56 protein-coding genes (2 of these 56 running past the window's edge) are annotated in these 57,671 nt (G+C 41.9%); 16 read left to right on the plus strand and 40 right to left on the minus strand.

What is annotated here, in order from left to right; all coding sequences use genetic code 11:
• Nucleotides 1-301, plus strand: partial view of a tetratricopeptide repeat protein gene (locus tag CPC19_RS01205; protein ID WP_016390283.1) — the 3' end only. It extends 1,712 nt beyond the left edge of the window; only the last 301 of its 2,013 coding nucleotides appear in the window; its start codon lies beyond the left edge, outside the window; its stop codon occupies nt 299-301.
• Between the two features lie 31 nt (nt 302-332).
• Here the strand turns inward: CPC19_RS01205 and CPC19_RS01210 are convergent, their stop codons facing one another.
• The 12 genes from CPC19_RS01210 to CPC19_RS01265 form a co-directional block, all read right to left on the minus strand.
• Entirely contained in the window at nt 333-629 is a 297-nt protein-coding gene (locus CPC19_RS01210; protein WP_096910807.1) for a SelT/SelW/SelH family protein, read from the minus strand.
• Nucleotides 630-668: 39 nt separating this feature from the next.
• Nucleotides 669-1,727, minus strand: a complete 1,059-nt coding sequence (gene hemE, locus CPC19_RS01215) for a uroporphyrinogen decarboxylase (protein WP_016390281.1) — start codon at nt 1,725-1,727, stop codon at nt 669-671.
• Between the two features lie 61 nt (nt 1,728-1,788).
• Complete coding sequence (locus tag CPC19_RS01220; RefSeq protein ID WP_015004874.1) at nt 1,789-3,207, minus strand: FAD-dependent oxidoreductase; 1,419 nt, start codon at nt 3,205-3,207, stop codon at nt 1,789-1,791.
• Nucleotides 3,208-3,236: 29 nt separating this feature from the next.
• Nucleotides 3,237-7,706: a glutamate synthase large subunit gene (gltB, locus tag CPC19_RS01225; RefSeq protein ID WP_016390280.1), complete on the minus strand. Its 4,470-nt coding sequence runs from the start codon at nt 7,704-7,706 to the stop codon at nt 3,237-3,239.
• Nucleotides 7,707-7,885: 179 nt separating this feature from the next.
• Nucleotides 7,886-9,355, minus strand: a complete 1,470-nt coding sequence (locus CPC19_RS01230; protein ID WP_016390279.1) for an SPOR domain-containing protein — start codon at nt 9,353-9,355, stop codon at nt 7,886-7,888.
• On the minus strand, nt 9,345-10,448 hold the full coding sequence (gene aroB / locus CPC19_RS01235; RefSeq protein WP_016390278.1) for a 3-dehydroquinate synthase: 1,104 nt from the start codon (nt 10,446-10,448) through the stop codon (nt 9,345-9,347). The genes CPC19_RS01230 and aroB overlap by 11 nt, the downstream gene beginning before the upstream one ends.
• Nucleotides 10,445-10,963, minus strand: coding sequence for a shikimate kinase AroK (aroK, locus tag CPC19_RS01240; RefSeq protein WP_016390277.1), 519 nt, complete (start codon nt 10,961-10,963; stop codon nt 10,445-10,447). Before aroK ends, aroB begins: the two co-directional genes overlap by 4 nt.
• 135 nt (nt 10,964-11,098) lie before the next feature.
• Nucleotides 11,099-13,240 (minus strand): type IV pilus secretin PilQ, encoded by a 2,142-nt coding sequence (pilQ, locus tag CPC19_RS01245; RefSeq protein WP_016390276.1) that lies wholly within the window; start codon nt 13,238-13,240, stop codon nt 11,099-11,101.
• A gap of 44 nt (nt 13,241-13,284) precedes the next feature.
• Entirely contained in the window at nt 13,285-13,818 is a 534-nt protein-coding gene (locus tag CPC19_RS01250; RefSeq protein WP_015004868.1) for a pilus assembly protein PilP, read from the minus strand.
• The gene (locus CPC19_RS01255) at nt 13,815-14,399 is read right to left on the minus strand and encodes a type 4a pilus biogenesis protein PilO (RefSeq protein ID WP_016390274.1); all 585 of its coding nucleotides are present in this window, start codon (nt 14,397-14,399) and stop codon (nt 13,815-13,817) included. Before CPC19_RS01255 ends, CPC19_RS01250 begins: the two co-directional genes overlap by 4 nt.
• Complete coding sequence (locus tag CPC19_RS01260; protein ID WP_015004866.1) at nt 14,400-14,954, minus strand: PilN domain-containing protein; 555 nt, start codon at nt 14,952-14,954, stop codon at nt 14,400-14,402. It abuts the gene before it with no gap.
• A complete protein-coding gene (locus CPC19_RS01265; protein WP_020161606.1) occupies nt 14,954-16,015 on the minus strand; it encodes a pilus assembly protein PilM in 1,062 nt (353 codons plus the stop codon). Before CPC19_RS01265 ends, CPC19_RS01260 begins: the two co-directional genes overlap by 1 nt.
• 424 nt (nt 16,016-16,439) lie before the next feature.
• Between CPC19_RS01265 and CPC19_RS01270 the strand changes: the two genes are divergently transcribed.
• A complete protein-coding gene (locus CPC19_RS01270; RefSeq protein WP_096910808.1) occupies nt 16,440-18,761 on the plus strand; it encodes a penicillin-binding protein 1A in 2,322 nt (773 codons plus the stop codon).
• Between the two features lie 75 nt (nt 18,762-18,836).
• Here the strand turns inward: CPC19_RS01270 and CPC19_RS01275 are convergent, their stop codons facing one another.
• The 3 genes from CPC19_RS01275 to rpmE form a co-directional block, all read right to left on the minus strand.
• Nucleotides 18,837-20,129: a citrate synthase gene (locus CPC19_RS01275; RefSeq protein ID WP_015004863.1), complete on the minus strand. Its 1,293-nt coding sequence runs from the start codon at nt 20,127-20,129 to the stop codon at nt 18,837-18,839.
• 95 nt (nt 20,130-20,224) lie between these two features.
• Nucleotides 20,225-21,676 carry a M48 family metalloprotease gene (locus CPC19_RS01280; protein WP_016390271.1) on the minus strand — a complete coding sequence of 484 codons (1,452 nt, stop codon included), beginning with the start codon at nt 21,674-21,676 and terminating at the stop codon, nt 20,225-20,227.
• Nucleotides 21,677-21,757: 81 nt separating this feature from the next.
• Nucleotides 21,758-21,964, minus strand: coding sequence for a 50S ribosomal protein L31 (gene rpmE, locus CPC19_RS01285; RefSeq protein WP_015004861.1), 207 nt, complete (start codon nt 21,962-21,964; stop codon nt 21,758-21,760).
• Between the two features lie 148 nt (nt 21,965-22,112).
• Between rpmE and CPC19_RS01290 the strand changes: the two genes are divergently transcribed.
• Together CPC19_RS01290 and CPC19_RS01295 are read left to right on the plus strand one after the other, a co-directional pair.
• Nucleotides 22,113-22,889: an exodeoxyribonuclease III gene (locus tag CPC19_RS01290; protein WP_016390270.1), complete on the plus strand. Its 777-nt coding sequence runs from the start codon at nt 22,113-22,115 to the stop codon at nt 22,887-22,889.
• A gap of 2 nt (nt 22,890-22,891) precedes the next feature.
• Complete coding sequence (locus CPC19_RS01295) at nt 22,892-24,439, plus strand: MFS transporter (RefSeq protein WP_016390269.1); 1,548 nt, start codon at nt 22,892-22,894, stop codon at nt 24,437-24,439.
• A 38-nt stretch (nt 24,440-24,477) separates the two neighbouring features.
• On the opposite strand, the gene CPC19_RS01300 is transcribed toward CPC19_RS01295, so the two are convergent.
• Genes CPC19_RS01300 through CPC19_RS01310 form a run of 3 tightly spaced genes read right to left on the minus strand, consistent with a single transcriptional unit; the run spans nt 24,478 to nt 26,658 of the window.
• Entirely contained in the window at nt 24,478-24,918 is a 441-nt protein-coding gene (locus CPC19_RS01300; protein WP_016390268.1) for a DUF4426 domain-containing protein, read from the minus strand.
• Nucleotides 24,908-25,522: a methionine biosynthesis protein MetW gene (metW, locus tag CPC19_RS01305; protein WP_015004857.1), complete on the minus strand. Its 615-nt coding sequence runs from the start codon at nt 25,520-25,522 to the stop codon at nt 24,908-24,910. Before metW ends, CPC19_RS01300 begins: the two co-directional genes overlap by 11 nt.
• Nucleotides 25,519-26,658, minus strand: a complete 1,140-nt coding sequence (locus tag CPC19_RS01310) for a homoserine O-acetyltransferase (protein ID WP_015004856.1) — start codon at nt 26,656-26,658, stop codon at nt 25,519-25,521. The genes metW and CPC19_RS01310 overlap by 4 nt, the downstream gene beginning before the upstream one ends.
• Nucleotides 26,659-26,772: 114 nt before the next feature.
• Between CPC19_RS01310 and CPC19_RS01315 the strand changes: the two genes are divergently transcribed.
• The 3 genes from CPC19_RS01315 (at nt 26,773) to CPC19_RS01325 (ending at nt 30,530) form a co-directional block, all read left to right on the plus strand.
• A complete protein-coding gene (locus CPC19_RS01315) occupies nt 26,773-28,416 on the plus strand; it encodes a nitrite/sulfite reductase (protein WP_016390267.1) in 1,644 nt (547 codons plus the stop codon).
• Nucleotides 28,403-28,855 carry a DUF934 domain-containing protein gene (locus CPC19_RS01320; RefSeq protein WP_015004854.1) on the plus strand — a complete coding sequence of 151 codons (453 nt, stop codon included), beginning with the start codon at nt 28,403-28,405 and terminating at the stop codon, nt 28,853-28,855. The genes CPC19_RS01315 and CPC19_RS01320 overlap by 14 nt, the downstream gene beginning before the upstream one ends.
• Nucleotides 28,856-29,039: 184 nt before the next feature.
• Complete coding sequence (locus tag CPC19_RS01325; protein ID WP_016390266.1) at nt 29,040-30,530, plus strand: choice-of-anchor I family protein; 1,491 nt, start codon at nt 29,040-29,042, stop codon at nt 30,528-30,530.
• Nucleotides 30,531-30,608: 78 nt separating this feature from the next.
• Here the strand turns inward: CPC19_RS01325 and CPC19_RS01330 are convergent, their stop codons facing one another.
• From CPC19_RS01330 to gpmI, 4 genes are read right to left on the minus strand one after another with little or no spacing between them, the layout of a single operon-like run.
• Entirely contained in the window at nt 30,609-31,391 is a 783-nt protein-coding gene (locus CPC19_RS01330; protein ID WP_016390265.1) for a divergent polysaccharide deacetylase family protein, read from the minus strand.
• Nucleotides 31,392-31,411: 20 nt separating this feature from the next.
• Nucleotides 31,412-32,701, minus strand: coding sequence for a S41 family peptidase (locus CPC19_RS01335; RefSeq protein WP_016390264.1), 1,290 nt, complete (start codon nt 32,699-32,701; stop codon nt 31,412-31,414).
• Between the two features lie 23 nt (nt 32,702-32,724).
• Nucleotides 32,725-33,891, minus strand: coding sequence for a murein hydrolase activator EnvC (locus CPC19_RS01340; RefSeq protein WP_016390263.1), 1,167 nt, complete (start codon nt 33,889-33,891; stop codon nt 32,725-32,727).
• A gap of 23 nt (nt 33,892-33,914) precedes the next feature.
• Nucleotides 33,915-35,453 carry a 2,3-bisphosphoglycerate-independent phosphoglycerate mutase gene (gene gpmI, locus CPC19_RS01345; protein ID WP_236610531.1) on the minus strand — a complete coding sequence of 513 codons (1,539 nt, stop codon included), beginning with the start codon at nt 35,451-35,453 and terminating at the stop codon, nt 33,915-33,917.
• A gap of 118 nt (nt 35,454-35,571) precedes the next feature.
• On the opposite strand from gpmI, the gene CPC19_RS01350 reads away from it, so the two are divergent.
• Genes CPC19_RS01350 through CPC19_RS01365 form a run of 4 tightly spaced genes read left to right on the plus strand, consistent with a single transcriptional unit; the run spans nt 35,572 to nt 37,841 of the window.
• On the plus strand, nt 35,572-35,880 hold the full coding sequence (locus CPC19_RS01350; RefSeq protein ID WP_016390261.1) for a helix-turn-helix transcriptional regulator: 309 nt from the start codon (nt 35,572-35,574) through the stop codon (nt 35,878-35,880).
• Nucleotides 35,881-35,910: 30 nt separating this feature from the next.
• The gene (locus tag CPC19_RS01355) at nt 35,911-36,336 is read left to right on the plus strand and encodes a rhodanese-like domain-containing protein (protein ID WP_015004847.1); all 426 of its coding nucleotides are present in this window, start codon (nt 35,911-35,913) and stop codon (nt 36,334-36,336) included.
• A 21-nt stretch (nt 36,337-36,357) separates the two neighbouring features.
• Nucleotides 36,358-36,819 (plus strand): protein-export chaperone SecB, encoded by a 462-nt coding sequence (secB, locus tag CPC19_RS01360; RefSeq protein WP_015004846.1) that lies wholly within the window; start codon nt 36,358-36,360, stop codon nt 36,817-36,819.
• 11 nt (nt 36,820-36,830) lie between these two features.
• Nucleotides 36,831-37,841, plus strand: coding sequence for an NAD(P)H-dependent glycerol-3-phosphate dehydrogenase (locus tag CPC19_RS01365; RefSeq protein ID WP_016390260.1), 1,011 nt, complete (start codon nt 36,831-36,833; stop codon nt 37,839-37,841).
• A gap of 3 nt (nt 37,842-37,844) precedes the next feature.
• Here CPC19_RS01365 and CPC19_RS01370 read toward each other — a convergent pair whose 3' ends face one another.
• Complete coding sequence (locus tag CPC19_RS01370) at nt 37,845-38,303, minus strand: tRNA (cytidine(34)-2'-O)-methyltransferase (RefSeq protein ID WP_015004844.1); 459 nt, start codon at nt 38,301-38,303, stop codon at nt 37,845-37,847.
• A gap of 62 nt (nt 38,304-38,365) precedes the next feature.
• On the opposite strand from CPC19_RS01370, the gene CPC19_RS01375 reads away from it, so the two are divergent.
• Complete coding sequence (locus CPC19_RS01375; protein ID WP_016390259.1) at nt 38,366-39,295, plus strand: dihydroorotate dehydrogenase; 930 nt, start codon at nt 38,366-38,368, stop codon at nt 39,293-39,295.
• On the opposite strand, the gene ntrC is transcribed toward CPC19_RS01375, so the two are convergent.
• From ntrC to CPC19_RS01410, 7 genes are all read right to left on the minus strand, one after another.
• Nucleotides 39,292-40,704, minus strand: coding sequence for a nitrogen regulation protein NR(I) (gene ntrC, locus CPC19_RS01380; protein WP_016390258.1), 1,413 nt, complete (start codon nt 40,702-40,704; stop codon nt 39,292-39,294). The two genes, CPC19_RS01375 and ntrC, sit on opposite strands and share 4 nt — an antisense overlap.
• 69 nt (nt 40,705-40,773) lie before the next feature.
• Nucleotides 40,774-41,844 carry a nitrogen regulation protein NR(II) gene (gene glnL, locus CPC19_RS01385; protein WP_016390257.1) on the minus strand — a complete coding sequence of 357 codons (1,071 nt, stop codon included), beginning with the start codon at nt 41,842-41,844 and terminating at the stop codon, nt 40,774-40,776.
• Between the two features lie 146 nt (nt 41,845-41,990).
• The gene (locus CPC19_RS01390) at nt 41,991-42,491 is read right to left on the minus strand and encodes a DUF4124 domain-containing protein (protein ID WP_015004840.1); all 501 of its coding nucleotides are present in this window, start codon (nt 42,489-42,491) and stop codon (nt 41,991-41,993) included.
• Nucleotides 42,492-42,599: 108 nt separating this feature from the next.
• On the minus strand, nt 42,600-44,009 hold the full coding sequence (gene glnA / locus CPC19_RS01395) for a glutamate--ammonia ligase (protein WP_015004839.1): 1,410 nt from the start codon (nt 44,007-44,009) through the stop codon (nt 42,600-42,602).
• Nucleotides 44,010-44,184: 175 nt separating this feature from the next.
• Nucleotides 44,185-45,321, minus strand: coding sequence for a cation diffusion facilitator family transporter (locus CPC19_RS01400; RefSeq protein ID WP_016390255.1), 1,137 nt, complete (start codon nt 45,319-45,321; stop codon nt 44,185-44,187).
• 5 nt (nt 45,322-45,326) lie between these two features.
• Entirely contained in the window at nt 45,327-45,551 is a 225-nt protein-coding gene (locus CPC19_RS01405; protein ID WP_015004837.1) for a sulfurtransferase TusA family protein, read from the minus strand.
• Entirely contained in the window at nt 45,548-46,588 is a 1,041-nt protein-coding gene (locus tag CPC19_RS01410) for a tRNA (5-methylaminomethyl-2-thiouridylate)-methyltransferase (RefSeq protein WP_016390254.1), read from the minus strand. Before CPC19_RS01410 ends, CPC19_RS01405 begins: the two co-directional genes overlap by 4 nt.
• A gap of 182 nt (nt 46,589-46,770) precedes the next feature.
• On the opposite strand from CPC19_RS01410, the gene glyQ reads away from it, so the two are divergent.
• Genes glyQ through CPC19_RS01430 form a run of 4 tightly spaced genes read left to right on the plus strand, consistent with a single transcriptional unit; the run spans nt 46,771 to nt 51,010 of the window.
• Nucleotides 46,771-47,664 (plus strand): glycine--tRNA ligase subunit alpha, encoded by an 894-nt coding sequence (gene glyQ / locus CPC19_RS01415; RefSeq protein ID WP_198003976.1) that lies wholly within the window; start codon nt 46,771-46,773, stop codon nt 47,662-47,664.
• The gene (glyS, locus tag CPC19_RS01420; protein WP_016390253.1) at nt 47,664-49,730 is read left to right on the plus strand and encodes a glycine--tRNA ligase subunit beta; all 2,067 of its coding nucleotides are present in this window, start codon (nt 47,664-47,666) and stop codon (nt 49,728-49,730) included. The genes glyQ and glyS overlap by 1 nt, the downstream gene beginning before the upstream one ends.
• Before the next feature lie 10 nt (nt 49,731-49,740).
• Nucleotides 49,741-50,289, plus strand: coding sequence for a D-glycero-beta-D-manno-heptose 1,7-bisphosphate 7-phosphatase (gene gmhB / locus CPC19_RS01425; RefSeq protein ID WP_015004833.1), 549 nt, complete (start codon nt 49,741-49,743; stop codon nt 50,287-50,289).
• Complete coding sequence (locus tag CPC19_RS01430; protein ID WP_015004832.1) at nt 50,261-51,010, plus strand: 1-acyl-sn-glycerol-3-phosphate acyltransferase; 750 nt, start codon at nt 50,261-50,263, stop codon at nt 51,008-51,010. Before gmhB ends, CPC19_RS01430 begins: the two co-directional genes overlap by 29 nt.
• 130 nt (nt 51,011-51,140) lie before the next feature.
• Here the strand turns inward: CPC19_RS01430 and ureG are convergent, their stop codons facing one another.
• The 10 genes in view from ureG to urtD are tightly spaced (at most 24 nt apart) and all read right to left on the minus strand, a layout consistent with a single transcriptional unit that may run on beyond the window.
• Complete coding sequence (gene ureG, locus CPC19_RS01435) at nt 51,141-51,755, minus strand: urease accessory protein UreG (protein WP_015004831.1); 615 nt, start codon at nt 51,753-51,755, stop codon at nt 51,141-51,143.
• Nucleotides 51,756-51,777: 22 nt separating this feature from the next.
• The gene (locus CPC19_RS01440; protein WP_016390252.1) at nt 51,778-52,455 is read right to left on the minus strand and encodes an urease accessory protein UreF; all 678 of its coding nucleotides are present in this window, start codon (nt 52,453-52,455) and stop codon (nt 51,778-51,780) included.
• A 3-nt stretch (nt 52,456-52,458) separates the two neighbouring features.
• The gene (locus CPC19_RS01445) at nt 52,459-52,641 is read right to left on the minus strand and encodes a hypothetical protein (RefSeq protein WP_016390251.1); all 183 of its coding nucleotides are present in this window, start codon (nt 52,639-52,641) and stop codon (nt 52,459-52,461) included.
• Nucleotides 52,642-52,656: 15 nt separating this feature from the next.
• On the minus strand, nt 52,657-53,106 hold the full coding sequence (gene ureE / locus CPC19_RS01450; RefSeq protein WP_015004828.1) for an urease accessory protein UreE: 450 nt from the start codon (nt 53,104-53,106) through the stop codon (nt 52,657-52,659).
• Entirely contained in the window at nt 53,106-54,809 is a 1,704-nt protein-coding gene (gene ureC / locus CPC19_RS01455; protein ID WP_016390250.1) for an urease subunit alpha, read from the minus strand. The genes ureE and ureC overlap by 1 nt, the downstream gene beginning before the upstream one ends.
• Nucleotides 54,806-55,123, minus strand: coding sequence for an urease subunit beta (locus CPC19_RS01460; RefSeq protein ID WP_015004826.1), 318 nt, complete (start codon nt 55,121-55,123; stop codon nt 54,806-54,808). Before CPC19_RS01460 ends, ureC begins: the two co-directional genes overlap by 4 nt.
• 24 nt (nt 55,124-55,147) lie before the next feature.
• The gene (ureA, locus tag CPC19_RS01465) at nt 55,148-55,450 is read right to left on the minus strand and encodes an urease subunit gamma (protein WP_015004825.1); all 303 of its coding nucleotides are present in this window, start codon (nt 55,448-55,450) and stop codon (nt 55,148-55,150) included.
• An 11-nt stretch (nt 55,451-55,461) separates the two neighbouring features.
• Entirely contained in the window at nt 55,462-56,310 is an 849-nt protein-coding gene (locus tag CPC19_RS01470) for an urease accessory protein UreD (protein WP_016390249.1), read from the minus strand.
• Entirely contained in the window at nt 56,307-57,002 is a 696-nt protein-coding gene (gene urtE / locus CPC19_RS01475) for an urea ABC transporter ATP-binding subunit UrtE (protein WP_015004823.1), read from the minus strand. The genes CPC19_RS01470 and urtE overlap by 4 nt, the downstream gene beginning before the upstream one ends.
• Before the next feature lie 2 nt (nt 57,003-57,004).
• Nucleotides 57,005-57,671 carry the 3' portion of an urea ABC transporter ATP-binding protein UrtD gene (gene urtD / locus CPC19_RS01480; protein ID WP_016390248.1) on the minus strand. The gene runs 164 nt beyond the window's last position, so 667 of the gene's 831 nt are visible here — the last part of the coding sequence; its start codon lies beyond the right edge, outside the window; it ends in the stop codon at nt 57,005-57,007.

Consider the following 57,671-nt stretch of genomic DNA (forward strand, 5'->3'; position numbering starts at 1 on the left):
ACCAAAGGGTAAATCTGCACACCGCTATTATTCGTTAGTGCATTTGTTTGCGATTAGAATGAAACAAAATCGTTTTGCTGATGCTTTAGCAACCGCTAATACAGGTATTAAACTTAACCCGAACAACCCTCGTTTTGTGCTGATGCAAGCCCATGCATTAATTGGCTTAAACCGATTGGATGAATCTGAAAAGCTGTTGGACAATATTCAACGGTCTTCTGCTGGGCGAGTACCAAAATACGCTCAACGTATCATTCAATTAAAACAAACTATTGAGCTAATACGTAATAAAAAAACTTAAACGACTTGCCAGTTAACCGTGGCCCTTTTGTCTAGCTAGGCTTTTTAATATCTGAATGCCCTAATGACTTATCAGGACATAGCTCGTCACGCACTCGCTGCTTTATTTCTTTCGCTTCTGGAAAGCGCTGTTCTAATTTTCGTGACCATAACTGCTTGCCATTGATTGTGATTTCAAATGTACCACCACTGGCTGGTATTAAAGTAACACCACCGAGCTCTTCTTCAAACGTTGTCAGTAACTCCTGTGCTAACCAGGCCGCACGTAACAACCACCTGCATTGGGTGCAATACTGTATTTCTATTCTGGGTTTATCGTCGTAGTCCAATTCAGTCACCCGTCAGTAAACTATAAACCAAAAATAATATTATTGATGGTACGCGGGGCTACTTTGATGTACTTCATCAATCATCGCCTTCACGTGCTCTGGATTAATGTCAGGTAGTATTCCGTGCCCTAGGTTAAAGATATGTTTATGCCCGTGACCATAATCGGCCAATACGTCACGTACTTTTTGACGGATTTTTTCTGGGCTAGCATACAAGCTTGTTGGGTCAAGGTTCCCTTGCAGTACAACGCTATCTTTCGTGAGCTCTCGTGCTAGCTTTAAATCTGTTGTCCAATCAACTCCTAAGCCGTTATAGCCAGCATCCGCCATAGTTTCTAGCCAAACACCCGCACCTTTAGTAAATAATAATCGTGGTACGCCTGGGTTTGTTGCTTGTAGGGCGTGTGAAATTTTTCGGCTATAGGCTAAAGAAAATGTTTCATAATCTTTTGTTGATAAGTTACCGCCCCAGGTATCAAACACCATGACTATTTGTGCGCCCGCTTCAATTTGAGCTTGTAGATAGCTTATTACCGATTGACTAACGATGTCGAGCAAACGATGCATCAACTCGGGGGTATCGTACATCATGCGTTTAATTTTTGCGAAGTTCTTGCTCCCACTTCCTTCAACCATGTAACAAGCTAAGGTCCATGGGCTACCGGAAAAACCAATTAGTGGAACAGCACCATTCAACCCTTTTTTAATGGTTGAAACAGCGTTCATTACGTACTGAAGTTCTTGATTCGGATCGGGTACAAATAACTTGTCAATATCCGCTGCCGTTTGCACAGTACGTTCGAACCGAGGGCCTTCGCCTTCTTCAAAATAAAGGCCTAAACCCATCGCATCTGGGATTGTCAGAATATCGGAAAATAGGATCGCTGCATCCATTGGATAACGTTCCAACGGTTGCAAAGTGACTTCACAAGCAAGCTCTGCATTTTTACACAGATCTAAAAAACTCCCCGCTTGAGCGCGTGTCGCACGGTATTCAGGCAAATATCGGCCCGCCTGACGCATCATCCAAACAGGCGTACGCTCTGTTTTTTCACCACGCAATGTTCTTAACATTAAATCATTTTTTAACGTGGTCATTATTTAATACTCTTAAGTGTAAAAGCCGTGTATTGGCGTTGCTAAAATAGGGTAATGAAGACTATATGTTTAAGTAATCAAGGATGCCTTGGGCGGCCTCACGACCTTCGTAAACAGCCGTAACAACAAGATCCGACCCCCTAACCATATCGCCGCCAGCAAATACTTTTTCATTGGTGGTCTGATAACCAAATTCATTATGCTCTGGTGCTATCACACGGCCACGCTCATCAAGATCTATACCAAAATCTGCAAACCATGGCATTGGACTTGGCTGAAAACCAAAAGCCACAATAATACTATCAGCCGGTACGATTTCTTCCGTGCCTGGTATTACAACAGGGCTACGTCGGCCGCGTGCATCTGGCTCACCTAACTCGGTGGTCACTAATTTAATGCCTTCAACCTTGTCCTTACCAATAATTTCTACCGGTTGACGATTCCAAAGAAAGTTAACACCTTCTTCTTTTGCGTTTGCTACTTCACGACGAGAGCCCGGCATATTTTCTTCATCACGACGGTAAACACAAGTCACTTCTTGTGCATTTTGACGAATACTTGTACGGTTACAATCCATCGCCGTATCTCCACCACCGAGCACCACAACTCGTTTCCCTTTCATGTCGATGAACTCATCGCCCATGATGGTATTAACGCCTTCTAAGTCCATCAAGCGGTTGATATTAGACACTAAGAATGGAAGTGCCTCATGCACGCCCTCTAAGTTTTCACCTGGAAAACCACCTTTCATAAATTTATAAGTACCCATCCCTAGGAAAACAGCATCGTACTCGTCTAGTAATTGCTGAAATGGCACATCTTTGCCAATTTCTGTCTCTAATATAAACTCAACACCCATACCTTCTAGAATTTCACGACGGTTTTTCACCACGCTTTTTTCTAATTTGAACGGAGGTATCCCAAAAGTTAATAGTCCGCCTACTTCAGGGTAACGGTCATAAACCACCGGCTTTACACCATTACGAGCAAGAATATCGGCACACCCTAAACCGGCCGGTCCTGCACCAATAATCGCTACGCGTTTACCCGTCTGTTTGACCGTTGATAGGTCTGGGCGCCAGCCTTGTTTGAAAGCCTCATCAGAAATATATTTTTCAATAGAGCCAATAGTAACAGCACCAAATTCATCGTTTAGCGTACAGGAGCCTTCACACAACCTATCTTGTGGGCAAATGCGTCCACAAATTTCCGGTAATGAATTAGTTTTATGCGACAGCTCGGCCGCTTCAATAACCTTACCTTCTGAAATCAGTTTAAGCCAATTTGGAATGTAATTATGCACGGGGCATTTCCATTCACAATATGGGTTTCCACAGTGTAGGCAACGATCAGCTTGATCGGCTGCTTGCTCTGCATCTAACTCACCATAAATCTCTTTAAACTCTTGTTTTCTTTGATTCGCAGGCACCTTTATTGGGTCAATGCGAGGTACGTCAACAAATTGAAAATTATTAGCCATTTTATCTGTGTTTCTCTACGTTAAACTTCTTATGAGGTTATTGAATCTAATAGCGATTTAACGTCAGCCGCTTTAGGTGCAACCAGCCAGAAGTGTTGTATATAATCAGCAAAATTATCAAGTATATCTTGACCTCTTTTACTGCCTGTTTCGACTGTAAACTCTTCTATTAAACGGCGTAAATAGCCACAATGTGCATCCATTGACTCTGTATACACACGATGAATATCTACCAATTCATGGTTATATCTGTCGACAAACGTACGTGACTCGTCCAATACAAATGCAAAGCCACCCGTCATTCCTGCCCCGAAGTTAATGCCGGCCTCTCCTAAGACAGCAATAACACCACCTGTCATGTATTCACAACCATGGTCTCCAATGCCTTCAACAACCGCTATTGCGCCAGAGTTTCTAACAGCAAAACGCTCTCCTGCTAGGCCAGCTGCAAATAATTTACCATTGGTAGCGCCATATAAGCAGGTATTACCCATGATGGTTGAATCATGACTATCGAACATGCTATTTGCTGGTGCTTTTAGAACCAGTTTACCACCGGCCATACCTTTACCAACATAATCATTCGCATCGCCTTCAAGTGTCATATTTAGACCACCCGCATTCCACACACCAAAACTTTGGCCTGCTGAACCGCTAAAGTGAATATCAATAGGGGCATCGTTCATACCATTATTGCCATAACGTTTCGCGATTTCACCTGATACGCGAGCACCAATAGACCGGTGAATATTACTAATCGTATATCTAAACGAACCACCCGCTTTTGCTTCGATTGCTGGCAGCACATCTACCACTATTCCTTCAGCAAATGCGGCATCGTCAAACGGATCATTTTGTGGCGTAATGCAGTGCTGTGCTTTCGTTTCATTTCCCGGAATATAATCCAAGATAGGCTGTAGTTTTAAGCCACTTTGCTTATCTGTTAGTCCTTCAATTTGCTCAAGCAAATCTGTTCGGCCAATGATGTCTTCAAGTTTTTTAAAGCCCAGTTTCGCTAACCATTCGCGCACCTCTTGAGCAAGGAAGCGGAAGTAGTTCATCACATACTCTACTTCTCCGTGATAATGCTTCATGCGAAGTACATTATCTTGTGTCGCAATGCCTGTCGCACAGTTATTAAGATGACAAATACGAAGGTATTTACACCCCATAGCAACCATTGGGCCAGTACCAAAACCAAAGCTTTCGGCACCTAAGATAGCCGCTTTAATAACATCTAGACCAGTTTTTAGCCCCCCATCTGTTTGCAGACGAACTTTGTCTCTTAAATCATTTGCAAGCAATGTTTGATGCGTTTCAGTTAACCCTAACTCCCACGGTGCTCCAGCATAACGTACTGAGGTTAGTGGGCTGGCACCTGTACCGCCGTCATAACCCGCAATCGTAATTAAATCGGCATAGCATTTAGCAACACCCGCGGCGATCGTTCCAACACCCGCTTCTGAAACCAATTTAACCGACACAAGGGCTTCTGGGTTCACTTGTTTCAAATCAAAAATAAGCTGAGCCAAATCTTCAATTGAATAAATATCGTGGTGTGGTGGTGGTGAAATAAGTGAAACGCCTGGCTTAGAGTAGCGCAGCGTTGCAATCATTTTATTAACTTTATCCCCCGGCAACTGCCCACCTTCGCCTGGCTTAGCACCTTGAGCAACCTTAATTTGCAGGACATCGGCATTAACTAAATAATGTGGTGTTACACCAAAGCGCCCTGATGCAATTTGTTTTATTCTTGACAGCTTTTCAGTGCCAAATCTTGCAGGGTCTTCACCCCCTTCACCAGAATTTGAACGGCCACCCAAACGATTCATTGCAATAGCTAATGTTTCGTGCGCCTCAGGTGACAACGCACCCAATGACATTGCAGCTGTATCAAAACGTGTATACAAGCCTTCTGCGGGCTCTACTTCATCGATAGAAATAGCTTTTTTCTCATCTAACTTCAAGCTAAACATATCGCGAATGGAGGCAGGTGCACGGTGATTCACCTCATCAGCATACAGACGGTATTTACTAATATCACCTGAACGGACCGCTTGTTGTAAAGAGTTGACAACATCTGGGTTATAAGCGTGATACTCCCCCCCATGAACATATTTCAACAAACCGCCTTGTTCAGTACTTTTTCGTGGGTTCCAAGCTACTTTAGAGAGTTGTTTTTGCTCATTTTCTAGCGTTTCAAAACCAACCCCTTCAATGCGGCTGGTGGTTCCTTTGAAACAGGTATCAACAACTGCCGATTGCAGCCCAACAATTTCAAATAACTGCGAGCCACGATAGCTAGCAATTGTTGAAATACCCATTTTAGATAGTATTTTGTACAGCCCTTTATTGATACCCTTACGGTAATTCTGAGCCAACACATCTTCTTCAATACCAGTTATATCGCCCGTTTCCAGCATGTCGTTCAGCGTTTCATAGGCAAGATACGGACAAACAGCCGTTGCACCGTAACCAATAAGCGTTGCAAACTGGTGTGGATCTCGGACCGTAGCCGACTCAACAACAATATTTGACTGGCAACGCAAACCAACGTTGACCAAATGATGATGTACAGCACCCGTCGCTAATAAGGCATGTACTGGTAAAAAGCCCGCTGCTAACCCTCTGTCACTTAAGACAATAACAACATTACCTTCACGAACTTTTTCCTCAGCTTGCTGACATATATGCTGAATAGCACTTTCTAAATTAAACACAGACAAGTCATATTGCAAACTTATAACCGCGCTTTTATATGACGAATCTGTCATTGACAGCAGTGCATCAAATTTTGATGCTGATAAGACCGGTGAACCCACTTCTAAGCGGTGCGCATGTTCGGCCGACTCTTCAAATAGATTTTTTTCCCGACCAAAGCTTGTCATCAATGACATAACCACTTGCTCACGCAAAGGGTCAATAGGCGGGTTCGTTACTTGTGCAAACTGCTGTCTAAAATAATCATACAAGCTACGAATTTTAGTTGATAAAACAGGCATGGGGATGTCATCACCCATTGAACCAATTGCTTCTTGGCCTGCTTCTGCCAACACTTTAAGTACTTGATCTCGCTCTTCAAAAGTCAACTGGTACTGTTTTTCATGCACCTGTAAAGTTGCTTTATCTAATGGCGCCAAAGTCAGCGGATCATCATCTCTTTCTGTACATAGTTTTTTAGTGTGCTCAGCTAACCATGCCTTGTACGGTTGACGAGCCTTTAAACGGTCGTCAATTTCCTTCGGTGTAATCAGTTCGCCTTTTTCTGTATCCACAGCTAACATTTCGCCCGGTTTTAAGCGACCTTTTTGCACAACGTCTTCTGGCTTATAATCATACACGCCCACCTCAGATGCCAGGGTGATATGACGGTCCTTAGTAATCACATAACGAGCAGGGCGTAGGCCATTTCGATCGAGACAACACGCTACATGACGACCATCTGTCAGCACAATGGCTGCAGGGCCATCCCAAGGCTCCATATGCATCGATGAATATTCATAGAAAGCACGCAGTTCAGGATCCATAGTGTGAACATTTTGCCATGCTGGTGGGACAAGCAGGCGCATAACACGGAAAATATCCATGCCGCCAGCAATCAGACCATCCACCATATTATCCAGACTATTTGAGTCTGAGCCTACGGACGAAACCCAAGGTCGAATATCATCCATATTAGGTATTAAAGGCGTTTCAAACGTATAGCTACGTGCTTGCGCCCAGCTTCTATTACCGCGAATAGTATTAATTTCACCATTATGTGCCAGAAACCTAAACGGTTGAGCTAGACGCCATTGTGGAAATGTGTTGGTTGCAAATCGCTGATGGAAAACACATTGTGAACTTTCCAGTTCTGGATTATTTAAGTCTGGGTAAAAAACCGGTAAAAACTCTGGCATTACCAAGCCTTTGTAAGAAATGACATTTGAAGCCAAACTCGCCACATAAAACATCTCGTCGTTTTGTTCTATCCGCTTTTCAGCACGACGTCTTGCAATATATAGGCAACAATCCATTGCTGCATTATTCATTCCCTCTTTGGCATTGACAAATACCTGCTCAATACAAGGCAATGTTGCTAAGGCTTGTTCACCACATGCTTCTGTATTGGTTGGCACAGTTCGCCAGGCAATAACAGTGAGCCCTTCTTTTTCTATTTCTTCTTTAAGGATTAGTTTTGCTTGCTCAGCCTTAGACGCATCTTGGCTTAAAAAGACCATGCCAACAGCGAACAATTCTGTCGGTGTCGCGCCAAGCTCTTGTGCTTTTGCACGAAAGAATTTTTCTGGCGTTTTAAGGAGCAAACCACAGCCATCACCTGACTTGCCGTCTGCTGCGATGGCGCCACGGTGGGTCAATCGAGCTAACGAATCGATGGACGTCTTAATCAGCCAGTGGCTCGGTTTGTTATCAATGTGCGCAATGAGTCCAAATCCGCAGCTGTCTTTTTCAAACGCAGGGTCATATAAACCCGCTTGAGGGATTGAGGTATGTTTCACTCGGTTAACCTTATGTGCTTAGTTATTGAATAGACAACTTACTTACGCAAGTCGGCTAATAATTATACCAATCAGATAGATTATTTTCAATTTTGAAGAGTATATCTATTAACAAATACCACACTCTCAAGACCTACGCGACACACGCTTAACTAAATGTCAGCTTTTTAGCACCTAGTTCACTCTTTAACTAGAACATCTCTTTGAACGGCGTCAAACGTACGAACCCAAGGTTTTAATGCCGTCAAAGAAGCCGGCATCTTATTCGCTTTTTCTTCTGCTAGCTTTTTATTTTCAAAATCACCATAGATGACCACAAACCATTGCCCAGCATTTCTTTTATGTTGAAAAAAATATAATGGTTTAAGGGTGTTATGTTTAAGAATAAACTTTTTTGCAGACTCTTCTGTAGACACACCCAACAATTGCAAAGTGAAATGTTTTTTATCTCTACTTTCAAGCCATTGGTGATTCAACTGAATAGCTGTTAATGCTGCGGGTGCTTTGGCGCTAGGATTACTATTTTCTTTTATAGATACGACCTCCTTGCTATCGCTACCTGACTCCTCTGCTTTGATGTTAGCTAGAACCACCGTTTGAGTATTAACGCTCCTCTCTACCTTAACGGCCTCTACCTTAACGGCCTCTACCTTAACGGCCTCTACCTTTTCATCTGTATTCCTCAGGCCGCTCACCTTTGTTTTACTCGCCGTCTCTAAAGGAGCGTCTAACGTTGAAGAAGGCGTTTTGACATCTTTTATCTCGCTAAAGCCGCTTACTCTTGGCTGCTCAGTAATCGCTGTTTTAGCAGGAGTTTCTAGCGTTTGGCTATGTATCCGCCCTGCCGACTGAGCCTGCACAACAGTAGAAGGCACTTCCTCACTTTCTTCTTGAGGGTAAAAGATAAAAACTGAAACACCCAGCAATAAAATAGCTAGTGCTATTAACCCTATTACGGATCCTGATTTCACAAGTGTAGGCTTTTCATGACTCATAGCTGAGGTGCTCATTTGCGCTAAGACATCATTTATTCGCCCTGGCAAACCACCTGTTTCAATAAATAACACCACTTCATCTAGGCCTACCAAATTAGTCAGGCCTGGATTGTTTTTTTGTATTATCTTTCGCGCATACTCTGTTGTCTGCCGTTGTGTAAATGGCTCTAGGTCAATCAACTGGCAACGCGACTCAATGGCCTCTCCTAGATTATCCGCAGAGCTTAATAAAACTTGCAAACAATCATAGCTGTCTGCCAATTTAAACAAAAAATCGAACTGCGCCTCGCCTAATTGATGTGTATCTTCAATACAGATAATGACTTTTTTTTCTGCTTTTGACGCAGCTGCCAATCGCACAAGAAGCTGTTTGTTATTGCCTTCCAATTCATCAAAAGCTTGAGTTAATACCTCCAATGGAGATGTTGTATCCATTAGCGATTTCGCTGGTATTAAGCAAAACTGCCAACGCTTATCCCTTTGTTTGTCAAATTGCCTAAGAAAAAAAGACTTTCCTGATTGTTCTGGCCCTCTTAATAAAATAGCTTGCCTTGTATTTGGAATAAGGTGAAGTATTAGATCAAGCCGCTGCTGCCTTTCTGCTGGAAAAAACTCCTCCAGCGCCATCTCTTCATTTAGGCGATTAAGAGACATCTCTGTCTTTTCCGTCAATCACTTTTTTAATTAACGACTCATCAATGCAGTCATAAATAACGGCTTCACCAAGGTTTTTTAGCAGCACTAGTCGAATAGAACCTGAGGTGTTCTTTTTATCGACTTTCATATGCTTTATAAAATCAGCACCGTCCATTTCTTCAGGTGCTTTTACTGGCAAGTTAGCTTTTATACATAAGGTCTTTATCCGGACAGCCTCATCAGAGCTCATCCAACCCAACTGCACAGATAATTCTGCTGCTAAACACATTCCAGCGGCTACCGCCTCACCATGTAACCATTCACCATATCCCATATGAGTCTCGATGGCGTGCCCAAATGTATGCCCAAAATTAAGTGTTGCGCGTATTCCAGACTCTTTCTCATCCTTCTCGACGATCTCAGCTTTTTTCTCACACGATCGTTTAATTGCATAAATTAATGCGTCCGCTTTTTGTGCTAATAGATACTCTATATTTTTTTCCAGCCAGACAAAAAAATCCACATCATTTATCGCACCATATTTTATGACTTCCGCCAAACCGGCACTTAGTTCTTTGGCTGGCAATGTTGAGAGCACTGTCGTATCGATCAAAACAGCTTTAGGCTGATAAAACGCCCCAATCATATTTTTACCCAAACGATGATTGACCCCTGTTTTTCCACCCACAGAGGAATCAACCTGAGATAACAAAGTAGTCGGGAGCTGAATAAAACTAACTCCTCTTTGATAGCTTGCAGCTGCAAAGCCGGTCATATCTCCAATCACACCACCACCCAAAGCGATCAACGTGACTTGCCGGTTACATCTGTTTTCTAATAATGAATCAAATATTTTATTTAGGTACTCTAGCGTTTTAAACCGTTCACCATCTGGCAGAATAGCGGTTCTAACGTCTACACCTACTGGTAGCTGATCGACTAACTGGCTTAAATACATTGGTGCAATCGTTTCATTCGTGACAATCAATACTTGGTTAGAGACAATGTGCTTTTCAACGAATGCTGGCTGCGTTAATAAACCCTCACCGATGTAAATAGGGTAGCTTCTATCACCAAGGTCAACATTCAATATCTCTAATTTATTATTCATTTTTTCTTTAGTTGCTCAAGAATACTTAAGATTACTTTCTTACTACTTGTTTTGTTTGTGCTAACAACGATGTCTGCAATTGATTCATAAATCGGCGCTCTAAGTCGCATTAATTCTTCCAGCTTCTTCCGTGGGTTGTCAATTTGCAATAAAGGCCTTTTTGTATCAAATTTTGTTCGGCTTAACTGCTGCTCAACAGAGCATTGTAAGTATATAACCCAGCCTGTTTCCGTTAACACTTTACGATTTTCTTCGCTTAAGACAATACCACCACCTGTTGCAATGATAGCGCCATCCAATACCGACAGTAACTTAAGTTTATCGGTTTCTCTAGACCTAAAACCTTCTTCCCCTTCAAGCTCAAAAATTAAGGATATTTCTACCCCTGTACATTTAATAATTTCTGCATCTGTATCATAAAATGCTTTATTTAAACGCCGCGCTAACAGTTTACCAATCGTTGATTTGCCGGCTGCCATTGGGCCCACAAGATAGATATTATTTTTTTCTGGCATGAACTTTATCTTATTCTGAAATTTGCTAGAACTATATCACGAGCATTTCATAGCGCGTGCAATGTATTACTTACAACAAGTACAAGCACATAAAAAAACGGGGCTTAGCCCCGTTTTTTTATCAATCTATCGTTTTTAATTAACCGCTAAATTATCTTTTAATATTTTAGGTGTAATGAAGAATAAAAGCTCTCTGTTATTATCTTGCTTAAAGTCTTTCTTAAATAACACCCCAACACCCGGCAAATCTCCAAAGAAAGGAACTTTACGAACACTGTGATCTTTCGAACGCTCATAGATACCCCCTAAGACAACTGTATCGCCATTATTTACCAGTACTGTCGTATCTACTTCCTGTGTATTAATTGGCACACCACCCGGTTGAACATTTGAGAAATCTGGCGAGTCCTTCGTTATATTTAACTCTAAGTTAATGCGGTCATCTGGTGTAATTCTTGGCGTCACCGATAACTTTAACTCTGCCTCTTCAAAACTCGTTGAAGTAGCGCCCGAAGAAGATGCCTCTTGAAATGGAATTTCAACACCTTGACTGATTTCAGCTTCAATTTGATCAGACGTAATAACACGGGGGCTTGAAATAACTTCACCTTTTGCTTCTGTTTGTAACGCTGACAGTTCTAATTGTAATAAAGAGCTTCCAATTTTACCCATTATAAACTGTATCGCACCCGCTGGACTGGCCGCTGGCAAATCAACCATCAAACCTTCGCTGCCACCAACATCAAAAATATTTCCGGCTCCAACCGTAACGCCATTTTCTAATGCTCCACCCACGACTGTTGTTGAATCCCCTGTAGCAACGCCACCACCCGTTATGCCAGACAAACCGAACCTGACACCTAAGTCACGTGTAAAGTCATCATTCGCAATCACAATTCGCGATTCAATCATCACTTGTCGCACTGGGCGATCTAAACGCTCAATAATTCTACGAATTTCAACCAATTTTTCAGCGGTTTCTTGAACCAACAAAGTATTAGTTCTTAAATCGACTGAAACCCCGCCTCTATTGGAAATTAACTTTGTATTTGAATTAGCATTTCCACTACGCCCGCCTGTAGATTTTAAAATTGTCACCAAGTCAGAAGCCTTGGCATAACTAACCTCAAAAAACTCCGTTAATAATGGCGACAATTCCACCACTTGCTTTTTGGCTTCAAGCTCTAATTTCTCTTGAGCCGCGACCTCTGCTTGTGGGCCAACCATCATCACATTGCCCGTAATCCGCTTCGCCAAACCTTTGCTTTTAAGAATAATGTCTAATGCCTGATCCCATGGCACATTATTTAATCGTAAGGTAACGCTGCCACCGACAGAATCACTAGCCACTAAATTCATATCTGTGAAATCGGCAAGCAGTTGCAATACAGATCGAACTTCTATGCTTTGAAAGTTTAGAGATAACTTTTCACCCGTATACGGAAATTTATCAGCTACCAATTCTTCTTGCTCTTGTTTTGTTAATGGTTTGAATTCAACCGTTAACAATTCATCCATCTGATATGACAAAAATTCGTAGTGGCCAATTGCTGCAATTGATAACTTTGTATCATTACCAGATGGCATCACATCAATAGTTTTTACAGGTGTTGCAAAATCTAATACATCTAATCTATTAGCAAGCTCTGGGGGTAGCGAAGTGTCTTTAATATCTACAATGACTTTACCACCTTCCTGCTTAACATCTACAACCGAAGAGGTATTTGTAAGGCTCACTAAAACACGCCCTTCACCTTCTTCACCGCGCCTGAAATCCACTGCACTAACTAATTTATCTGCCGCTTTTGCTGGTGCTGTTGTTGCACTAGGACTGCTAATCACAGGAGCACTGGTCACATTACCTAACGTTATAAAGACACTCTGCCCCTCTATTTTTGTTGCATAAGGCGCAGCATCATTAAGGTTAAGCACAACTCGTGTTCTACCACCTGCCTCTAATGCTCTAACGCTGATGGCTTTACCGATATTGATTGGAATAGTTGTTTTACCAACACCATTACTTACCCCCATAAGGTCGATGGCTATTCTAGCTGGGTTATCAGTACTAAAACTTTTCAACTGATCTGGCGCAGAATCCAACGATAGTTCAAGCTGCACTTTATTCCCAGGCAAACCGGAAAATTGAATATCCTTCAAAATGGCTGCTTGCGCAGGCATCATTGACATCGAAGCCCAACATGCCATAGCAAACATTCCTTTTATTAGCCGAGCTTTTTGCTTTGCTATGTCCCATCCACTTGCATTTGACTTGTGCATGAATTTTCCCTTATTTACATGTTTCATTATCAATATTCTCTTCTTTATTCAACAAGAGCCAAAGAAGCTTCTCTTTCGCGCCACTTACCAGCTGTTGTAGCTACCCATTCTGCAAGATCAATTTGTTGATCTTGTATTCTTATAATTTTGCCGAAGTTTTGACCTAAATAATTACCTGCCTGAACGCGGTGTATAACTCCATCATTTGCCTTTACAAGGGCCCACTGTTCATTGTCTTTAGACAGCGTACCAACCATCCTTAATGTATCTAGCGGGTAAGCTTCCAGTTCCTCTTTTTCTCTTTCCAAATCAGGCCCAGGTCCCTCTACACTCATCATCTTCTCAATAGCTTGAGGCTCATCAAGTTTTTCAAAGGGGTTACGCAAGCCATCAGCAACATAACTATACGACTCATACGACTTGATAACAGGCATCGGCTCAATTGGCGTTGCTGGTTTAGACTTTACTTGTGAAATATAGGCTTTTAAATCATCAAATTCCTCGCTAACACAGCCCCCCATCAATAGCGTCAACATGATAAGAATCAGCAGTTTATTTAGCTTTAAGCGAGCCATCATTTATCATCCTCATCTAAGTAACGATAAGTTTTTGCAGTTGCATTCATTGTCATCTGCCCACCTTTTCCAGCCGGTGTTAGTGACACATTATGTAACGTTACAATACGTGGTAAGGCTGCTAAATTACTAACAAACTCTCCAAACTCGTGATAACTTCCCACTACGGTTAATTTAATCGGCTTTTCAGCATAAAAATCTTTTCTTTTTTCGCCCGACGGTTGAAATAAGCTAAACTCCAAACCACTTGCTAAGCCTGCTTGGGAAACATCAACCAATAAATCGGCTATTTGTGTTTTATTAGGTAACTGCTGCAACATTGCACCGAACTGCTCCTGCATATCACTAAGTTGTTGCTTATAGGCATCTAGGTTGACGGCTTTTGCTTGTTTTCGCTCAAACGTTTTCTTTAAGGCCGTTTCTTTTTGCTCTACTTTCTTTAAGTCATCCCACTGATCAAGCGTGTCAAAATAAACCCAAGCACCGAGCAAAATAACACTTACTAAAACAATAGCCCCTATTTTAATAGCGGTGGGCCAATTACCCGCCTCATTAAAATCCCAATTAATCTCATCTAAATTCATTTATTTTCCCTCCGTGGGCTCCCCAACTTTTGCCTGAGCAACTTTCAGGGTAAAACTATTTGCATCAACACCTTTTGAGCGAATCACATTCAAGTCAGTCCCTTTCAACCAAGGCGACTGCTCCAAACTACGCATATAAGCCGAGACCCTTGTGTTCGATTGGGCATTACCCTCGATGGCCAGTTTTTTTCCGCTTTGGTTAAATTTAGTAAGGTACACACCTTCAGGCACTGTTTTTGCCAATTGATCAAACATGTGTACGATTTCAGGCCGACTACTTTGCAAACGTTGTATGACTTCCATCCGAGCCAGCAGCTTACTTTTTGTCTTATCTAACGCTTCAATTTCCTTAATTTTTTTATCTAAAACAGATATTTCATTTTGAATAAATCGATTACGGTTATTTTGAGTTTCAATAAGCCCTTCAATCGAAAAGTGCACTGTCGCCATCAAGATGATTGATGCCAATACACCCATACCCAAAAACATTAAAAAGTCAATTTGGCGCTGCTTTCGCAGTTCTTCGCGCCATGGAAGAAGGTTAATTTTAGCCATTAATCAAAACTCCTTAATGCAAGACCCGTTGCAATCATCATTGCGGGCGCATCATTACTAAGCGCCTGAGCTTTTACTTTCCCGGCCAATGTCATCTCAGAAAATGGGTTTGCTACCGTTGCAGGGGTTCCTAGTTTTTCCTCTACCAACGCATCAATCCCTAGTAAAGATGAAGTACCCCCAGAAAGAATAATGTGATCTACGCTATGTTGAGCGCTAGAAGAGAAAAAGAACTGCAATGAACGCCCAATTTGTTGGCACATGACCTCTTTAAAGGGGTCTAACACTTCTGTTATATAACTGTCTGGCAAGCCGCCATGTTTTTTGGCCATGCCAGCTTCTTCATACGAAAGCCCGAACCGACGTTGAATCTCTTCTGTTAATTGTTTACCGCCAAAGCCCTGCTCTCGAGAGTAGATGACTTTATTTTTATGAATAACATTAAGCGTTGTTACCGTAGAGCCTGTATCAGCAATAGCAATCGTTGCCTCGGGGCCATAGTCGGGTAGTCCGCTTTGTAAAAGCCCATAGGCATTTTCTAGCGCATAGGCTTCGACATCCACTATTTTGGCTTTCAACCCGGCAAGATCTAATACCGCCACCCTATCGTCTATATTTTCACGCCTTGACGCTGCCAGCTGTACATCTATTAAACTTGCATTTTTTTCATTTGGACCAATAACACTAAAATCCAGATTAACCTCGTCCAAAGCATAAGGAATGTATTGATCAGCAATCATCTCAACCTGCGCTTCGAGTTCTTCATCACTTTCAGGTTTCGGGATAGTAACAATTTTGGTGATAACAGCGGAACCAGAAACCGACAACGCAGCTTGCTTTAATTTTGTGCCTGAACGCTCAATAACGGTAGACAGCGTATTTCCGATAGCCTCAAGGTCTGCAAAGTTATTATCAATAACCGCATTTTCAGGTAACGCTGCAACACCATAGCTCTCCACTCGGTAACGTGAACCATGTCGACTGAGCTCTATAAGCTTAATCGCTGATGAACTGACATCAATACCCAAAACATTAGGGTTATTACGTTTGAAAAAAGACATCCTGTATTTTCCTTCTCTTTAGTCGTTCCTGTGACCACACAGAGAACTCTCAATAATTTAAATACAACTAAACAACAAAATCAAGCATAAAATCAATAACTAACAACGTTTTCTTTGAGTATAGCCTTACTTTTAGATATATGTGTTTTCATTTTAAAAAAAAACCATTAAGCCACGGTTAATGTGATTTTCTTCATAATGCTAATACAATAGTACACCATTACTTAATCCACCCCCTACTTTTGCAGCTAAAAACGGAATGAATCAACAGCACAGCTCTTCATCACTTTTTAAAAAAGTCAGCATATCTATTTTTTTGATAGGTGTGATTTTTATTGGTGCCCTCGGCTTATACATCAAGTTTTCAATAATACCTGACCTCCCTGATGTCAATCTCTTAAAAAATATCCAGCTCCAAACCCCTATGAGCATCTACAGCCGAGACGGCTTACTCATTGCTAAATTTGGTGAAAAAAAACGCATTCCTACACGTTACGAAGACATTCCAGCGACCCAAATCAATGCCTTTCTTGCCGCTGAAGATAAAGACTTCTTTCAACACTCAGGTGTCGATTTTATTGGGCTTCTGCGTGCCACAGGCCAGCTTCTATTAACTGGCGAGAAGAAACAAGGAGGCAGCACCATTACCATGCAGGTCGCCAGAAATTTCTTTCTCACGAAGAAAAAAACGTATTCGAGAAAAATACGTGAAATCCTCTTATCTTTTATTATTGAAAGAGAGCTAAGCAAACAAGACATTCTAACGCTTTATCTAAATAAAATTTACCTTGGCCATCGCTCGTACGGTATAGCAGCAGCCGCTCAAGTGTATTATGACTCAACACTTTCAGATCTCTCTTTAGCACAGCAAGCAATGATTGCTGGGCTTCCAAAGGCACCTTCCGCCTTCAACCCAATCTCCAACCCAGACAGAGCGCTCCTTCGCCGTAACTATGTTCTTAACCGATTACTAAGTCTTAACTACATTAGTCAACCGGAGTTTAATGCCGCCATTGCCGAACCCATTACCGCTCGCTTACATTCTGCTTCTGTGGAACTTGAAGCACCTTATGTTGCAGAAATGGTGCGCAATGAAGTTTATGAAATATATGGCGATGAAATTTATACCAACGGCATGCATGTTGTCACCACTCTCGACAGCACTCACCAAAATGCTGCCAATCATGCCGTTAGAAAGGCCTTACACGCCTATGATCGGCGCCACGGGTATCGCGGTATTTTAGACCATATTGACTTAGACAATATGGACACCAACGACTTAGATTCAAGTCCTTTATCATCGTATAAAAAAATTGGTGAAACAGAACCCGCCATTGTGACCGCTTTAACGGACAAGAGCGTTACTGCCATCACCTCAGATAAGGTACTAGTCGAAATTACTTGGGAAAACCTGAAATGGGCATGGCCATATATCAACGAAAATAAGCAAGGGAAAAAGCCAACCTCAGCCGCTGAAATTTTGGCTGTTGGTGATATTATCCGGGTTCGTCAGCAACCTAATACTGATATTTTTGAGCTTGCCCAAGTGCCTAACGTTTCTGGCGCGCTCGTTTCAATTAACCCAAACGATGGTGCTCTCACTTCACTTGTTGGGGGCTATGATTATTACTCCAGTAAATTTAACCGTGCCTTTCAATCTCAACGCCAACCGGGGTCTGGCTTCAAACCTATTTTATACTCCGCTGCCCTATCTAAAGGCTATACAACGGCTACGTTGATTAATGATGCTCCTGTCGTTTTTGATGACGCAGGACTCGAACAGCAATGGCGACCAGAAAATTATAGCGGCAAGTTCTTTGGCCCTACCCGTTTACGTGAAGCGCTTATTCACTCAAGAAACCTAGTCTCAATAAGAATTCTACGGGACATCGGCACAAAATATGTACGAAACTTTGCCGGACGTTTTGGCTTTAACCCCTCCTCACTACCAAACAACCTCTCCTTGTCCCTTGGTAGCGGTAGCGCTAACCCATACAAAATGGCAACCGCTTATTCTGTCTTTGCTAATGGCGGCTTCAGCGTAAGCCCTTATTTTATCCAACAAATTACTTCTGCCTCTGGCGAAATACTCTTCCAAGCTAACCCAGCTATCGCCATCATCGACAAGCAAGAAACGCCACAAAGCAAAAATCTACTTGCCGACTCAGCAGTGACAACGCCGCTAATAACGCCTACGCTATTAGATAACAACACACCCATTGACCCCATCGTAGAGCCTCCTATTAGAAAAGCTCCTCGTGTTATTTCCCCGCAACTTCACTTTCTTATTAATTCTTTATTAAGGGATGTTGTCAACCGAGGGACCGGGAGAAAAGCCCTTTCTTTAGGTCGCTCAGACCTAGCAGGTAAAACGGGCACGACCAATGATCAAAGGGATGCTTGGTTCAATGGATTCAACCCTTCATTGGTTGCCGTTGCTTGGGTTGGCCTTGATAACGGCAAACCGTTAGGCAATAGAGAAACAGGTGGCCGCGCCGCCTTACCTATTTGGATTGACTTTATGAGGGAGGCACTTAAAAACACACCTAATATCCCCCTCTCACAGCCCGATGGCATTGTTGGATTATTAATTGACTCTGAGACAGGGTTAAAAACAAACCCTTCAAACCCAAAAGCTATTTTTGAATATTTCCGAGAAGAAAATACACCGCCAGCTGATAATAAAAATAATGAATTCAGTAACTCGTCCCTAGGAAAACAACCCTCCATCGAAGAGTTATTCTAAAACACGCGATCTAACTACCAAAAAAAACGCACTTTTAAGTGCGTTTTTTGTAGCAATTATTAAACGTTACGGCTATTAACGTTCATCCAGTGACACATAATCACGTTTTGGAGAACCTTTGTATAGCTGACGTGGACGACCAATTCTACCTTTTGGATCAGCCATCATTTCTAACCAATGTGACACCCAACCAGATGTTCTAGCAAGTGCAAACATCACCGTGAACATACTGACAGGAATACCAAGTGCCTTATAAATAACACCCGAATAAAAATCAACATTTGGATACAACTTACGCTCAACAAAATACTCATCTTTCAATGCAATTTCTTCAAGCTTCATTGCTAATTCAAACATCGGATCTTGCGTGCCCGTCTCTTCAAGCACCTCGTAGCATACCTTTCTAATAATCGTTGCTCTAGGATCAAAATTCTTATATACACGATGCCCAAAACCCATGAGTTTAAATGGGTCATTCTTATCTTTGGCTTTTTCTAAGAATTTAGGAATATTTTCCACACTGCCAATTTCGTCCAGCATTGTCAGCACCCCTTCATTAGCACCACCATGGGCAGGCCCCCATAACGCTGCAATACCCGCTGAAATACAAGCAAATGGGTTTGCACCTGTACTGCCTACCAACCTAACTGTTGAAGTACTCGCATTTTGCTCATGGTCAGCATGCAAAATAAACAATAGATTCAGGGCTTTTGCTGCAATCGGGCTAACGACATAATCCTCACAAGGTACTGAAAACATCATGTACAGTAAGTTTTCACAATAATCTAAATCATTACGCGGGTAGACAATTGGCTCACCGATTGAGTGCTTATAACAAGCCGCAGCAATCGTAGGTAATTTAGAAATCAACCTGTGCGCCGAAACCATCAAGTGCTCTTCATCATTCATGTTTAAACCATCATGATAAAAAGCCGCTAACGACCCTACCACACCCATCATCATGGACATAGGATGAGCATCATGACGAAAACCATCAAAGAACTTTTTCAACGACTCGTTAATCATCGTATGACGGCGAATAATATTACTGAAAGTTGCAAACTCTTCCGCATTTGGCAATTCACCATGAATTAACAAATACGCTGTCTCGATATAGTTACTATTTTCAGCCAACTGCTCAATGGGGTAGCCGCGATGCAACAACACGCCTTTATCGCCATCAATAAACGTAATTTCACTTTCACAACTTGCCGTTGTTCCAAAACTAGGATCGTGTGTGAAGTACCCTAGTTCACCCGGTATCCCTTTAACATCAATGGTTGAATTACCAAGCGTACCCTCAAGTAATGGCAGCTCTACACTTTTCCCAGTTGTATTATCTGTTAGCGTTAAATTTTTTGACGACATCTATAACTCCCTATCTATAAATAGTGCTATCTCACTACTTACGCGCAATAAAAACATGCACTCATTAAAAATAATTTGAAAACTTACTCATGATTTTAACGAACTATCTTAATCAGGTCACCTAGTTTGGGCTCACGATTCGGAAAAAGATCATTCAAAAGCCTCAGTTGGTCTTCTACATGGTGAGTGATCGGCGAGTTTTTAGCCAGCAGCTTTATACTTTTATTATGTTGGCCAACCTTCACTAACACCACCTTTAACTCTTTTGCGACTTTTCTATCTTTAGCATTCAACCTTGAAAAGCTTTTAATGCTCGTAAGCACTTGCTTATCAACCTCTACAAATCTATCAGCTCGTTTTGTTGTCGCAAAAAAGACAAACGCCCTTAAGCCATCAAATACCACGGCTATTCGAACCTTGCCTTGCCCATATGGTGTTTTACCGTTAACTATCGCCTGATAGCCAGCTAACTGACCCACTGAAAAAGGCTTTTCACTGAGTGTTTTTGTTATTCCTAAGCGAATTCTTAGAAACTCCTTAGGGGTTATTTTTTTATTTAAATCTTCTAACGTTAATTGCATCAACGCATCGTTGTTAGGGGTTGATGCAGCAATTGCGTTCGGCTTGTTCAAAATAAGCCACTGACTAGGAAACGTCAGTTTAAAATTCATCTCAGGGTGATAAAAGTGACGCCCACGAATGATTCCATCTTTCTCGCTGTCGCCAAATGTTAAGCTCTCTATTTTTTTTAAAAACGTAGTGTCTTGACCAGTCGTTCCTGAAACAACTGATGAAGCCCCTGCTCCACTTAACACTTGTTGCAAACGGGTATCATTATCGGGGTGGGTTGAAAACACACCGTGATAAGCTCGTGGCTCACGGCCTTGCTCAATAGCTAGTTTTTTATCGAACAACTCTTGATTCTTTAACGTTGAGATGACTTGTCGCATGGCAGAGGCACGATACCCCGCATTAATCAGGTACTGAACCCCTAAACCGTCCGCTTCTAACTCGTGTTCACGCCCATAACCTCTGACTATGCCCGTGCCTAACATATTCGTTAATTGTCCAGCCCCCTGCACCCCAGATGCAGCCGCAATAAGGCTTCCAATGATATTTGTTGTCGTTGCTAGGCTATGCTGACGAACAGAGTGTCTCGCTGTGACATGACCTAATTCATGACCCAACACGGCAGCCAACTCAGCCTCACTATTAAGGTACACCAATAAACCTCGAGTAATATAAATATAGCCGCCGGGTAATGCAAAAGCGTTGACTTGAGTGCTATCTAATAAGGTAAATCGGTAAATTAAGTTTTGTCGATGGCTAACACGTGCAACCCGATCACCCACCGATTGCACATACTGCTGAAGCTCTGGGTCATCATAGCGACGATATGCCTTCATTACTTGCTGACTATGCTGCCGACCTAAGGCCAGTTCTTCTTGCTCTGACATTAAGACAAAGTCACGCTCTCCGGTTACTGGGTTAACCGAGCAGCCAACACAGAGTAATACGATTATGACAATACTATAACGACTTACCATGCCTCCTCCCTAAAACACTTAAGCAAAAAAAATGCTACCTATAAGGTAGCATTTTTTTCAACTATACGCTTTAGCGTCAACTTATCCACGCTGATAACGTTTATTAAACTTATCAACACGGCCAGCCGTATCAACAATACGCTGTTTACCGGTATAAAATGGATGACACTCTGAACAAGATTCAATATGCAGTTCAGACTTACTGAGTGTTGAACTAGTTTTAAAAGCATTCCCGCAACTACAAGTAACGGCTACTTCGTTATATTCTGGGTGTGTATCTGGTTTCATAGTATTCTCTAAAAATCTGTGGCAGGACAGTACTGTCCTTAAGCTTGGTCGCGCATCATACGAAAAATGTTAGCTTTTAGCAAGTCCTTTCATTGTTACCTTTGTTCGGTATGATGTCTAATTTTATTAATTGTTCAGAAAACCCCTCATGAAAATTGTTTCAATCAATATTAACGGCATTCGCGCTGGCGAAAGAAAAGGCTTTTTTAACTGGGTACAACAACTCGATGCTGATGTACTGTGCTTACAAGAAATAAAGGCCCAAGAAGATCAACTAACTGCCGATACCTTCTGGCCCGCTAATTACCATTGTTTCTACCATCCTGCCGAAAAGAAAGGTTACAGCGGCGTCGCCATTTTTTCCAAGCAAAAGCCTGACAATGTAACTAAAGGTATTGGTTGGGAAGACTTTGATGCCGAGGGTCGCTTTATTGAAGCCGCCTTTGGCAACCTAAGGGTATCATCTATTTACATGCCATCGGGGTCCTCAAAAGAATCCCGCCAAGCCTTTAAGTACGACTTAATGGACCGATTAATGCCCGTGCTACAAGAAAAACAAAAAGATGGCAACCAACATATTATTTGTGGGGACTGGAATATTGCACATAAAAAAATAGACATTAAGAACTGGCGCGGCAATCAAAAAAACTCTGGTTTTTTACCCGAAGAGCGCGCTTGGCTAGACGAGCTATTTGGCAAAGAAGGCTGGGGTGATGCCTTTCGCCTTGTGAACCAAGAAGCCGAACAATATACATGGTGGTCCAACCGAGGACAGGCGTGGGCCAATAACACTGGCTGGCGGATAGATTACCAAGTTATTTCAGAAAACTTAAAAAATACGGTTGCCAATGCATCCATCTATAAAGATGAGCGGTTTTCTGACCATGCCCCCTTGATTGTTGATTACGACATCCCTACAGCCTAATTATGCCGATCTCTATCGCCCAAGGAAGTTGGCTAGGCTCTATTCGTGCCTTTTGCCAACCATCCGTCATAGCGATGCTATTTTTAGGCCTGTCTGCAGGCATTCCACTCCTATTAATTTTTTCTTCATTAGGCTTATGGCTGCGCGAAGCTGGCATTGAGCGTGCTACTGTTACTTATTTTAGTTGGGCTGCTTTGGGCTATTCTTTTAAGTTTGTTTGGGCACCCTTGGTTGATAAATTACCACTGCCTTTTTTAACCACTTGGCTCGGCTATCGACGAAGCTGGATTTTATTCTCACAGCTGATGATTATCATCTCGATTTGCTTGATGGCGTTCATAGATCCGCACCAAGATGACCTAGTTCTCATGGCTTTTGCCGCTATTTTGCTCGGTTTCTCTTCAGCGACGCAAGATATTGTTATTGATGCTTATCGCATTGAATCAGCCGAGAGCAGCCTACAGGCGCTGATGTCATCTAGCTACATTGCCGGCTATCGGATTGGCATGATTGTTTCTGGTGCTGGCGCGTTATTGCTAGCCAACCACTTAGGGTCCAGTATAGACAGCTACAGCTATAGTGCATGGCAGTGGACCTACCTATGTATGGCCAGCATCATGTTGATTGGCGTTATCACAACACTTTTGATATCTGAGCCCCGTCAAAAAATTCACTCCAATTTTTTCCACGACACCCGTGAGCATGTCCAGCTATTAACGCTTTTCACCTTGGCTGTTACGGGTTTTATTGCTGTTTATTTTTTTAGCGCCGATACGGCAAACCAACTCAAAGCAGAGCTCACCACGCTTTTCTCAAACAGACCCCTAGCCAGTGTTTTAGTCGAATTCTTCCGCCTTGGACTGGCACTGGCAGGTGCAAGCCTTGTCACCCGCCTGCTGATATCAAGTGGGCTTATTTCTTATACACTGGTCACCAAAACTTACATAGAACCCGTTAAAGACTTTTTCTCACGTTATGGTTATTCAGTCGCTTGGCTGCTACTGGCTTTGGTTGGCTTGTATCGAATATCTGATATTGTTCTAGGCGTCATTTCAAACATCTTTTATCAAGACCTTGGCTTCAGTAAGCCCGAGATCGCGAGCGTGGTAAAAACATTCGGACTACTGATGACTCTTCTGGGTGGTTTTATTGGCGGCTTACTTGTTTTACGTTTCGGCGTGATACGAATTTTGTTTATCGGCGCCTTACTGTCTGCACTGACTAACTTGCTCTTTATGCTGTTAGCACAAATAGGTCACAATATGCCTATGCTTTACCTTGTGATTTCTGCTGATAATTTGTCTGCTGGTCTTGCTAGCGCTGCCTTTATTGCTTTTTTATCGAGCCTCACCAATGTTTCATTCACCGCCGTACAGTACGCCATTTTTAGTTCTTTAATGACCTTGCTCCCCAAAATATTAGGTGGCTACTCTGGTTCGATGGTTGAATTATTTGGCTATGAACAATTTTTCCTAATCACCGCGTTAATGGGGGTCCCTGTCCTTGTGCTGATCAGTTGGATTAATAAACACATTAAACTAAACGTTTAAAGAGACGTAAAAACTACGGCACCTTGATGAATAGCTGGCTAATCAACATAAAACTGTTGTTTAAAACTCAATTCCAGCGGTTTTATTACACCTTTTGGTTTTAGGCTGATATTAAATGTCACCACTTCTTTGTTCGACACTCTAAACTCACTCAAATAATAAATAGCCTTTCCTTCCGCTACTCTTCTTGATTCAAGAGTCTTTAACTGACCCGCACGGTTAACGGCCGTTACTTTAACGTCTGCATTAACTGCTTGAGGCAACTGGCCCGGGTGTGGCTTCTTTTGAACCGACAGGTTTAACACCCCTTTATAACGGCTCCGCAAAATGCCATAAGCCGTAGCCATTTGTGGCGGCAAGGTATCAGCAGTAAACGCGTTGTAATACACAATATAATCACCAAAATCGTAAGCATTTTCTGCTGTACTCAATGTTGGGCATAACAATAAAAGTAATAAAAAGTATTTTTTAAATCGCATCTTTTTTTCCATCAAGTTGATAGAGTGCCACTTCGCCAAATAAATTAGGCCATAGCTTCATTAATGTACTTGGTCGATGATCATAATCCATGATCCCTTTTTTAGAAATCACCATTGAACGTTGATGACAAAACTGTTCAAAATCACTCACTGTACATAAATGTATGTTTTTTGTATCGTACCATTCAGCCGGTAAAGCCTTAGAAACGGGCATCCGCCCTTTCAGCGAAAGGTAAAGGCGACAGCGCCATAAACCAAAGTTTGGGAACGTCACTATACTTTTTCGTCCTACCCGCAGCATTTCCTCCAGTGTTTTATCTGGTCGATGCAGCGCCTGTAATGCTTGGGTCATAATCACGTAATCAAATGATCCATCAGCAAAATCAGTTAAACCTGCATCCAAGTCTGTCTGAATAATATTGACGTTCTTTTTTAAACAACTCAAGACATTCTGTTGGTCTATTTCTACCCCATAGCCCGTCACCTGCCGATTTCTTTGCAACCAATCGAGTAACGCACCATCACCACAACCTAAATCTAGCACCCTAGAGCCCGGCTCTACCCAATCGCAAATTTTTTCTAGTTCGGGCCTAAGTTCACTCACGGCGACACCTCAATATTTCGCATATAGGCACCAAATGCATCGAGATAGTCGTCATTGTGCACTAAAAATGCATCATGCCCATAATTCGACTCAAACTCTAAGTAGCTAACATCTCGACCCGCCTCGGTTAATGCACTGACAATCTCTTTGGAACGAGCAGGTGAAAAACGCCAATCTGTAGTAAACGAGGCTAAAAAGAATTTTGCTTGAACTTTCTCAAATACAGCAGATAAATCGCCCCCCTCTTTTTCAGCAGGGTCAAAATAATCTAACGCCTTGGTCATTAATAAATAAGTGTTCGCGTCGAAACGGTTAGCAAAAGATTCTCCTTGATATCGCAAATAGCTTTCTACTTGAAACTCAACACCGTAATCATATTTAAGTTGATCGTTTTTTAGTTCTCGACCAAATTTATCACCCATTGCATCATCAGATAAATAGGTTATATGCCCCAACATTCTTGCGACCTTTAAACCATTAGCCGGCACCGTATTATGATCATAATAACGACCGCCGTGAAAATCAGCGTCACTCATAATAGCCTGTCTCGCGACCGCATTGAAGGCGATATTTTGTGCTGATAATTTAGGGGCAGACGCAATGACGATGGCATGGCGTATCATATCTGGAAATTGAATCGCCCATTGCAACGCCTGCATACCTCCTAAACTGCCGCCCGCTACAGCGGCCCATTGACTGATACCGAGCTTATCTGCCAGTCTTTTTTGATAGTTAACCCAATCAACAACGGTCACTATTGGAAAGTCTTGACCGTAAGCTTGCGAGGTTTTCGGGTCAATACTTCGCGGCCCTGTTGAACCACTGCAGTGGCCCAAATTACAGGGCGAGACCACAAAAAACCGGTTCGTATCAATTGCTTTTCCCGGCCCTATGCATATATCCCACCAGCCTGGCTTTGAGTCACCTTCATGATGATACCCAGCTGCATGATGATCTGCCGATAAGGCATGGCAAATTAGAACCGCATTATCTGCTGCCGAATTTAACCTGCCATAGGTTTCATAAACAATATCGTATTGCTCAATGAGCCTACCACTCTCCAACGATAACGGCTCGTCAAAGTGAAGGGTTTGTGGCTCAACAATACCCACTGAATTTGTTTTAATATTAGACAATTTATTCTTTTAAGTTATAATAATATCAGTTAATATTATTTTTAATTATATCAAAAACCCTTTATATTCACCGGCCTAGTATGAATTTACTGCGCCTTAAGCGACGATAATAACATGTACCTGTATAACGAATTTGATCAAACTCTTGTCAACGAACGCGTTGAACAATTTCGCGATCAAACAAAGCGGTTCTTAAATGGCGATCTAACGGAAGAACAATTTCGCCCCTTACGCCTTATGAATGGTTTATACATTCAAACACATGCGCCAATGTTGCGCATCAATATACCGTACGGCTTATTATCAAGTAAACAGCTTCGCATGCTTGCCCACGTTTCTCATAAGTATGACAAAGACTACGGACACTTTACGACTCGCCAAAACATTCAGTTTAATTGGCCAGAGCTAAAACGGGTGCCCGATATTCTTGCTGACTTAGCAAGCGTGCAAATGCACTCTATTCAAAGTAGTGGCAATTGCATCCGAAACACGACTGCAGACCCACTAGCTGGCGTTTGTGCAGATGAAATTGAAGACCCAAGACCCTATTGCGAAATAATTCGTCAATGGTCAACTTTACACCCAGAGTTTTCATACCTGCCACGCAAATTTAAAATTGCCGTAAGCGGGTCGCCAAAAGATCGTGCCGCTACACAAGTACACGATATTGGTCTACATCTTAAAAAAGATGCTGATGGCAACATCGGTTTTGAAGTCTTAGTTGGTGGAGGACTTGGGCGCACCCCCGTTATTGGTCAAACAATTAACAACTTTATTGCTGAAAAAGACCTCTTGTCCTACCTTGAAGCGATTCTTCGCGTTTATAACCGCTTTGGCCGCAGAGATAATAAATACAAAGCCCGTATTAAAATACTCGTTCGCGAAACAGGCTTAGATACTTTTAAAGAACAGGTCGAAGCAGAATGGGCTTCCATCCGAGACAGTCAATTAACGCTAACCGACGATAACATTCAACGTGTAAAACGTTACTTCACACCACTAAATTACGAAACAGCTAACGATGAGGCTTTAGAGCAACACTTGGCTAATAGCGGTGCTTTTCGTCAGTGGTTTCAACAAAATACTAAAGCGCACAAACAATCCGGTTACCGTATTGCCTTTGTTTCGCTTAAATCACCAAAGCGTCCGCCGGGCGATGTAACCAAACAGCAAATGGAACTCATCGCCGATTTGGCTGACCAATATAGTTTTGGCCAGATCAGAACCACTCACGACCAAAACCTTGCATTAACCGATGTAAAATCCAGTGATTTATATGCCCTTTGGCAGCAATTAGCCGAGCATGACCTTGCAACAGCAAATATTGGCACGATTACCGATATGATTTGCTGCCCCGGTCTCGATTTTTGTAGCTTAGCAAATGCCAGCTCTATTGATATCGCACAAGGTATTACTGACCGTTTTACTGACAGCGCCATTGACGCTGGCAATATCAGCCTCAAAATGTCTGGTTGCATGAATGGCTGTGGCCACCATAGCATCGGTGAAATTGGTATTTTGGGTGTCGATAAAAAAGGCGAGCAATGGTATCAATTAACTCTAGGTGGTTCCGATAGCCATCAAAGTAAATTAGGGGACAGGCTTGGAAAAGCCATTGCCAAAGATGGTGTAGTAGATGCTATTGACGACATTGTTCAGGTCTATAAAGCCAACAGAATAGATGATGAAAACTTTGCAAGCACACTGCAACGCATCGGATTACAACCGTTTAAGGATAAAGTGTATGACGCTCATTAAAAACAACGAAATCGTTCAAGACCGTTGGACCAAGCTAGACGAAGAGCAAGCTCTACAAGCAGACTATAACATCATCGATCTTGCCTATTGGAATGCCAATAAAGATTCCTTAATCGCTAGCAAAGGACATCTTGGCTTATGGGTTCAAGGCGATGAAAGTGCAGAACAATTTGCAGATGACTTACAATACTTTGAGCTTATCGCTATACACTTTCCAACATTTGTTGACGGTCGTGGTTACTCACTAGCGAAAATATTACGTGAAAAGCACCATTACACCAAAGAAATCAGAGCCGTTGGTGATGTCCTACCCGATCAGGCTCTTTATTTAACACGTGTAGGATTCGATACACTTGAATTCTCAACTAAAGAAGCTGGTTCGCTTGCCTTAGAAAAATTAAATGAGTTTAGCGTTTTCTATCAGGCTGCTACCAACTAGCAGCCTTGCCCTTATCGTTATTTTTATCAAAATAACGACAAAATACGCAAAAAAACATATTACACCACTAGCTCGCTTCTTAGCTCCCTTGCCAGGCTGTAACTAAAACACCCCCTAACCGTCACACAAGCGTCATAACCTGTTGGTACATTTGATGTCCCGTTTCAATGCATAAGGACATCCAATGGATTCACTAATAAAGCTCACTCTCGGCGTCAGCTTAACGCTTGGCATATCATTCTCTACACTTTCTTTTGCTGATATTAATATCGTTAAAAAAGGTCAATATACCGAGGAATGTGGCGGCGAAGAAAGTTGCACCGAGATTTCAGCTTTTAGTCCTGTGTCGAATAGGATTTACACCACCAATGCCGAAGAGAATGAACTCAAAATTCTTAATGTAGATAGTAACGGCTGGCTCTCCGAGCACAGCACTCTGACTTTGATTGGTGGCGGCCCAAACAGTGTTACTACCTACGGGAATTGGGTTGCTGTAGCCGTAGAGGCTGTCAATAAACAAGATGATGGCAACGTTCTTATCTATGACCTTGAAGGAAATTTACAGCGGATCATAAAAGCTGGCGCATTACCCGACATGCTGACATTTACCCCGAACGGTAAATTTTTAATTGTTGCTAACGAAGGAGAGCCTGACGATGAGTATAAAAATGACCCTGAAGGTACGGTAACTGTTATCAATACAAACACTTGGATGCCTGCAACGGCTGATTTTAATACGTTTAACAGTACTAAATTAAAAAACGTGCGTATTTTTGGCCCAGATGCGTCAATTGCCCAAGACCTAGAACCTGAATATATTACTGTTTCAGCCGACTCCAGTACGGCTTGGATTAGCCTGCAAGAAAACAATGCTTTAGCAAAACTAGACATTGCGTCAGCGACTATCACCGATATTTATGGCTTAGGTTACAAAAAACATCAACAAAATAAAAATGCCTTTGATGCCAGCAACAAAGATAATGCAATAAACATTCAAACATGGCCAACATACGGCATGTATCAACCCGATGCTATTGCAAGTTTCGAGTATAAAGGTTCAACTTTCATTTTATCTGCCAATGAGGGCGATGCTAGAGACTATGACGGTTACAGCGAAGAAGTGCGTGTTGAAGACCTAATATTAAACCCTGACGCATTCGAAAATGCTAGAGAGCTTCAACAAATAGAGAACCTGGGGCGATTAAAAACCACCACTGCCAATGGCGATATAAACAATGATGGGGCACATGAAAAGATTTACTCTTATGGCGCACGCTCTTTTTCTATCTGGGATGAAAAAGGGTCTCGAATCTATGACTCTGGGTCTGACTTTGAACGCTTCTTAGCCACCTATGCTGATAACAACGTTGATAATGAACCATGGGAAGAAGGACGTAGTGACGACAAGGGGCCTGAACCTGAATCTATTACTACCGGTGAGCTACGCGGTAAAATTTATGCCTTTATTGGCTTAGAAAGAGCTAATGGTATTTTTATATATGACATCTCTAATCCGCGCAAACCAAAGCCTGCCGGTTATATCAACATTGAGAAGCAAGGTGACATTGGACCAGAAGGGTTAATTTTTATTAAAAAAACTGAGTCTCATGGTTGGCTAATTGTTACTAATGAGATTAGTAACACGATTAGTATTTACGAAATAAGCATTGATTAACACAATGCTTTGTTAAAAAGTCCCTGCTGGTTTTATCAGCAGGGACTTTTTGTGTTCATTGCTGAAACAGCGTGCAATTTAGTTAATGATCTTACCCACTACCATTTGTGCCGATCTTTTCCGAAGCTGATATGAAATAGGCTCAAGCTTCACCCCCCGTAAGGCTAATGTGGGTAACATTTCTTGCAATACACTTAATGTTTCTGGATATGGGTGACCAATGCCCACGGCATAACCGTTTTCTAAAGCTTGTTTAATCAATATATCAAACTGTTGTTTAATCTTTTCTTCATCAATAGTGTGGTCGAGAAAAACATCACGACTAAGGACGGGCACACCTTGTTCAACGGCAATTTGCGCGGCAATAGACTGCCCAGCAGTACGACTATCAACAAAAAAATAATTTCCCTGCCGCATTGTTTTCATCACCCATTCCATATGGCCAGGATGCCGTGTTAGCAAACTCCCTTGGTGATTATTCATACCGATTGCGTGAGGTACTTTATTAAACGCCTGCAACAGGGCCTGCTCCACCTCTTTTTCTTTCATATCAATGGCTAAGGCACCCTCTTCGGCAGCTTCTCCAAGGGTTGACTGCATTGGCATATGCAGCATAACTTCGTGCCCATGCTGATGCGCAAGATTGGCCAACTGTCTGGCTTTTGGTGCATTGGGTAAAACCGCATACGTTAAGTTGGCCGATAGATTAATCAGCTGCCTGCCTTCTTCTAAACGATAACCAATATCATCAATAATAATACTGATAACCGCCTCTGGTTTTACTTCCTCGGCGTGGCTAGGCCCTATCAAAAAAACACAAGCGATCAATAAAAAAGTCCGAGCCATAATTAACTTTTCCACCGGTCGCTCGTGCCTATCGCTTACTTTCTTAAAATATTGATGCCTTTAAGCAAATTAAGCGCTTCGTGCAAGGGGTAATCTGTACTCACTTGCTCTACTACTTTTTCTTCCTTTTCTTCTTCGCCTTCGGGGTTCACTAAATGCTTTGTTAAATCTTTTTCTTTAATTGCAACAAAATCATCTTCTAATTGTTCTAACTTTACTGCCGATAAAGTAATGTCAGGCGTGATCCCTTCAGCTTGAATTGAGCGACCTGATGGCGTGAAGTAACGCGCTGTGGTTAATTTAATCGCTCCGCCTTTATTGTTTTCTAAAATCGTTTGCACCGAACCTTTACCAAAACTTTGCTGCCCCATAATCACTGCACGCTTATGGTCTTGTAACGCACCAGCAACAATTTCTGAGGCCGACGCAGAACCACCATTAATCAACACAACAATTGGAGCACCTTTTAAAACATCATTGGGGCCTGCTTTAAAGCTCATTTTAGAATGCTCAATACGGCCTTCTGTGTAAACAATTAAACCATCGCTTAAGAAAGCATCACTCACTGACACGGCCGCATTTAATAAACCACCAGGGTTATTACGTAAATCCAATACCAGACCTTTTAGCTCATTACCTTCAGATTCTTTTTTTAACTCAGAAATCGCGTCATTTAGGTTTTCTCCAGTCCTTGTTTGGAAGCTGGCAATTCTTACATAGCCATAGCCGGGTTCTAAAAGACGATTTTTCACACTAACCACTTTAATAACTGCACGGGTGATCTTAATTTTAAGTGGCTTCGGCTCACCTTCTCTTATAATCGTTAACAGAATATCGGTCCCTGGTTTGCCGCGCATTATTTTTACTGCATCTGACAAGGTCATGCCTTTTACTGGTTTTTCATCTAAACGAATCACCAAATCACCGGCTTCTATCCCTGCTTTAAAAGCAGGCGTATCATCAATTGGCGTAATAACTTTTACGAAACCATCTTCCATACCTACTTCGATGCCTAAACCACCAAATTCCCCACGTGTTCCTTCACGCAAATCTTTAAAGGCTTTTTTATCCAAATAGGTTGAGTGAGGGTCCAAGCCCGTTAACATCCCTTTTATCGCATTCTCTAATAGGTCGTGATCACTAACCTCTTCAACATAAGACGCTTTAATTTGGCCAAATACTTCTGAAAATGCCTTTAAATCCTCTAATGGTAACGAACTGTTAACCCGTTCTTTCTCAGCCAACACGGTCCCGCCAATGCTCAACATAATACCCAGTGCAGCACCTACCATTAACACTGGCAATGTTTTACGTAAAAAATTCATATCAACTCCATTAACTTACAAAATTACCCAACGCGACCTTTTTTAACCGCTCGACACCATTGAATAGGATTCACCGGCTTTCCATTTTTTCTAATGCTGAAGTATAGACCGGCTTTTTGTTGTCCGCCACTCACTCCAACCGTTGCTATCATTTCACCCGCTTCAACCCAGTCACCCACTTCTTTGTACAACCCTTCATTGAAGGCATATAAACTCATATAGTTTGAACCATGATCGACGATAATCAACAAACCATAGCCTCTTAACCAATCCGCATACACTACTCTACCATGCGAGATAGCCTTAATGGCGGTGCCTTCGCTTGCAGCAATAACAACCCCGTCATAGCGACCAGATTGTCTTGCACTACCAAATCGCTTACGTATCGAGCCTTTTATAGGCCAAGGCAATCGACCTTTTAAGCTCTTAAAAGGTTTATTTTGCTGGGCCAACACAGGCGTATCAATAATGACTTGGCGAATACTAGCTAATAGCGTTGTTAAGCGTTTTTCATTTTCTTTTAATTCAGCCAATTCATCGGCCGCTGATTTCATCTCTTTACCTAACTGAGCCAACACCTTTTTACGTTGACTCTTAGCCGCCATTAACTGCTCGTTCTCCGTTTTTTTTGCGTCAATAAAGGTGGCTAACTCACTCAACTGATCATCTAGCGCCACTTCAACATCAATTAATTTTTTAATACCCGCGTCCAGTGCCGTTACATTGTCCAATCTCGCTTGGTTGAAATAGTCATAGTACTGTATTACTCGACTCATCCGATCTGGGTGCTGTTGATTAAGCAACATCTTCACACGCTGTTGCTTACCCATTAAATACGCCGACTTTAATTGCTCGGCCAATAACTGTTTTTGCACCTTAGTCTGTTCTTTTAGCCTAGCTTGCTGGGCTCGCAATTGCTTAATTTTTTTGTCTGTTTCATCAAGCTTTTCATTCAGCAAACGAAGCCTTTTTGAAGACTCAGCCAAGCGTTTATCCAGTTGTTTAAGCGCCTTTTCCTCTTTAGTTTTTGATTGCTGCGTTAAAGCGATGTTTTTTTCCACCAATTGCATCCGCTCGCGCAACAAAGCCAGTTGTTTCTTTTTCTCACTCTCAGGCGATGCAAATAAGGACCCTGAACCCAGTAACGAAACTAATATAAGCGTCGTTAAAATAAGTCGTTGCTTTAACATTCTTATTGGCTAGAGGTACTACTTTAACTGGTTAAATGAAGCAAACTATGCCCACTCATCTCGGCTGATGGACTAAGCCCCATAGCGGCCAACATCGTAGGCGCGACATCTGCTAAATCACCGCTGCTATCAAGCTGTGCGCAACGGCCAACATAAACAAAGGGCACTGGGTTGGTGGTATGCGCTGTGTGCGTCTGACCAGAATCTGGATCCGTCATTTGTTCGGCATTACCATGATCCGCCGTGATAAAAACCTCACCGCCTACTTTTTCAAGTGCTTCCAACAACCTTGCAATGCAGGCATCAATCGTTTCAACAGCTTTCACCGCTGCATCAAAATTACCTGTATGGCCAACCATATCGCAGTTTGCATAATTGGTAATAATGGCATCATATTTTTCTGATAAAACAGCCTCAACCAATTTATCTGTGAGTTCTGGCGCACTCATCTCTGGTTGTAAATCATATGTTTTAACATTTGGCGATGGAATTAAAACTCGATCCTCACCCTCATTTGGTGCGTCATCACCACCATTAAAAAAGAACGTAACATGCGCATACTTTTCAGTTTCAGCAATACGCAACTGCTTTAGACCTTTACTGGCAAGCACCTCTCCAAAGCCGTTATTTACCTCTATAGGAGGGTAGGCAACGGGCAAATCAAAATCCTCATGGTACTGTGTTAAACACACAAATTTATTCAATAACGGCACCTCAGCTCGCTCAAACTCATTGAAGCCAGTTTCTGTAAATGCCCTGGTTAATTCACGTGTTCTATCTGATCTAAAATTCATAAAAACAACGCTGTCGCCATCTTCTATTTTAATAGCCTGGCTACTAGTAGGGTGTATGCTGGTTGGCAAGACGAACTCATCTGTTTGCTCGCGTCCGTAAGATGCCATTAATCCACTAATTGCATCTTCAGCAGAATATTCTGCTTTCCCTTGGCTCAATAGGTCATACGCCAGTTGGACTCTATCCCAACGATTATCTCTATCCATCGCATAAAAACGACCTACTAAAGACACCGTTTTGCCAACACCTAACTGTTTATATAAAAGCTCCATTTTTTCTAATGACGCCTTAGCACTTTTCGGCGGTGTGTCCCTGCCATCTAAGATGGCATGCAAATAAAGCTTTTTAACACCTTTCTCAGCAGCCATTTCTATCATTGCTTTAAGGTGATCTTCATGGCTATGTACACCACCAGGCGATAATAAGCCTACAACATGTAGCGCCTTATCATCTTCAATCACATCATTTACTACATCACAAAGTACTGGATTGTTTTTAAATTCACCCGAATGAACATCATCATTTAATTGCGTAAACGTTTGCGGCAATAAGCGTCCTGCACCCAAGTGCAAATGCCCAACCTCTGAATTACCCATTTGCCTATCTGGTAACCCCACTACCGAGCCTGAACAATCTAATAAAGCTTTAGGCTTGGTTGCCCATAGTCTGTCCCAGGTTGGCGTGTTCGCCGCATTAATGGCGTTAGATTCTCCTGCCTCAGCGTAACCAAAGCCATCTAAAATCATTAACACAATAGGGCGTTTAATTAAATGTTGCTTCAAAATGCTATCTCCACAGTTTGCTTGTTATAATGGGTTAATATATGTCATCCATTTTACGATATATGCCCTTTTAATACTTTAACTATATGCAAAGACAAGCCCTATGAGCAACCTAGCTATGGACAAACTCATCGAAAGTGATGAGGAAATAAACAAAGCCGCTGATCTTCTTAAAGTGCTCTCTCACCCTATTAGGCTAAAAATCATTTGTCAGCTAGGGCATGACGAAAAAACTGTACAACAACTATTAGACAGTGTTGGCTCTACCCAAAGCAACGTCTCACAACATCTTGCAATTATGCGAAATAATGGCGTTTTACAATACCGTAAAAATGCCACTCAAGTCCTCTATAGCGTGGCTGAAAAGGCCTCTATAGATGTCGTACATTTATTAAAAAAAATCTACTGCTAATTAATCTAATACTTTAAGGCTCACCCTAAGATGGATATTTATTTGGAATTTATCAGCAATCACAGCCTGCTTTTTATTGCCTTGCTGTTTGTTATTATTTTATTGTTACAGTCTTTTTTTAGCGACATTACCCGCAAATATAAACTCATTTCCCCATCTGAAGCGATCAACCTGATTAACCGTGAAGACGCTGTCGTTATTGATACACGTACTAAAGACGAGTTTAAAAGTGGTCACATTTCAGGCGCCGTATTGATGCCGATCTCTGAGATAAAAGATAACGCTGATGCGTTAAATAAATACGAGGAACGCCCGCTAATACTTTACTGTAAGTCAGGAACACGTTCTGACGAAGCTTGCAAAACACTCAGCAAGCTTGGCAGAACTAATGTGCATGCTTTAAGCGGTGGGATCCAAGCTTGGGAAGCCGCCAGCATGCCACTCGTTAAAAAATAACCCTTTTCATCTGGAATCCATATGGCCTCTACCGAACAAACCGCTTCATCTGACAAACAATTTGCAATTCAAAAACTATATGTAAAAGACCTATCTTTTGAATCGCCTAACACACCCACTGTTTTTACAGAAAAGTGGGAACCCAATGTTGATATAAACTTAAACAGTAATGCCAAAAAAGCACCTCAAGACCTTTTTGAAGTCTCAATCACTGTTACCGTCACCGTAAAAAATAATGACAGCGTGGCCTACTTAGTTGAAGCGACCCAGGTAGGAATTTTCGGTGTTAAAGGTTTCTCAGAGCCTGAGTTAGGCCCACTCTTAGGTAGCTTTTGCCCAAGTGTTTTATTTCCCTATTTACGTGAAGTGGTTTCTGAGGTTGTCACCAAAGGCGGCTTCCCTCCAATGTTACTAAACCCTGTTAACTTTGATGCTTTATACGCTCAGCATAGCCAACAAAACGATATCTCCAAAGCCAATTAACTAATACGCAGATGAGCCCTAAAAAAATAGCTGTTCTTGGTGCTGGCTCGTGGGGTACCGCCATGGCTGTGATGATGGCCAGAGCAGGTCACCACATTACATTATGGGGACATAACCCGAGCCATATTAAGCAACTCAAGATTGATAATAGTAACGTTGAATTTCTTCCTGGCACCGACTTCCCCAGCACCTTAAGCGTTACAGATCAGCTGGAAGAAACCGTCGAAGAACACGATTTTTTAATGCTTGCTGTTCCCAGTCATGCATTTAGACAAACGCTACTTAAATGTAAGCCTCAGCTTAAAAAAGATACTATCGTGAGCTGGATAACAAAAGGCTTTGAAACCGGCACAGGGCTATTAGCACATGAAATCGTCATAGAAACCCTAGGTAAGGATACAAAGTTAGCCCTAATCTCTGGGCCTAGTTTTGCACTTGAAGTTGCAGATAATCTGCCCACAGCCGTTGTAGTAGCTTCTACAGATATCGAGGTTGCCACTGAGGTTGCAGATATAATACGAAACGCTAACTTCCTGACCTTCCCAACTAAGCACCTTGCTAGCGCAGAAATAGGTGGCGCCATGAAAAATATCTTAGCCATTGCTGCCGGTATTTCTGATGGTTTAGGTTACGGAGCCAATGCTCGAGCCGCATTAATCACCCTAGGCTTAACTGAAATGGTACAACTCGGCCATGTCTATAATTGCTCGGAAAGTTCTTTTCTTGGCTTAGCCGGTGTCGGTGATTTAGTATTGACTTGTACCGATAATCAATCACGTAACCGACGTCTTGGTTTACAGCTTGGACAGGGTAAAAAAATTGATGACGCAAAACAAACGATTGGCCAAGAAGTAGAAGGCATCCATGCTGCTCGTGAAGTGCATGCTATTTGTGAAAAGTGGTCACTCGATATGCCCATCTGCATTCAAACATACCGAATTTTGTATGAAGGATTAGCCCCTGACGTAGCCGTTAGATATTTGCTCAGCCGCGCTCAATTGGCCGAACCTCAGCTAGACTAGTTTTTACCATTCGAAATCATGTTGGCGCCATGCCTCATACACCGCTACAGCAACTGAGTTTGATAAATTAAGGCTTCTATTACCCTCCTTCATTGGAATTAAAAGTCGCTGCTGCTCTGGTAAGGCTTCAATAAATGCCTTTGGCAAGCCTCTCGTTTCAGGACCAAAAACCAAGGCATCGCCAGCTTGATAGCTGACCTGCGAATAATTACTTTTTGCAAACCTAGAAAAAGCAAACACCCTGTTTGGTTTTTCGCCGTCTAAAAATTCATCAAAATTTTGATATTCCTTCACATCCGCCACGTCTCGGTAATCCATCCCTGCTCGCCTTAACTGTTTATCGTTAATTTCGAAACCGAGCGGGTGAATCAAACTTAAACGCACCCCAGCATTAGCGCAAAGGCGCATTACATTACCCGTATTAGGAGGAATTTCTGGTTCAAATAAAACGACATGGATCATGATGATATTAACCTTGGGTTAACTGGTATAATTGAGCATATTATCTCACTATCAGTCAGCAAATGTTACACCCTAAATTAGCCTCTTACTTTTGTGGAATGCGATTCCAAACACCCGTTGTCTTACTTTCTGGCTGTGTTGGCTTCGGTCAAGAATACACCCGCGTAGAGGGTTTTTCTCATCGAGATATTGGCGCTGTTTGTCTTAAAGGCACCACGTTGAGCGCCCGCCCTGGAAACCCAACACACCGCGTTTACGAAACCCCATCGGGCATGTTAAACGCGATTGGCCTGCAAAACCCCGGTGCCAATAAGGTTGTTGATGAGATACTTCCTTCGCTAAATTTCCAAGAAACTCGTTTTATTGCGAATGTTTCTGGCTCCACCATCGAAGAATACACTGAGGTAACACGGCTTTTTGATCAATCTGCTATTGATGCCATAGAAATTAATATTTCTTGCCCGAATGTAAAAGAAGGTGGTGTGACATTTGGCAACGATCCTGACATGTCTGCACGCGTGGTAGAAGCCTGTCGATCCGTTACCAACAAACCACTAATTACTAAACTATCCCCCAATCAAACAAATATTGCTGACAATGCACAACGTTGTATTGACGCCGGTAGCGATGCCTTTTCAGTCATCAACACTTTAATGGGCATGGCTATCGACACCAACACAAGAACCCCCATTATTGGTAATGTACAGGGCGGGCTTTCTGGCCCGGCAATTAAACCCATTGCTTTATTGAAAGTTCATCAAGTCTATCAAGTCTGCAAAGCACATAATATTCCTATTATTGGCCAAGGCGGTATCACTACCGCTAATGATGCCCTTGAGTTTATTATTGCTGGAGCTAGCGCAGTTGGTCTTGGTACAGGGCTATTCTATGACCCCTTACTGAGTAAAAAAGTTAATGATGGGATAACCGATTATCTCGATACACACCAACTTAACCATTTTTCTGAATTAATCGGTAGCCTCGACTGTTAAGCACTAAAATCTTTAATTTTCCGAGTTAAGGTATTTCGCCCAAAGCCTAGTAATTTTGCCGCTTCTTGCCTGCGCCCCTTGGTAACATCCAATGCTTGCATAATTAATACCTTTTCTACCGAAGCCACCACCCTTTTCGCCACATCTGCTTCCCCTGCTAATAATCTTTTAGTAATATCTTCTTTTGCTGCGTCTAACCAGTCACCCTCAACCATCACTTTTTCTGTCGAGGTGATATTTTTCAACTCATCAGGTAGGTCATCTAACTGAATGATGTTACTCGGGCACATTGCAGTTAATAAATGACAGGTATTTTCAATTTGCCTAACATTACCCAACCAAGGCAAGCCTGACAGATACTGCATGGTTTCGTCATCCAACAACTTCACATCATCTTCCAACTCGCTGGCAGCCTTAGCTAAAAAATGTTTTAGAAGTAATGGAATATCTTCGCGACGTTCTCGAACCGGAGGGATTTTGATACGCACCACATTTAAACGATGGAATAAATCTTCTCTAAAAAGTTTTTCTTCAACAAGTTTTTCTAGCCCCTGATGTGTTGCCGCAATAATACGCACATCCACCTTTATTGGTTGATGACCACCGACAGAAAAGAACTCTCCATCTGACAGTACCCGCAATAAACGTGTTTGCATATCTGCTGGCATATCACCAATTTCATCTAAAAACAGCGTCCCACCATCGGCTTGCTCAAAACGCCCTTTTCGACGACTCGTTGCGCCAGTAAATGCCCCTTTCTCATGCCCAAATAGCTCAGACTCTAATAAATCTTTAGGAATCGCCGCCATATTTAACGCTATAAACGGTTTATCTCTTCTTAAACTATGTTGATGAAGGGCCTTGGCAACTAATTCCTTACCGGTGCCTGATTCTCCATTTACCATCACCGTAATATTAGACTTTGACAAGCGCCCAATCGCCCTAAAAACAACCTGCATAGCTGGAGCACTACCAATAATGCCCGACTCACTGGCCTCATCTTGAGTATCAGGTTGCTCAACAGCGCTTGTTTTCTTTTTAAGGTGCTCGTAGGCTCGTTCAACTTGATTAACAACCTCATCAACATCAAAAGGTTTAGGCAAATATTCAAAAGCACCACCATCATAGGCAGACACCGCACTGTCCATATCTGAATGAGCCGTCATCACAATCGCAGGTAAATCTGGATAATGTTTCTGTAGTTCTGCAAGGAGTTCAATGCCACTTTTGCCGGGCATACGAATATCAGTTAGCAACACATCCGGCTTATCTTTGTGCATAAGGTTTAGGATACCTTCTGCACTCTCAAAACAAGTAACTTGGTGACCCTCTCTTTTTAATGCTGTTTCCAACACCCATCGAATAGAACGATCATCATCGACCACCCATGCTTTTATCTTTTCACCCATAATTAATACTATCCATTTATCTGATGCTTACGTTTTACTCGACAACCCATTAGGTATTACACTCCCTAGTTATCCTGCTTTTTCTAGCGGTAATATTGTTGAAAAAACCGTGTGGCCCGGTTCACTGGCCACTTCTATAATGCCACTATGGCGCTGCACATTTGTCTGAGCTATTGATAAGCCCAAACCCGTTCCGTCAGTTCGCCCAGTCACCATCGGGTAGAAAATTTTTGTTTGCATCTCTTTCTCGATGCCAGGCCCGTCATCAATTACATCAATTTTTACCGCTAACTTTCTAGTCTCATCACCTATCGTAAAATTTCGATGTATTCGCGTTCTAAGGATAATTTCACCACCATCTTGAACTGCTTGCGTTGCATTCCTAACTACATTTAGTAATGCTTGAATAAGCTGATCTTTATCTGCCTTGATATCTGGAAGACTAGGATCATAATCTGCTCTTATGATGACTTTTTCATTAACCTCGGCTTCCACTAATTGCCTTACACGTTCCAAAATCACATGTATATTAATGTATTGATGATTCGGTAACTCTGATGACCCCAACATTCGATCAACTAGCGTTCTTAAGCGGTCCGCCTCTTCGATAATAACGTGTATATAGTCAGAAAAATCACCATTTAACTCTTTTGATAGCAACTGAGCAGCCCCCCTAATACCACCTAATGGGTTTTTAATTTCATGCGCAAGCCCTCGTAACATATTGGTCGCTAGTTCATTTTGCGCTAATAATTTTTCATCATGATCGATCTGTAAATAGTAATTAAAATCAACGATTTCAACGAGCAGCTCTTCTTCATCGTCATTACTATTATTTGATAATGGTGTTGCTGATAAACTTACGCTTCTTTTTGTTCCAACGGGGTGGCCGATGGGAACCAAGTGCTCAGTCACTTTTGACCCTAGTTGCCGGCTACGCTGAAACACCTTATTGATATCAAAGCGTGCTGTTTTAAACAGGTTTTCTGCCTTCGCGCCAATGGCTTTACGTTCACTGATATCAAGTAATTCTTCAGCTGCATTGTTTATATAAACTAACGCATTTTTTTCGTTAAACAGCAATATACCGACAGACAGTTGTTCCATGACAGAATTTGGCATAAAGGTGTGTTTTTTCATTCTAGATACCTAGCAATTAATGCGCCAAGTAGTATGAGGTGCCCTCTTTAATAAACATAGGTCTCATCATACTCGTTAACAGAAATTTTATGCACCAGTGCAGTGCATTTTTATTTTAACGTCCCATTGTTAAACGCTTTATATCTTTATGATGCTGTGCTTCTTTGTAAATAAAAAGTCACACTGGGGCTAGTTATTTTCACCTCACCATTCTTATCTATTACTTGCACCTGAACAACATGCGCACCACGCTCCACCCCCTCAAGATTGAAGCCTTCTTGAACCACCCCATCAAGTAATAATTCAACCGTATCTTCTTCTTGCAAAGCCGGCTGCAAATCATATGTAACATTCACAATACCTTGATTACTCCTAACCGTTCCCTGCTCAATGGGTGAAATAATACTAATATGATCATAAGGAATATTGGCTTCAGTTAACTCTTTGCGCTCTTCTGAAGTCACTATTTTTTTTGTAGGAATATTAGGTGCCTCATAAGTCATAATCGGCGGCACAATCACTTTCTCTGCACCTTTAACAGGTGTGTCGGAGTAGGCTGTTTTCCCTTGTTTATTGATATATTTATAAACATCGGCTTGCACAAAACCCGCTAAAAAAATTGTGATTAAAATAATACTTCGCTTCATACCCTGCTCCTTTATGACTGTGCTATGCAACCATAAGACCATATTTCTTAAAATTTGTGCAAAAAAAAACCCCGCAATAGCGGGGTCTTTCATTACATTAATGCAATTTTACAAGCTGTAGTACATATCAAACTCAATCGGGTGAGTGCTCATCCTTAGGCGAGTCACTTCTTCCATTTTTAATTTAATGTAGCCATCAATCATATCATCAGTAAACACACCGCCCTCAGTTAAGAACGCACGGTCTTTATCCAATGCAACTAGTGCTTCATCAAATGAAGTCGCTACTTGTGGAATTGCAGCTTCTTCTTCTGGTGGCAAATCATAAAGGTCTTTATCCATAGCTTCGCCAGGGTGGATCTTATTCTTAATACCATCAAGACCCGCCATTAACATGGCTGAGAAACATAAGTATGGGTTTGCCGTTGAATCAGCAAAACGCACTTCAATTCGACGACCTTTAGGGTTTGCTACAAAAGGAATTCGAATAGATGCTGAACGGTTACGTGCAGAATAAGCCAACATAACAGGTGCTTCAAAACCCGGTACTAAACGTTTGTAGCTGTTTGTTGAAGCATTTGCGAAGGCGTTAATTGCCTTAGCATGTTTAATAATACCGCCAATATAAAACAAGGCTATTTCAGATAAACCGCCATATAAATCACCAGAAAATAATGCTTTGCCGTCTTTAAAAATTGATTGGTGAACATGCATACCATTACCGTTATCACCAACGATTGGCTTCGGCATAAAAGTAGCTGTTTTGCCATAGGCGTGAGCAACGTTTTGAACTACATATTTAAGCTCTAAGACCTCATCTGCTTTCTTCACCAATGTATTGAACACTGTGCCAATTTCACACTGGCCCGCTGTTGCTACTTCATGGTGATGAACTTCAGTCTCTTGACCCATTTCTTCAAGCGTTAAACACATAGCCGCACGCATGTCATGAAGAGAATCAACAGGAGGGACTGGGAAATAACCGCCTTTTGTACCAGGACGGTGACCCATGTTGCCACTTTCATAATCTTTTTCTGAATTCCAGCCCGCTTCTTCAGAGTCTATTTTATAAAAAGACCCCGACATGTCTGTTTTCCAACGAATATCATCAAATACAAAAAACTCATTTTCTGGACCAAAATAAGCCGCGTCACCAATACCTGTTGACTGAAGATACTCTTCTGCTCTTTTAGCAATTGAGCGAGGGTCTCTTTCATAGCCAGACATATCGCTAGGCTCAACAACATCACAACGGATAATCAGCGTTACGTCATCAAAAAATGGGTCTAAAACAGCTGTTGATGGATCTGGCATCAAAATCATGTCTGACTCATTAATACCCTTCCAACCTAGAATGGAAGATCCATCAAACATTTTGCCGTCCTCAAACACATCAGCATCTACCGTATGTGATGGAACTGTTACGTGTTGTTCTTTACCAATAGTATCAACGAAACGGAAATCAACAAAAGCGACTTCTTTTTCTTTGATCAAATCTAATACATCTTGTGCTGACATGATTACTCCTAAAGTTTTTTAAATGATTGCTTCTAAAATTAAGTTAGCTCGACATTTTGTGCACATAATATGCCAAAACATAACTTGTTGTATTTTACGGATATTTACCTTTTTCACGGCTTAAAATCCCAATATTGGTGCATTATTTACACTAGCCGCACCAATTTTGGGCAATTTAAACAAATAACACTTTTACATCCGTCACCTCTGGAAGTGTTAACGTTTTCTTTTTAAATTTTTCTGACACATCCCGTGCTTCACTAATATTATTAATGACCTCTAAAGGAAGCTCTATTTCAACCTCTACCTTACCATCCAGATAATGAAGGGTGACATTTGACACTCCGTCTTTTTCAGCAATGCCTTCCCATGACTCATTAAGCTGGCCTATAAGACGATGCCTTAAGGGTAAATCAACACTTGGCGAATAAATCTCATCATCCTCTGGGTCGATATGGACCGTCACCTCACCAATATTTTCAACGCCCTTTATTAATGATAAGCGTACCCTTTCGCTAATTAAATGCCCCTCAGAAACACTTATTTTAGGGTCCACCAAGATATGCACATCTACAAGAGCTGTATCCCCCATTTTTCGAGTACGTAAAAAATGTAGCTCTCTCGTGCCACTGGCGTCTAATATGATTTGCTTAATTTTTTCTACAACCTCTTCATCCAATGCAGTGTCGACTAACTCCTTACTCGCATTCAATGCTAGATCAACCCCAACCTTTGCCACCATTAGACCCACGATAATTGCCGCAATAGAATCAAAGTATTGAAAGCCGGCCATATCAAGACCAACACCTATTAATACAACTAAAGAAGAAATCGCATCACTCCTGTGATGCCACGCATTAGCCTTCATCAACTCAGATTTTGTATCCCGAGCAATTTTCATCGTCAGCTGATACATGACTTCATTAGATAAGACAGAGATCATTACAATAGTAATAACCAACCAACCATGCAGCAATACATCATCATTAAAGAAGCCGGCTATTGCATTCCAAATAATTCCCCCAGCCGTAGCCACCAACAAAGCACCTAAAATGACGGTTGCTAATGTTTCAAACCTTGCATGACCGTACGGGTGTTTTTCGTCCGCCTCTTGGCCGGCATGATGCGATGCGTAATACACCAAGCCATCTGTTAATAAATCGGACAGAGAATGAAAACCGTCAGCGACCAATGCGTGTGATTGAGCGAACCAACCACAACCAATTTTGAAAACGGACAATACTAAATTAGCCAAGCCACCAATCACGGTGATATTCTTTTTGGCCATGGTTTCAGTCATCAGTTGAGACATATTATTTAATCGCTTCCAACTTTGATAATTAGGATATATTCGTGATCAATTTCTTCTGTGCTTAAAACAGTATGCCCATTGATTCTACACCAAGCAGGAATATCTTGCATAACACCAGGATCTGTACAGCTGACTCTTACTTTATCACCTGAAGACAGTGTCTTTATTATATTTTGCGTTTTTATAACCGGCATAGGGCACATTAACCGGCGTGCATCTAGCTCTATCATACGCGCCAAGCGTCTTGAATCTGATCCGCCTTTAAAGGCGTTACGGAAAAGTTTTTATTAACCCCGTTCTCAGTCACTTCAACATCAACAGTTTCTGCATCTCTACCTTGACTAAACCGTGCGACAATTTGTGCCGCTAGTTTAAGGTCTTCATCATTGGCCGTTCCATCCAGCAACGTTAATGGCCCTTTATGACTCATGGTTCTTAGCGTTATAAACTGCTTTTTATAACCCTGTAAGAAATTATTCTCACCTTCTTCACGAGCCACTATCAATTTAAAGTTTGGTTTTGGTCGAATATGCCGGCCTACTTTTAACAACATAATATCGTCTATTTCATAATCTCGTTTGCCTCGAGAAGCCCATAAATCAGTTAACTTAACGGAATACGCTTTATCGGTTAAGAAACAACAACCACCAGCAGGTTGGGCGTAATCATCAAAGCCAAATTTTTCAGCCAGCGCCATTTGAGGTTTACGTGTCCGCCCACTAAAGTCATACAATTGGTCACGATTAACCCAGCCTTCACGCTCGGGCAGCGTTTCTGGCAAATTTTGCGCGCACAAAGGGCGCAATAACAAATCATCCGCGCCCGACTCTTCAGAAATTACCGGCATAGTCTCCTTACGCTGTGACATCGGACGTTGACCAATAACTTCACCGGTAATAATAAAGTCAAAGCCATTTTCTTCTGCCCACTCTTTGGCTTTTCCCACCATAAAGATTTTACAATCTAAACAAGGGTTCATATTGGCGCCATAACCATGCTTTGGGTTAAGCAAAACATCTTTATATTCTTCAATAATATCAATAATATGAAGCTTAATGCCTAGCTTTTCAGCGCTCCATAATGCATTGTTTCTTTTCGGTTTTGCTTTATCTTTTTTTCGAATTGCATGGGTATGCCCTTCCACACAAAACCCTGTATAAAAATTTATACCCTCTACATGAACCCCTTGCTCAAGCATAACTTTTGCCGCTAATAGTGAATCTAAACCACCTGATATCAGTGCGACCGCTTTACGTTGCGTTGCCATAATCTTCTCTTAAATACATTGATTGATCATTATACCCAAAGGGCCTCAAGTTTCGTATAAATGCTTAAATAGCTTATGCATTTAAGCTTGCTTTAATGATAAGTGTAGGCTTATTAGATATACTTCTCTTTTTTATTCAAACAACCGCCGAAACTACTGTGTCAAAATCTACTCAAGACCTTATGACGTTCCAAGGCCTTATCCTTGCTTTACAAGAATATTGGGCTAACCAAGGGTGTGCTATTCTTCAACCGCTAGACCTTGAAGTGGGCGCTGGAACTTTCCACCCTGCCACTTTTTTGCGTGCCATAGGCCCTGAACCTTGGTCAACGGCCTATGTACAACCCTCGCGCCGCCCAACCGATGGCCGCTTTGGTGAAAACCCAAACCGTCTACAACATTATTATCAGTTTCAGGTGCTTATCAAACCATCGCCCATTGATATTCAAGACTTATATTTAGGTTCACTCAGTCATCTTGGTTTAGACATGCTTGAACATGATATACGCTTTGTTGAAGATAACTGGGAGTCTCCTACCTTAGGTGCTTGGGGCTTAGGCTGGGAAGTCTGGTTAAATGGTATGGAAGTCACCCAATTCACCTATTTTCAACAAGTCGGCGGCTTAGATTGCCGCCCCGTTAGTGGCGAAATCACCTATGGCCTAGAACGCATTGCCATGTATATACAGGGCGTTGAAAGTGTGTATGACCTTGTCTGGACTAAGACCAATAAGGGTGTCGTTACTTACGGTGATGTATTTCACCAAAATGAAGTGGAACAATCGGCTTACAACTTTGATCATGCCAATATAGACGCCATGTTTAAACAATTCGATGAATGCGAACAGGCTTGCAACCTTTTAATTGAAAAAGGTTTGCCACTGCCTGCTTACGAACAAGTTTTAAAAGCCTCGCATACCTTTAACTTATTAGATGCTCGTCACGCCATTTCTGTGACTGAACGGCAGCGCTTTATTTTACGTGTCCGCAGCCTTTCTAAAATGGTCGCTGAAACATATTTTGCCTCTCGAGAAGCGCTAGGCTTCCCCATGCTAAAAACTGAGGAGACACCGTAATGGCCGAAACAAAAGATTTATTGTTTGAGCTCGGTTGTGAAGAACTTCCACCATCAACATTAAAAACCTTACGCGACCACCTGCTATCTGCAATATGCAGTGGCCTTGAAGAGGCAAAATTAGGTTTTACTCGTACTCATAGTTTTGCCACACCCCGCCGTTTAGCTGTATGGATAGAAGCACTCGAAACAACTCAAGAAGATATTCATGTTGAAAAGCGTGGCCCCGCTATAGCGGCTGCTTATGATGCTGAAGGCAACCCATCTAAAGCTGCTTTAGGGTTCGCACGTGGCTGTGGCGCTAGTTTTGATGACCTTGGCACGCTGAAAACAGATAAAGGCGAGTGGCTTTCGTATAAAAAGCTTGAAAAAGGTCAATCGGCTAAAGCGCTTATTCCTAGCATTATAGAAAAAGCCTTGACTCGCTTACCAATTGCAAAACGTATGCGCTGGGGTCATTCTAACGATGCATTTGTACGGCCTGTACATTCAGTATTATTGCTCTTAGGTGATGAGGTCATTAATACTCAATTTTTTGCTGTTAACGCCTCAAATACTTCATTCGGTCATCGCTTTCATGCACCTGGCCCTATTACCATTGAAGAGGCCAGCCAATACAATGATAAGCTCGCTAATGCCCACGTGATCGCTTCTTTTGAAGACCGCAAAGCCCTTATTGAACAGCAAGCCATTCAAGCTGCTAACGCGGTCAATGGTCAAGCGCACATCGAACCTAGCTTGTTAGATGAAATTACTGCATTAGTAGAATACCCTGTTGCCGTAACAGGTAGTTTTGACGACCATTTTTTAGCACTCCCCAAAGAAGTCCTCATTACCACCATGCAAATCAACCAAAAATACTTCCCTATTTTGGATGAGAACGGCGAGTTGCTTCCATACTTTATTACCATTAGTAATATTGATAGCAACAACCCAAGCTCTGTTAGTCATGGTAATGAGCGAGTTATTCGCCCGCGCTTATCCGATGCTGAGTTTTTCTGGCAACAAGATATGAAAAAGACACTTGCTGAACGAATCAGCTCATTAGATAACGTCATTTTTCAGCAAAAGTTGGGATCTATTGGTGAAAAAACTCGTCGCGTTGAAAAACTCTCTATTCAACTTGCCGATCAACTCGGGCGTGATACAGCACTAGCCTCACGCGCCGCACTTCTCAGTAAAACAGACCTGGTAACGGATATGGTTGGCGAATTTGCTAGCCTACAAGGCGTTATAGGCCGTTACTATGCCAAAGAAAATGGCGAACCAGATGAAGTCGCCGAAGCCTTACAAGAACAATACTGGCCGAAACAGTCGGGTGGTGTGCTACCGACCAGCAAAACAGGTCAACTTCTTGCCCTTACCGATAAACTCGATACCGTTGTGGGGATTTTCAGTGTCGGTTTATTACCTACCGGCGACAAAGACCCATTTGCTTTACGTCGCGCCTCTTTAGGTATTTTAAGGATTATTATTGAAGGTCAACTCGAACTTGACCTAAAAGAACTCATTAGCCTATCTTGTGCGCAATTTAGCCACACGTTTGACACAAATAAGATCAAAGAACTCGTTTTAAATTTTATGCTCGACCGTTTAAAAGGCTATTGTTTGTCAAATCATTACTCTCCTGAGCAATTCGTTTCCGTTGCCTCTGTTGACTGTACTCGACCTGTAGATTTTATGAATCGTATTCGTGCGGTCAAAGATTTTTCTAAACTAGACGAAGCCATGAGCTTAACTGAGGCCAATAAACGGATTCAAAACTTATTAAAGAAAGCACCGGACAATGTCAGCGCGCTTTTTGATGCCTCGCGTTTAGTCGATCAGCAAGAAATCTACCTATATGAACAATTACAACTGATCGAAACACAGACTCAGCCATTAATCGAGCAACAACAATATATTGAAGCGCTAAAAGTATTATCTAAGCTGAAAACGCCCATCGATGATTTCTTTGAACACGTTTTTATTATGGCCGAAGATGAACAGCTTAAACATTCGCGGTTGGCTTTGCTTAACAAAATTCACTCTAATTTTATTAAAATAGCTGATATATCAATTTGTTAGATAGACAGTAATGCTTACTAAAATAAACAAGCCAGACATTATTTTAGACCGTGATGGTGTTATTAATATCGACAGTGACAGCTACGTTAAAAGTGTTAATGAATGGCTCCCAATTCAAAGTAGCATTCTTGCGATTGCTAACTTGCACAAAGCAGGTCATCGAATTTTTATTGCAACCAACCAATCCGGTTTAGGTCGTGGGTACTTTAGCTTAGATACCTTAACCGCCATGCACAACAAAATGCTCGATTTAATACATCAAGCCGGCGGTGAAATTACTGGGATAGCCTTTTGCCCACACACACCTGATGATCATTGTACTTGCCGCAAACCAAAGCCTGGCTTATTGCATGATTTATCCCTAAAATTCAATATTGATTTAAACACCGCTATTGTCATTGGCGATAGCCTAAGGGACTTACAAGCCGCAACTGAAGTTGGTTCAAAAGCCATACTTGTTTTGACCGGAAAAGGAAAAAAAACTCAACAAGAAAACCCTGAGCTCCCTTACCCTATTTTTGAGACACTTTATGACGCAAGCCAAAACATCCTTATTTAAACTGTTAATTCCCGGATTACGATCGGTTGTTTTTTTTATATTCCAAGTCACTACTTTGTTTATATTTGCACCACTGGTTCTACTGTCTTTTCCGTTCTCCTATAACATAAGATACGCCATAGCTAGCACCTGGGCTAAACTGGTTATTAAAGGCCTTAAAGTTATTTGTAAGCTGGATTTTCAGGTAACTGGTTTAGAAAACATAAAAGGTAATGGCATTATTTTTTGTAAACATCAATCTGCTTGGGAAACCTTTGCGTTACAAGTCATGTTTCCAGAGCAATGCTGGGTCTTAAAAAAAGAACTGCTGTGGATCCCTTTATTTGGCTGGGCGCTTGCACTAACGCAACCTATTGCAATAGACCGCTCAAAAAAGAGTAAATCGTTTCGACAAATTATCAAACAAGGCAGCCAACGACTTCAATCTGGTCGGTGGGTTGTTATTTTTCCAGAAGGCACACGAACAGCCCCTGGTGAACGAAAAAAGTACATGGTAGGCGGTGCCTTATTAGCGGAAAAGTCTGGTTACCCGGTTATTCCTGTTGCACATAATGCCGGCGAGTTTTGGAAAAAAAATGCTTTCATAAAGCACCCAGGTACGATTCAAGTTCGAATTGGAAAAATGATCGACAGTAACGCCATGTCTGCCAAAGAGCTCAATCAACAAGCAGAAAACTGGATTGAAGGGCAGATGGAAGAAATAACAAACAAATCGCCTTAAAACGTTATTAGTGTCCCTTAACTATCATGCTATTAAATCAACTCTTATAGCTTTCAAGTGATCACTAATAACCCCATTAGCAATAGGTTTTATTAGGTATAGTTGACCTATCCAGAGTAAAGTTTCGGCTTTAAAGCATACCTTCTTTAACTAGAAAGTCGATAATGCTGGCGCGACCTTCACCTGTCTTAAGGTTTGTAAAAACATAAGGTTTATCTACTCGCATTCGCTTCGTATCCTTATCCATTACATCCAATGATGCGCCGACATAGGGTGCTAAATCAATTTTGTTAATCACTAAAAGGTCTGAGCGCGTAATACCAGGGCCACCTTTCCTAGGAATTTTTTCTCCTTCAGCAACATCAATAACATAAATTGTAATATCGGCTAATTCAGGACTAAATGTAGCCGATAAATTATCACCACCGCTTTCAATAAATATTAGATCTAAATCTGGAAATTTCTCACTCAAATCCTCAACAGCAGCAAGGTTCATTGATGCATCTTCACGAATAGCTGTATGAGGACAGCCACCCGTTTCAACTCCTACAATTCGATCAGCTGCAAGCGCTTCACTTTTAGTTAAGAATTGCGCATCTTCTTTTGTATAAATATCATTCGTAACCACCGCTAATTGGTAATCAGCACGCATCGCTTTACAAAGGGAGTCCAATAAAGCTGTTTTACCTGACCCAACCGGGCCACCCACTCCAACTCGTAAAGGTATTTTTTTTGAACTATTCATCATTTTCTTTTTTACCCAAATGTTAAGATCTAAATAATCGTGTATATTGTGTTTCGTGGCGTGCGCTAGCATGAGCCAACGCTGGCGAGGAGCTACCTATATCTTCATCAAAAATTTCCAACCCCTGCTCCACTGCTGTAGCTAACGGCTTTGCTAAATCACGTAAAATACGTTGGCCAGAAACTTGACCTAAAGGTATTAGTTTTACACCAGAAATAACTAGGTTCTCCAGCCAAGTCCAAGCAAAACCATGAGCAGCTATATTGACAGGAATACCCCATTGATTGACAGCTAACGCAAACCCAGCTGTTTGCGTTTTCGCCAGTGTTGACTGTAAATCAATAGAAGCCTCCACCTCTAAATCTATTAATAATCGCGTCATTGCTCGGCCACGGTTATTTTCTTCTAATCTCAGCTCACTGGTTTCTCTATAGGCCAATAAAATATCTGACCAACGCTTTAATGCTAATTCGTCATTATCTTCACATGCTCTAAGCATTCTCAAAAAAACTGGAATTTCAAGCTGTTGTAGATTAGTTTTTATGAGATCTAATAACCATGCTCGCAAATCGTTTTCACTATTCACCCAGTGTCCTTCAACAGCCCATTCTATGCCTTGTGAGTATGTGAATCCGCCTATCGGTAACGCACTACTACACAATTGTAATAGCCGTATTAAACTAACATTAGACTCAAGCATTAATTACTTTTTACTAAAAGCGGCTCCAATAACAACAATCAAAACAATGCCCAACGATAAAGGCCACACATGTTCTGGATTTGAAAATATATGCGAAATATTTTCTGATAGGTTGTGCCCATGCTCTTGGTGGGCATATGCTAAAGCTGGAAATAAAGTGACGATCGCTACGAGTAATTTATTCATGAAGAAAGCTCCTACTTAATGTTCATGGTGATGTAATCCAGTACTTTGGTAAGCACCTGGCTCAGGTTCAAATGGCGCTTTTTCGACCTTAACGGTTAACCCAAACCCCTTAAGCATGTCGTCTAAAACATGGTCATGAAGGTAGCGCAGCTGTCCGGGTTTAATCTGTAGGGCAACATGCCTATTACCCAAGTGGTAACTTGCTCTTGCCTGTAATAGATAATCATCGCAATTTACTGTCGACACGGTTTCATCCGCAGCAATGACCTTAACAACCAACCCATCGGTACTTACTAATAAGTCTCCATGATAAAGAGTTTGGCCTCTTTCTAAAAATAAGCCAACTTCTCGACCATCATCGAGGGTTGATCGTAGCCGACTTTTAACCCTACTTGCCAGTGGCAGGGTTAAGCTTGCTTGCGCATCAGCCGCTTCTTTCAGTTTTTTTACTAACTTCAGCATCATTAAAATAAAAAATATCGTTGCGTTAACGGTAACTCTATTGCTGGCTCACAGGTCAACTGCTCACCATCAGCAAACACTTGATAGGTTTGAGGGTCAACTTGAATATTAGGCTGATAATCATTAAGCAGCATATCCGACTTACATACATCACGGCAATGTTTGACTACCCCAATCATGCTTTTTAAGCCTAACTTGCCTGCAATATCATCTTTCGCTGCAGCTTGTGACACAAACGTCATACGAGTTGCATGCCGTGCACCGCCGAGTGCTCCAAACATAGTTCGATAATGCACTGGCTGAGGTGTAGGAATAGATGCATTTGGATCGCCCATTGGAGCGGCTACTATCATGCCACCTTTAATAATCAGGCTTGGTTTTGTGGCAAAAAATGCGGGTGACCATAAAACCAAGTCAGCTAATTTACCAACCTCAATTGAGCCTAATTCATGGGACATGCCATGTGTTATTGCAGGATTAATTGTATATTTAGCAATATAGCGTTTTGCTCTAAAGTTATCCGACAACTCATCATCTGTTTCTAATGCACCCCGTTGTACTTTCATTTTATGTGCTGTCTGCCATGTGCGCGTAATAACTTCGCCAACCCGTCCCATTGCTTGCGAATCAGACGCAATCATTGAAAATGCGCCTAGGTCATGCAGAATATCTTCTGCTGCTATGGTTTCCCGGCGAATACGAGACTCTGCAAAAGCCACATCTTCAGCAATATTAGGATCTAAATGATGGCAAACCATCAACATATCTAAATGTTCATCCACCGTATTGATCGTATAGGGCCTTGTTGGGTTCGTCGAGGATGGTAATACAAACGATTCACCACAGGCCTTGATAATATCTGGCGCATGACCACCACCAGCGCCTTCCGTATGGTACGTATGAATTGTACGCCCCTTCATTGCACCTAAGGTATGTTCTACAAAACCGGACTCATTCAACGTATCTGTATGAATTGCGACTTGTACATCCATTTTTTCAGCTACTGACAAGCACGTGTCAATTGAAGCAGGTGTCGTCCCCCAATCTTCATGTAATTTAAGGCCAATCGCGCCGGCTGTTATTTGTTCTACTAGTGGCTCTTCACTACTGGCATTGCCTTTAGCTAAGTAACCGATATTCATCGGCAATTCTTCTGCTGCTTCCAGCATTCGATGCATATTCCAAATACCCGGTGTACACGTGGTGGCGTTAGTTCCAGTAGCTGGGCCGGTACCACCACCTAACATGGTGGTGATACCTGACATCAAAGCTTCTTCAACCTGTTGAGGACAAATAAAGTGAATATGTGAATCCACACCTCCTGCCGTTAATATTTGGCCTTCTCCGGCAATCACCTCGGTTCCTGACCCAACGACTATATCAACACCGGGCTGTACATCAGGGTTACCGGCTTTACCAATACCAACAAGACGTCCATGTTTAATACCAACATCCGCTTTAATAATACCCCAGTGATCTAGAATTAATGCATTGGTAATGACCACATCAACGACCTCCGCATCTACACGTTGGCTCTGCCCCATTCCATCACGAATAACTTTACCACCACCAAATTTTACTTCATCACCATAGATGGTTCGGTCATCTTCAACTTTAATCCAAAGCTCGGTATCACCTAATCGAACACGATCCCCTGTCGTGGGCCCGTACATCTCCATATAAGCTTGTCTACTAATACTGGTCATGAGTCCGTCTCCAAAGTACCCATTACTTCGGCATTAAAGCCGTACACTTTTCGATCTCCCGCATAGGCGACCAACTCCACTTCCCGCGTTTGCCCTGGTTCAAAACGCACCGCTGTACCGGCCGCTATATTTAATCTAAACCCATAGGTTTTTTTTCGATCGAATGTTAAAGCAGGATTGGTTTCAAAAAAGTGATAGTGAGAACCAATTTGAATCGGGCGGTCACCCGTATTAGCCACACTAACAAGGACTGTTTCACGGCCAACGTTAAGCTTAATCGAGCCCTCTAGAACCTTTACTTCACCTGGGATCATAAGGCACCTTCCTGTCGTACTTTATTAAACAATTGGATCATGGATAGTTACCAACTTTGTACCATCGGGAAATGTTGCCTCAACTTGTACCTCCTGAATCATTTCGGCAATGCCTGTCATTACATCATCTCGTGTTAATAGTGTGCGACCGAAATTCATTAATTCAGATACACTTTGTCCATCTCGCGCACCCTCTAGTATGGCCGAACTGATATAAGCAATGGCTTCAGGGTGATTTAACTTTACACCTCGCGCTTTGCGCCGCTCAGCTAGTAATCCTGCGGTAAAAATTAATAACTTATCTTTTTCTCTTGGGGTCAAATTCATAATTAATCCTACTAAGTAGCCCAGATGCGTGGTGAACAGGCTTTACGCTTGAGTACCAATGGCCTTAATTCACCCCATAGACGAGTGAATATTTTCCTACATTGCTCCGTAGAATCACCTAAATATCGCACCAATAAACAGTCTTCGACTAAGGTTGCGGCAATCAATACGTTATTATCATCTGTCAATAATGTTCGCACCATCTCTAGCATGCTGTTGTTTGCAGGCGTTGCCAAAAAAATAGCCATCACCGAATTATTACGTAAACCGGTTGGTGACTCCAATTTATTTGCTTCAACGTTCATTTTTTCTATTAATAGCGGTCTCTCATTACGACTGAGCATAAAATCCAACTGCAAGCGACCTTCGGTAAATTTTTGTTGATTAGCTGGTAAACCAAAACAATGCATTTCCCAGCCTATAAATTGTGCTGTTGGCGTAAGGTCGATATGAGTACTCAAATGAACTTTCGCGCCAGGAAAATAAATATTTTCCTGGGGAAACCACTCTAATGTCGCCCCTTCATCTACAGTTAGCCTTTGTTGTTGGTGTGCTGTATCGCCTTGGCTTTTGTAATACTTCGTTGCACCCGGCGTAGTTAATAGCGTATTAGCCTGCTGCTCCACATCTACATTAATATACAAGCGATCACCACCGACCACTCCACCTGGTGGATGTAATATATACAAATGACACACATCACCTTCGGGATAAAATGCACGCTGAACAGCTAAGGGCCCACGTTGTTGGCGTGCAGACAACACCGTTTTATTCACTTGCACTGCAAACTTTAAATCCAGCTGAGCCTCCCAACCAGACACTGTTTCTGTCTCTATTGTTGACGTTAATGCTGAACTCATACGGTTAAATATTCACTGACTAAATCATCCGTTAATTCAGCAATTTCACCCTTAGCTACTGCGCACCCGCGTTCCATAATGATAAATTGGTCAGCAACTTTTTTAGTTATCGGTAACTTTTGCTCAACAAGCAATACGGTTAACCCAGCTTCTTTGTTCAATTTATTAATAATATCGCCAATTTCTTGAACTATATTTGGCTGAATACCCTCTGTAGGCTCATCAAGAATTAACATAACAGGATCAAGCGCTAGGGCACGCCCAATAGCTAATTGTTGTTGCTGGCCACCCGACAAGTCTCCTCCACGGCGTTGTGACATTTCTTTTAATACCGGGAACATCTCATAAATAGACTCAGGAATTGTTCGCACCTTATCTCGGCGTGATGATAATCCAATTTTTAAATTTTCTTCTACCGTTAACAGTGGAAAAACTTGTCGCCCTTGAGGTACATAACCGATCCCTAAACTCGCTCGTTTTTCCGCAGATAATTTAGATAGCTCTTGACCATCAAACATCATGCTTCCAGATTTTGTTGGCAAAATTCCCATCACACTTTGGACTAGAGTGGTTTTTCCAACACCGTTGCGCCCCATCAAACAGGTACATTTCCCTTTAGGTATTTCTATATCTAAATCCCACAATGTATGACTTTGACCATAGAATTGATTTAATTTTTCAATTTTTAACATCGCTAAGCACCTAAATAGACTTCAATAACACGCTCATCATTCTGCACTTCATCCATGGTTCCTTCTGAAAGCACACTCCCTTGATGTAACACGGTCACTTTGCGTGCAATTGAACGAACAAAATCCATATCATGCTCTACAACTACAACAGAATGCTCTCCTGCCAGTGAGGTCAGTAGTTCCCCGGTTTTTTCCATTTCTTGATGTGTCATTCCTGCTACAGGTTCATCCACTAATAACAGCCTAGGCCGTTGCATTAATAACATACCAATCTCTAACCATTGTTTTTGACCATGAGACAATAAACCCGCAGGCAGTATTGCTTTTTCAAGTAAACCAATTCTCTCAAGTACTTGGTCAATAGTATCCCGTTGCTCGCCCGTTAATGTTGCAAATAGCGTCGCCCAAACACCTTTATCACCTTTCATCGATAGCTCAAGGTTTTCAAATACAGTATGGTTTTCAAATATTGTTGGTTTTTGAAACTTACGACCAATACCAGCATTCGATATTTCTGGCTCTGTCATTCTAAGCAGGTTCATCGTTTGGCCAAAATAAACAGTTCCACTATCCGGCTTAGTTCTGCCGGTAATAATATCCATCATCGTTGTTTTACCAGCACCATTTGGACCGATAATACAACGTAACTCTCCATCATTAATATATAAG

The sequence above is a fragment of the Cycloclasticus sp. PY97N genome (assembly GCF_002443175.1).
GTDB lineage: Bacteria > Pseudomonadota > Gammaproteobacteria > Methylococcales > Cycloclasticaceae > Cycloclasticus > Cycloclasticus pugetii.

What these genes read in the sequence shown, in the direction of transcription:
- hemE (WP_016390281.1), bottom strand. Translation starts at nt 1,727, where the DNA reads ATGACCACGTTAAAAAATGATTTAATGTTAAGAACATTGCGTGGTGAA.
- CPC19_RS01220 (WP_015004874.1), bottom strand. Translation starts at nt 3,207, where the DNA reads ATGGCTAATAATTTTCAATTTGTTGACGTACCTCGCATTGACCCAATA.
- CPC19_RS01230 (WP_016390279.1), bottom strand. Translation starts at nt 9,355, where the DNA reads ATGTCTCTTAATCGCCTAAATGAAGAGATGGCGCTGGAGGAGTTTTTT.
- aroB (WP_016390278.1), bottom strand. Translation starts at nt 10,448, where the DNA reads ATGAATAATAAATTAGAGATATTGAATGTTGACCTTGGTGATAGAAGC.
- aroK (WP_016390277.1), bottom strand. Translation starts at nt 10,963, where the DNA reads ATGCCAGAAAAAAATAATATCTATCTTGTGGGCCCAATGGCAGCCGGC.
- pilQ (WP_016390276.1), bottom strand. Translation starts at nt 13,240, where the DNA reads ATGCACAAGTCAAATGCAAGTGGATGGGACATAGCAAAGCAAAAAGCT.
- CPC19_RS01250 (WP_015004868.1), bottom strand. Translation starts at nt 13,818, where the DNA reads ATGATGGCTCGCTTAAAGCTAAATAAACTGCTGATTCTTATCATGTTG.
- CPC19_RS01255 (WP_016390274.1), bottom strand. Translation starts at nt 14,399, where the DNA reads ATGAATTTAGATGAGATTAATTGGGATTTTAATGAGGCGGGTAATTGG.
- CPC19_RS01260 (WP_015004866.1), bottom strand. Translation starts at nt 14,954, where the DNA reads ATGGCTAAAATTAACCTTCTTCCATGGCGCGAAGAACTGCGAAAGCAG.
- CPC19_RS01265 (WP_020161606.1), bottom strand. Translation starts at nt 16,015, where the DNA reads ATGTCTTTTTTCAAACGTAATAACCCTAATGTTTTGGGTATTGATGTC.
- CPC19_RS01270 (WP_096910808.1), top strand. Translation starts at nt 16,440, where the DNA reads ATGAGCATCTACAGCCGAGACGGCTTACTCATTGCTAAATTTGGTGAA.
- CPC19_RS01275 (WP_015004863.1), bottom strand. Translation starts at nt 20,129, where the DNA reads ATGTCGTCAAAAAATTTAACGCTAACAGATAATACAACTGGGAAAAGT.
- CPC19_RS01280 (WP_016390271.1), bottom strand. Translation starts at nt 21,676, where the DNA reads ATGGTAAGTCGTTATAGTATTGTCATAATCGTATTACTCTGTGTTGGC.
- rpmE (WP_015004861.1), bottom strand. Translation starts at nt 21,964, where the DNA reads ATGAAACCAGATACACACCCAGAATATAACGAAGTAGCCGTTACTTGT.
- CPC19_RS01290 (WP_016390270.1), top strand. Translation starts at nt 22,113, where the DNA reads ATGAAAATTGTTTCAATCAATATTAACGGCATTCGCGCTGGCGAAAGA.
- CPC19_RS01295 (WP_016390269.1), top strand. Translation starts at nt 22,892, where the DNA reads ATGCCGATCTCTATCGCCCAAGGAAGTTGGCTAGGCTCTATTCGTGCC.
- CPC19_RS01300 (WP_016390268.1), bottom strand. Translation starts at nt 24,918, where the DNA reads ATGCGATTTAAAAAATACTTTTTATTACTTTTATTGTTATGCCCAACA.
- CPC19_RS01315 (WP_016390267.1), top strand. Translation starts at nt 26,773, where the DNA reads ATGTACCTGTATAACGAATTTGATCAAACTCTTGTCAACGAACGCGTT.
- CPC19_RS01320 (WP_015004854.1), top strand. Translation starts at nt 28,403, where the DNA reads ATGACGCTCATTAAAAACAACGAAATCGTTCAAGACCGTTGGACCAAG.
- CPC19_RS01325 (WP_016390266.1), top strand. Translation starts at nt 29,040, where the DNA reads ATGGATTCACTAATAAAGCTCACTCTCGGCGTCAGCTTAACGCTTGGC.
- CPC19_RS01335 (WP_016390264.1), bottom strand. Translation starts at nt 32,701, where the DNA reads ATGAATTTTTTACGTAAAACATTGCCAGTGTTAATGGTAGGTGCTGCA.
- CPC19_RS01340 (WP_016390263.1), bottom strand. Translation starts at nt 33,891, where the DNA reads ATGTTAAAGCAACGACTTATTTTAACGACGCTTATATTAGTTTCGTTA.
- CPC19_RS01350 (WP_016390261.1), top strand. Translation starts at nt 35,572, where the DNA reads ATGAGCAACCTAGCTATGGACAAACTCATCGAAAGTGATGAGGAAATA.
- CPC19_RS01355 (WP_015004847.1), top strand. Translation starts at nt 35,911, where the DNA reads ATGGATATTTATTTGGAATTTATCAGCAATCACAGCCTGCTTTTTATT.
- secB (WP_015004846.1), top strand. Translation starts at nt 36,358, where the DNA reads ATGGCCTCTACCGAACAAACCGCTTCATCTGACAAACAATTTGCAATT.
- CPC19_RS01365 (WP_016390260.1), top strand. Translation starts at nt 36,831, where the DNA reads ATGAGCCCTAAAAAAATAGCTGTTCTTGGTGCTGGCTCGTGGGGTACC.
- CPC19_RS01370 (WP_015004844.1), bottom strand. Translation starts at nt 38,303, where the DNA reads ATGATCCATGTCGTTTTATTTGAACCAGAAATTCCTCCTAATACGGGT.
- CPC19_RS01375 (WP_016390259.1), top strand. Translation starts at nt 38,366, where the DNA reads ATGTTACACCCTAAATTAGCCTCTTACTTTTGTGGAATGCGATTCCAA.
- ntrC (WP_016390258.1), bottom strand. Translation starts at nt 40,704, where the DNA reads ATGGGTGAAAAGATAAAAGCATGGGTGGTCGATGATGATCGTTCTATT.
- glnL (WP_016390257.1), bottom strand. Translation starts at nt 41,844, where the DNA reads ATGAAAAAACACACCTTTATGCCAAATTCTGTCATGGAACAACTGTCT.
- CPC19_RS01390 (WP_015004840.1), bottom strand. Translation starts at nt 42,491, where the DNA reads ATGAAGCGAAGTATTATTTTAATCACAATTTTTTTAGCGGGTTTTGTG.
- glnA (WP_015004839.1), bottom strand. Translation starts at nt 44,009, where the DNA reads ATGTCAGCACAAGATGTATTAGATTTGATCAAAGAAAAAGAAGTCGCT.
- CPC19_RS01400 (WP_016390255.1), bottom strand. Translation starts at nt 45,321, where the DNA reads ATGTCTCAACTGATGACTGAAACCATGGCCAAAAAGAATATCACCGTG.
- CPC19_RS01405 (WP_015004837.1), bottom strand. Translation starts at nt 45,551, where the DNA reads ATGATAGAGCTAGATGCACGCCGGTTAATGTGCCCTATGCCGGTTATA.
- CPC19_RS01410 (WP_016390254.1), bottom strand. Translation starts at nt 46,588, where the DNA reads ATGGCAACGCAACGTAAAGCGGTCGCACTGATATCAGGTGGTTTAGAT.
- glyQ (WP_198003976.1), top strand. Translation starts at nt 46,771, where the DNA reads ATGACGTTCCAAGGCCTTATCCTTGCTTTACAAGAATATTGGGCTAAC.
- glyS (WP_016390253.1), top strand. Translation starts at nt 47,664, where the DNA reads ATGGCCGAAACAAAAGATTTATTGTTTGAGCTCGGTTGTGAAGAACTT.
- gmhB (WP_015004833.1), top strand. Translation starts at nt 49,741, where the DNA reads ATGCTTACTAAAATAAACAAGCCAGACATTATTTTAGACCGTGATGGT.
- CPC19_RS01430 (WP_015004832.1), top strand. Translation starts at nt 50,261, where the DNA reads ATGACGCAAGCCAAAACATCCTTATTTAAACTGTTAATTCCCGGATTA.
- ureG (WP_015004831.1), bottom strand. Translation starts at nt 51,755, where the DNA reads ATGAATAGTTCAAAAAAAATACCTTTACGAGTTGGAGTGGGTGGCCCG.
- CPC19_RS01440 (WP_016390252.1), bottom strand. Translation starts at nt 52,455, where the DNA reads ATGCTTGAGTCTAATGTTAGTTTAATACGGCTATTACAATTGTGTAGT.
- CPC19_RS01445 (WP_016390251.1), bottom strand. Translation starts at nt 52,641, where the DNA reads ATGAATAAATTACTCGTAGCGATCGTCACTTTATTTCCAGCTTTAGCA.
- ureE (WP_015004828.1), bottom strand. Translation starts at nt 53,106, where the DNA reads ATGATGCTGAAGTTAGTAAAAAAACTGAAAGAAGCGGCTGATGCGCAA.
- ureC (WP_016390250.1), bottom strand. Translation starts at nt 54,809, where the DNA reads ATGACCAGTATTAGTAGACAAGCTTATATGGAGATGTACGGGCCCACG.
- CPC19_RS01460 (WP_015004826.1), bottom strand. Translation starts at nt 55,123, where the DNA reads ATGATCCCAGGTGAAGTAAAGGTTCTAGAGGGCTCGATTAAGCTTAAC.
- ureA (WP_015004825.1), bottom strand. Translation starts at nt 55,450, where the DNA reads ATGAATTTGACCCCAAGAGAAAAAGATAAGTTATTAATTTTTACCGCA.
- CPC19_RS01470 (WP_016390249.1), bottom strand. Translation starts at nt 56,310, where the DNA reads ATGAGTTCAGCATTAACGTCAACAATAGAGACAGAAACAGTGTCTGGT.
- urtE (WP_015004823.1), bottom strand. Translation starts at nt 57,002, where the DNA reads ATGTTAAAAATTGAAAAATTAAATCAATTCTATGGTCAAAGTCATACA.